This window comes from Streptomyces sp. GD-15H (assembly GCF_045291515.1).
Lineage (GTDB): Bacteria > Actinomycetota > Actinomycetes > Streptomycetales > Streptomycetaceae > Streptomyces.
On record NZ_CP149447.1, the window covers coordinates 6,528,133 to 6,585,453 of the forward strand.

50 protein-coding genes and 5 pseudogenes (2 of these 55 cut by a window edge) are annotated in these 57,321 nt (G+C 70.8%); 37 read left to right on the plus strand and 18 right to left on the minus strand.

The window, feature by feature from the left end:
* Window positions 1-852, minus strand: the 5' portion of a protein-coding gene (locus tag WJ438_RS30790) for a LacI family DNA-binding transcriptional regulator (protein ID WP_406728119.1). The gene continues 246 nt to the left of window position 1, outside the view; the window shows 852 of its 1,098 coding nt (coding positions 1-852); its start codon is at window positions 850-852; the stop codon falls past the left edge of the window.
* Between the two features lie 211 nt (window positions 853-1,063).
* Between WJ438_RS30790 and WJ438_RS30795 the strand changes: the two genes are divergently transcribed.
* The gene (locus WJ438_RS30795; RefSeq protein WP_406728120.1) at window positions 1,064-1,483 is read left to right on the plus strand and encodes a Rieske (2Fe-2S) protein; all 420 of its coding nucleotides are present in this window, start codon (window positions 1,064-1,066) and stop codon (window positions 1,481-1,483) included.
* Between the two features lie 49 nt (window positions 1,484-1,532).
* Here WJ438_RS30795 and WJ438_RS30800 read toward each other — a convergent pair whose 3' ends face one another.
* Window positions 1,533-2,480: a hypothetical protein gene (locus WJ438_RS30800; RefSeq protein WP_406728121.1), complete on the minus strand. Its 948-nt coding sequence runs from the start codon at window positions 2,478-2,480 to the stop codon at window positions 1,533-1,535.
* Window positions 2,481-2,772: 292 nt separating this feature from the next.
* Window positions 2,773-2,952: a hypothetical protein gene (locus WJ438_RS30805; protein ID WP_406728122.1), complete on the minus strand. Its 180-nt coding sequence runs from the start codon at window positions 2,950-2,952 to the stop codon at window positions 2,773-2,775.
* Between the two features lie 171 nt (window positions 2,953-3,123).
* Between WJ438_RS30805 and uvrC the strand changes: the two genes are divergently transcribed.
* From uvrC to pgi, 10 genes and pseudogenes are all read left to right on the plus strand, one after another.
* Entirely contained in the window at window positions 3,124-5,304 is a 2,181-nt protein-coding gene (gene uvrC / locus WJ438_RS30810) for an excinuclease ABC subunit UvrC (RefSeq protein WP_406728123.1), read from the plus strand.
* The gene (rapZ, locus tag WJ438_RS30815) at window positions 5,301-6,296 is read left to right on the plus strand and encodes an RNase adapter RapZ (protein WP_406728124.1); all 996 of its coding nucleotides are present in this window, start codon (window positions 5,301-5,303) and stop codon (window positions 6,294-6,296) included. The genes uvrC and rapZ overlap by 4 nt, the downstream gene beginning before the upstream one ends.
* Complete coding sequence (yvcK, locus tag WJ438_RS30820; RefSeq protein WP_406728125.1) at window positions 6,293-7,363, plus strand: uridine diphosphate-N-acetylglucosamine-binding protein YvcK; 1,071 nt, start codon at window positions 6,293-6,295, stop codon at window positions 7,361-7,363. The genes rapZ and yvcK overlap by 4 nt, the downstream gene beginning before the upstream one ends.
* Window positions 7,354-8,341, plus strand: a pseudogene (gene whiA / locus WJ438_RS30825) (DNA-binding protein WhiA). Before yvcK ends, whiA begins: the two are co-directional and overlap by 10 nt.
* A 340-nt stretch (window positions 8,342-8,681) precedes the next feature.
* A complete protein-coding gene (gap, locus tag WJ438_RS30830; protein WP_406728126.1) occupies window positions 8,682-9,689 on the plus strand; it encodes a type I glyceraldehyde-3-phosphate dehydrogenase in 1,008 nt (335 codons plus the stop codon).
* A 148-nt stretch (window positions 9,690-9,837) separates the two neighbouring features.
* Window positions 9,838-11,049 carry a phosphoglycerate kinase gene (locus tag WJ438_RS30835; protein WP_406728127.1) on the plus strand — a complete coding sequence of 404 codons (1,212 nt, stop codon included), beginning with the start codon at window positions 9,838-9,840 and terminating at the stop codon, window positions 11,047-11,049.
* Between the two features lie 39 nt (window positions 11,050-11,088).
* A complete protein-coding gene (gene tpiA, locus WJ438_RS30840) occupies window positions 11,089-11,844 on the plus strand; it encodes a triose-phosphate isomerase (RefSeq protein WP_406729860.1) in 756 nt (251 codons plus the stop codon).
* Between the two features lie 95 nt (window positions 11,845-11,939).
* On the plus strand, window positions 11,940-12,176 hold the full coding sequence (secG, locus tag WJ438_RS30845; protein ID WP_406728128.1) for a preprotein translocase subunit SecG: 237 nt from the start codon (window positions 11,940-11,942) through the stop codon (window positions 12,174-12,176).
* Between the two features lie 221 nt (window positions 12,177-12,397).
* A complete protein-coding gene (locus WJ438_RS30850) occupies window positions 12,398-12,733 on the plus strand; it encodes an RNA polymerase-binding protein RbpA (protein WP_078649359.1) in 336 nt (111 codons plus the stop codon).
* Between the two features lie 253 nt (window positions 12,734-12,986).
* On the plus strand, window positions 12,987-14,642 hold the full coding sequence (gene pgi / locus WJ438_RS30855) for a glucose-6-phosphate isomerase (RefSeq protein WP_406728129.1): 1,656 nt from the start codon (window positions 12,987-12,989) through the stop codon (window positions 14,640-14,642).
* A 268-nt stretch (window positions 14,643-14,910) separates the two neighbouring features.
* Here pgi and WJ438_RS30860 read toward each other — a convergent pair whose 3' ends face one another.
* From WJ438_RS30860 to WJ438_RS30875, 4 genes are all read right to left on the minus strand, one after another.
* The gene (locus WJ438_RS30860) at window positions 14,911-15,429 is read right to left on the minus strand and encodes a hypothetical protein (RefSeq protein WP_406728130.1); all 519 of its coding nucleotides are present in this window, start codon (window positions 15,427-15,429) and stop codon (window positions 14,911-14,913) included.
* A 294-nt stretch (window positions 15,430-15,723) separates the two neighbouring features.
* The gene (locus tag WJ438_RS30865) at window positions 15,724-18,006 is read right to left on the minus strand and encodes an ABC transporter permease (protein ID WP_406728131.1); all 2,283 of its coding nucleotides are present in this window, start codon (window positions 18,004-18,006) and stop codon (window positions 15,724-15,726) included.
* Window positions 18,007-18,060: 54 nt separating this feature from the next.
* Complete coding sequence (locus tag WJ438_RS30870; RefSeq protein ID WP_406728132.1) at window positions 18,061-18,810, minus strand: ABC transporter ATP-binding protein; 750 nt, start codon at window positions 18,808-18,810, stop codon at window positions 18,061-18,063.
* Window positions 18,807-19,322: a PadR family transcriptional regulator gene (locus WJ438_RS30875; RefSeq protein WP_406728133.1), complete on the minus strand. Its 516-nt coding sequence runs from the start codon at window positions 19,320-19,322 to the stop codon at window positions 18,807-18,809. Before WJ438_RS30875 ends, WJ438_RS30870 begins: the two co-directional genes overlap by 4 nt.
* 169 nt (window positions 19,323-19,491) lie before the next feature.
* On the opposite strand from WJ438_RS30875, the gene WJ438_RS30880 reads away from it, so the two are divergent.
* The 5 genes and pseudogenes from WJ438_RS30880 to WJ438_RS30900 all read left to right on the plus strand — a co-directional run bounded on the left by WJ438_RS30880 (window position 19,492) and on the right by WJ438_RS30900 (window position 26,281).
* Entirely contained in the window at window positions 19,492-20,766 is a 1,275-nt protein-coding gene (locus WJ438_RS30880) for an ABC transporter substrate-binding protein (protein WP_406728134.1), read from the plus strand.
* Between the two features lie 269 nt (window positions 20,767-21,035).
* Window positions 21,036-22,658, plus strand: coding sequence for a glycoside hydrolase family 13 protein (locus WJ438_RS30885; protein WP_406729861.1), 1,623 nt, complete (start codon window positions 21,036-21,038; stop codon window positions 22,656-22,658).
* A gap of 59 nt (window positions 22,659-22,717) precedes the next feature.
* On the plus strand, window positions 22,718-24,046 hold the full coding sequence (locus WJ438_RS30890; RefSeq protein WP_406728135.1) for an ABC transporter substrate-binding protein: 1,329 nt from the start codon (window positions 22,718-22,720) through the stop codon (window positions 24,044-24,046).
* Window positions 24,047-24,051: 5 nt separating this feature from the next.
* Window positions 24,052-25,445: pseudogene (locus WJ438_RS30895) on the plus strand (ABC transporter permease subunit).
* Window positions 25,442-26,281 carry a carbohydrate ABC transporter permease gene (locus tag WJ438_RS30900; RefSeq protein WP_406728136.1) on the plus strand — a complete coding sequence of 280 codons (840 nt, stop codon included), beginning with the start codon at window positions 25,442-25,444 and terminating at the stop codon, window positions 26,279-26,281. Before WJ438_RS30895 ends, WJ438_RS30900 begins: the two are co-directional and overlap by 4 nt.
* A gap of 100 nt (window positions 26,282-26,381) precedes the next feature.
* Here the strand turns inward: WJ438_RS30900 and pgl are convergent, their stop codons facing one another.
* The 5 genes and pseudogenes from pgl to tkt all read right to left on the minus strand — a co-directional run bounded on the left by pgl (window position 26,382) and on the right by tkt (window position 33,105).
* Window positions 26,382-27,167, minus strand: a complete 786-nt coding sequence (gene pgl, locus WJ438_RS30905; RefSeq protein ID WP_406728137.1) for a 6-phosphogluconolactonase — start codon at window positions 27,165-27,167, stop codon at window positions 26,382-26,384.
* Window positions 27,164-28,341: pseudogene (gene opcA / locus WJ438_RS30910) on the minus strand (glucose-6-phosphate dehydrogenase assembly protein OpcA). The gene pgl and the pseudogene opcA overlap by 4 nt, the downstream one beginning before the upstream one ends.
* Complete coding sequence (gene zwf, locus WJ438_RS30915; RefSeq protein ID WP_406728138.1) at window positions 28,338-29,861, minus strand: glucose-6-phosphate dehydrogenase; 1,524 nt, start codon at window positions 29,859-29,861, stop codon at window positions 28,338-28,340. The pseudogene opcA and the gene zwf overlap by 4 nt, the downstream one beginning before the upstream one ends.
* Window positions 29,862-29,865: 4 nt before the next feature.
* Window positions 29,866-30,984 (minus strand): transaldolase, encoded by a 1,119-nt coding sequence (gene tal, locus WJ438_RS30920; protein ID WP_406728139.1) that lies wholly within the window; start codon window positions 30,982-30,984, stop codon window positions 29,866-29,868.
* Between the two features lie 33 nt (window positions 30,985-31,017).
* Entirely contained in the window at window positions 31,018-33,105 is a 2,088-nt protein-coding gene (tkt, locus tag WJ438_RS30925; protein WP_406728140.1) for a transketolase, read from the minus strand.
* Window positions 33,106-33,449: 344 nt separating this feature from the next.
* Here tkt and WJ438_RS30930 point away from each other — a divergent pair, with 344 nt between their 5' ends.
* From WJ438_RS30930 to WJ438_RS30940, 3 genes are all read left to right on the plus strand, one after another.
* Window positions 33,450-34,403: a heme o synthase gene (locus tag WJ438_RS30930; RefSeq protein WP_406728141.1), complete on the plus strand. Its 954-nt coding sequence runs from the start codon at window positions 33,450-33,452 to the stop codon at window positions 34,401-34,403.
* Between the two features lie 95 nt (window positions 34,404-34,498).
* Window positions 34,499-34,879: a hypothetical protein gene (locus WJ438_RS30935; RefSeq protein ID WP_406728142.1), complete on the plus strand. Its 381-nt coding sequence runs from the start codon at window positions 34,499-34,501 to the stop codon at window positions 34,877-34,879.
* Window positions 34,880-34,996: 117 nt separating this feature from the next.
* On the plus strand, window positions 34,997-36,106 hold the full coding sequence (locus WJ438_RS30940; protein WP_406728143.1) for an amidohydrolase family protein: 1,110 nt from the start codon (window positions 34,997-34,999) through the stop codon (window positions 36,104-36,106).
* A gap of 54 nt (window positions 36,107-36,160) precedes the next feature.
* Here the strand turns inward: WJ438_RS30940 and WJ438_RS30945 are convergent, their stop codons facing one another.
* On the minus strand, window positions 36,161-37,168 hold the full coding sequence (locus tag WJ438_RS30945; protein WP_406728144.1) for a COX15/CtaA family protein: 1,008 nt from the start codon (window positions 37,166-37,168) through the stop codon (window positions 36,161-36,163).
* Window positions 37,169-37,526: 358 nt separating this feature from the next.
* Between WJ438_RS30945 and WJ438_RS30950 the strand changes: the two are divergent.
* Window positions 37,527-38,833 (plus strand): annotated as a pseudogene (locus tag WJ438_RS30950) (RNA-guided endonuclease InsQ/TnpB family protein).
* A 42-nt stretch (window positions 38,834-38,875) separates the two neighbouring features.
* On the opposite strand, the gene WJ438_RS30955 reads toward WJ438_RS30950, so the two are convergent.
* From WJ438_RS30955 to WJ438_RS30965, 3 genes are all read right to left on the minus strand, one after another.
* A complete protein-coding gene (locus WJ438_RS30955; protein ID WP_406729862.1) occupies window positions 38,876-39,592 on the minus strand; it encodes an ABC transporter permease in 717 nt (238 codons plus the stop codon).
* Between the two features lie 80 nt (window positions 39,593-39,672).
* On the minus strand, window positions 39,673-40,596 hold the full coding sequence (locus WJ438_RS30960; RefSeq protein WP_406728145.1) for an ABC transporter ATP-binding protein: 924 nt from the start codon (window positions 40,594-40,596) through the stop codon (window positions 39,673-39,675).
* Between the two features lie 3 nt (window positions 40,597-40,599).
* Window positions 40,600-41,055: an AAC(3) family N-acetyltransferase gene (locus WJ438_RS30965; RefSeq protein WP_406728146.1), complete on the minus strand. Its 456-nt coding sequence runs from the start codon at window positions 41,053-41,055 to the stop codon at window positions 40,600-40,602.
* 158 nt (window positions 41,056-41,213) lie between these two features.
* On the opposite strand from WJ438_RS30965, the gene WJ438_RS30970 reads away from it, so the two are divergent.
* The 13 genes from WJ438_RS30970 (at window position 41,214) to WJ438_RS31030 (ending at window position 51,175) form a co-directional block, all read left to right on the plus strand.
* The gene (locus tag WJ438_RS30970; protein WP_406728147.1) at window positions 41,214-42,038 is read left to right on the plus strand and encodes a helix-turn-helix transcriptional regulator; all 825 of its coding nucleotides are present in this window, start codon (window positions 41,214-41,216) and stop codon (window positions 42,036-42,038) included.
* Entirely contained in the window at window positions 42,035-43,456 is a 1,422-nt protein-coding gene (gene sufB, locus WJ438_RS30975; RefSeq protein ID WP_406728148.1) for a Fe-S cluster assembly protein SufB, read from the plus strand. The genes WJ438_RS30970 and sufB overlap by 4 nt, the downstream gene beginning before the upstream one ends.
* Before the next feature lie 83 nt (window positions 43,457-43,539).
* On the plus strand, window positions 43,540-44,763 hold the full coding sequence (gene sufD, locus WJ438_RS30980) for a Fe-S cluster assembly protein SufD (protein ID WP_406728149.1): 1,224 nt from the start codon (window positions 43,540-43,542) through the stop codon (window positions 44,761-44,763).
* On the plus strand, window positions 44,760-45,077 hold the full coding sequence (locus WJ438_RS30985; RefSeq protein WP_406728150.1) for a non-heme iron oxygenase ferredoxin subunit: 318 nt from the start codon (window positions 44,760-44,762) through the stop codon (window positions 45,075-45,077). The genes sufD and WJ438_RS30985 overlap by 4 nt, the downstream gene beginning before the upstream one ends.
* Window positions 45,078-45,084: 7 nt before the next feature.
* Complete coding sequence (gene sufC, locus WJ438_RS30990) at window positions 45,085-45,849, plus strand: Fe-S cluster assembly ATPase SufC (RefSeq protein ID WP_406728151.1); 765 nt, start codon at window positions 45,085-45,087, stop codon at window positions 45,847-45,849.
* Window positions 45,846-47,102, plus strand: a complete 1,257-nt coding sequence (locus WJ438_RS30995) for a cysteine desulfurase (RefSeq protein ID WP_406728152.1) — start codon at window positions 45,846-45,848, stop codon at window positions 47,100-47,102. Before sufC ends, WJ438_RS30995 begins: the two co-directional genes overlap by 4 nt.
* A 19-nt stretch (window positions 47,103-47,121) precedes the next feature.
* On the plus strand, window positions 47,122-47,586 hold the full coding sequence (sufU, locus tag WJ438_RS31000; protein WP_406728153.1) for a Fe-S cluster assembly sulfur transfer protein SufU: 465 nt from the start codon (window positions 47,122-47,124) through the stop codon (window positions 47,584-47,586).
* Window positions 47,583-47,915, plus strand: a complete 333-nt coding sequence (locus tag WJ438_RS31005; protein WP_406728154.1) for a metal-sulfur cluster assembly factor — start codon at window positions 47,583-47,585, stop codon at window positions 47,913-47,915. Before sufU ends, WJ438_RS31005 begins: the two co-directional genes overlap by 4 nt.
* 136 nt (window positions 47,916-48,051) lie before the next feature.
* Entirely contained in the window at window positions 48,052-48,372 is a 321-nt protein-coding gene (locus WJ438_RS31010) for a DMT family transporter (protein ID WP_406728155.1), read from the plus strand.
* Window positions 48,372-48,914: a TetR/AcrR family transcriptional regulator gene (locus WJ438_RS31015; protein ID WP_406728156.1), complete on the plus strand. Its 543-nt coding sequence runs from the start codon at window positions 48,372-48,374 to the stop codon at window positions 48,912-48,914. Before WJ438_RS31010 ends, WJ438_RS31015 begins: the two co-directional genes overlap by 1 nt.
* Window positions 48,915-49,023: 109 nt before the next feature.
* On the plus strand, window positions 49,024-50,013 hold the full coding sequence (gene dapD, locus WJ438_RS31020) for a 2,3,4,5-tetrahydropyridine-2,6-dicarboxylate N-succinyltransferase (RefSeq protein ID WP_406728157.1): 990 nt from the start codon (window positions 49,024-49,026) through the stop codon (window positions 50,011-50,013).
* A gap of 254 nt (window positions 50,014-50,267) precedes the next feature.
* Window positions 50,268-50,702, plus strand: coding sequence for a hypothetical protein (locus WJ438_RS31025; RefSeq protein WP_406728158.1), 435 nt, complete (start codon window positions 50,268-50,270; stop codon window positions 50,700-50,702).
* A gap of 188 nt (window positions 50,703-50,890) precedes the next feature.
* Window positions 50,891-51,175, plus strand: coding sequence for a putative quinol monooxygenase (locus WJ438_RS31030; RefSeq protein WP_406728159.1), 285 nt, complete (start codon window positions 50,891-50,893; stop codon window positions 51,173-51,175).
* A gap of 173 nt (window positions 51,176-51,348) precedes the next feature.
* Here WJ438_RS31030 and dapA read toward each other — a convergent pair whose 3' ends face one another.
* Window positions 51,349-52,245 (minus strand): 4-hydroxy-tetrahydrodipicolinate synthase, encoded by an 897-nt coding sequence (gene dapA / locus WJ438_RS31035; protein ID WP_406728160.1) that lies wholly within the window; start codon window positions 52,243-52,245, stop codon window positions 51,349-51,351.
* A gap of 145 nt (window positions 52,246-52,390) precedes the next feature.
* Here dapA and WJ438_RS31040 point away from each other — a divergent pair, with 145 nt between their 5' ends.
* The 3 genes and pseudogenes from WJ438_RS31040 to WJ438_RS31050 all read left to right on the plus strand — a co-directional run.
* Window positions 52,391-52,810, plus strand: coding sequence for a phage holin family protein (locus WJ438_RS31040; protein ID WP_406728161.1), 420 nt, complete (start codon window positions 52,391-52,393; stop codon window positions 52,808-52,810).
* Window positions 52,807-53,322 carry a DUF3618 domain-containing protein gene (locus WJ438_RS31045; protein ID WP_406728162.1) on the plus strand — a complete coding sequence of 172 codons (516 nt, stop codon included), beginning with the start codon at window positions 52,807-52,809 and terminating at the stop codon, window positions 53,320-53,322. Before WJ438_RS31040 ends, WJ438_RS31045 begins: the two co-directional genes overlap by 4 nt.
* Window positions 53,323-53,389: 67 nt before the next feature.
* Window positions 53,390-54,075, plus strand: a pseudogene (locus tag WJ438_RS31050) (antibiotic biosynthesis monooxygenase); the annotation flags it as partial.
* A gap of 44 nt (window positions 54,076-54,119) precedes the next feature.
* Here WJ438_RS31050 and WJ438_RS31055 read toward each other — a convergent pair.
* A complete protein-coding gene (locus WJ438_RS31055; protein WP_406728163.1) occupies window positions 54,120-55,952 on the minus strand; it encodes an endonuclease/exonuclease/phosphatase in 1,833 nt (610 codons plus the stop codon).
* Between the two features lie 422 nt (window positions 55,953-56,374).
* On the opposite strand from WJ438_RS31055, the gene WJ438_RS31060 reads away from it, so the two are divergent.
* On the plus strand, window positions 56,375-57,321 hold the 5' portion of the coding sequence (locus WJ438_RS31060; protein ID WP_406728164.1) for a hypothetical protein. Its footprint extends 490 nt past the window's final position; 947 of the gene's 1,437 nt are visible here — the first part of the coding sequence; the start codon lies at window positions 56,375-56,377; the stop codon falls past the right edge of the window.

The following is a 57,321-nucleotide window of genomic DNA, read 5'->3' on the forward strand; positions in this document are numbered from 1 at the left end:
ATCCGCCCAGGTGAAGTCGTCGAAGCAGCACAACGCGATGTCCTCGGGCACGGAGAGACCGTGGGCGCGCAGGGCGCGCAGCGCGCCGATCGTCATGGCGTTGTTGGCGGTGACCAGTGCGGTCGGGGGAGCGCCGAGGGACAGCAGGGCACCGGTGGCCCGTCCGGCGCCGGCCGACTCGGAGTCGCCGTGCACCAGGAGCCGCTCGTCGAACGGCAGCCCCGCGCCCGCGAGACCGTGCCGGTACCCGGTGATCCGCTCGGACGTGGTGCTGAACCCCGGCAGCCCCGCCACCAGGGCGATCCGGCGGTGACCGAGCCCGGCGAGGTGCGCGACCAGACGGGCCACGGGTTCCGCGCTCTCCGCGCAGACCTGGTCGAAGCGCGGGCCACCGTCCCCCGGGTCCTCGACCACCCGGTCGAGGAACACGGCCGGCACCCGGTGACGCCCGAGGTAGGCGAGGAGCTCGCGCGGATGCGCGGAAGGCGCGACGATCATGCCCTCCACCCGGCGCTCGTGCAGCAGTTGGACGACCTTGCGCTCGTGCTCCGGGTCGTCGTGCGGGTCGGCGATGAGCAGGCTGTAGCCGCGCTCCAGGGCAGCCGCCTCGACACCCTGGAGGATCTCGGTGAAGTACGGGTTGCTGATCGCCGACACCGCGAGCCCGATCGAGCGGGTGCGGGAGGTGACCAGCGAGCGGGCCAGGGTGTTCGGGGTGTAGCCGAGCTCCTCCACGGCGTCCAGGACCGCCTGACGAGTGTGCGGGAGCACCGGTCGTGTGCCGTTCAGGACGTGCGAGACGGTCGCGACCGAGACGCCGGCGCTCCGCGCCACGTCCGTCATGGTCGCCATCGCCCGCTCCCTTTCGTGTGCCGGCTGCCGCCGCGGCTCCGGGACGAGGAAAGGTAGCCCATCCAGCAGCAGACGTAAACGTTTGCGTAAACGCTTACGTGCCCCGTGGAAGCCCGCCCGCCCGATGGCTCATCCACTCCCCGCCCGGAAACCGGAACGAACACCCCCGGTATGGTCGGCCCCGTACAACCGTCCGACCAGTGGAGTTCCCATGCCCGGCCGACCCGCCGCGAGCCGTCGTACCGTCCTCAGAGGCGTGGCCCTCACTTCAGTCGCCGGACTCGGCCTCACCGCCTGTGGGGGCCCCGACGAGAAACCCGCGCCGCCGACCGGGCCCGTCGAACTCGGCGCGGAGAGCGGGATCGCTCCGGGGAGCACCAAGCTGTTCCGGGACCACAACGTCGTCGTCAGCCGGAGCGGGGACGACTCCTTCACGGCTTACAGCACCGTCTGCACGCACGCGAGTTGCGCCATCAGCAAGCTGGAGGGGACGAAGCTGATCTGCCCCTGCCACGGCAGCGAGTTCGACGCCACTACCGGCAAGGTGCTGCGCGAGCCTGCGGTGGCCCCGCTGACACCGCTCTCCGTGGAGGTGCGGAACGGCACGATCGTCGCCGGGCCGCAGACCTGACCGAGCCGACGGCCCGGCTCCGGCCCCGGCAGCGGCTCCAGCCCCGGCCTCAGTCCCAGTCCCAGCCGATTCCCACGTACCCCGACCGCACCCGCGGTTCGACCAGGTGCACCGAACGGTGCAGGTCGCTCACCGCCAGCTCCTGGTGGCCGCCGCGCGGTGCCGCCGCGGAATGCTGGGTGAACCGGTGGCAGCGCGCGGGCAGCGCCCCGGCGTCGAAGCACACCTGGAGCGCGTACTGGCCACCGGGGGAGTCCGTCTTGTGCGCGTACTCGCGTGAGACACCGGCCGTGCCGTCCTCGACGGCGTGGCGGAAGAGGAACGTCTCACCGGCCCGCAACCGGGTGTCGAAGAGCAGCTCGGCCGCGAGCACGCCGGTGTCCTGCTGCCAACGGACCCGGCCGGTGCGGCAGTTCTCCAGGGCGTGCACGGTCATCCGGGCCGGCGCGGAACCGGGGTCGCCGTGGTGGACGGCCACGAAGCGGTCGATGCCGTCCCGGTGCGCGCGCACGATGTGGTGCGACTCGCGCTCCGCGAGCTCGCGGTGTGCCCCGATCAGGACCCGCTCGTGGTGCGCCAGCGTGTGCAGCCCGCTGTCCCGCGTGACACCGAGCTCGGCCAGCAGTCCCGCCAGGACGCCCGAGGCCTCCACCAGCGAGCGGTAGGAGCGGCCTGCCGGGCCGCGGTCCGGCGCCTGATCGCCGGAATCCGCGAGCAGGCGGATCAGCGACTCCTCCGGCAACTGCAGGATCTCCTCCAGCGCCCGTACGGCGCGCAGCGATTCGGGGCGCTGCGGGCGGCGGGCGCCCTGCTGCCAGTAACTGAGGCTGGTGACGCCCACCTTCACACCGTGGCGCGACAGATGGTGCTGCACACGTTGCAGCGGCAGCCCGCGGGCGGCTATAGCGGCCCGCAGGGCGACATGGAAGGGCCCGCCGCGCAGGGCCGAGTCCAGTTTTGCGGTGGTGGTGTCCGTGTGCGGTGTGGCGTGCGGCATGCAGGGGCCTTTCTCTGAATGTCCACAACGGCTGGTCAGACCGTTCGCTCGGGGCACCCCGGGTCCGCCCCCGTCGGCGCGGCGGAGCGTGCACATCCGTACGCCGTCGTTCAGGGCCCCGAGTTCCCCGCATTGAAGCGTGTTGACCAATTCCCGACAACACCTGATGCCCAACAGAGACGCACCCGCACGGTACGTACGCGCGGAGCACACAGGTCAGGGGCCGTACCGGACCCGAAGGTCGGTACGGCCCCTGAGACCCGCGAGCCCGGCGTGCTCCAAACGAGAGGCCCTAGGAGCGGTCGGTCCGGCCGTGGTCGTCCCGATGAGGGGGGCGCAGGCGCTTGGCGCGCACGATGTCGGGATCGCGCGGGTCGAAGGGGCCGAGGGAGCCGAAGGGCGGGGCCGTCTCGTCCGCGTACCGGCGCGCGCGGGTCGGCGGCCGTCGTTTCTCGATCCGCGTCTGTCGCATTCGACCAGCCTCCGACTCGTGACCGCGTCCGCTTCCCGCCCTGAGGCCTGTCATCAGGCCGAACCCCCCACCTTCCCGCTTCCCGACGGCCGTAACCCTTCCGGAGCGGCATCCGGCCGGTGGTTCCGCGGCCCCGCCGCGGTGTCGGTCTCCGCCAGTAGGGTGTGAGACATGGCCGACCCCTCCAGTTACCGCCCCAAACCGGGTGAGATCCCCGACTCACCGGGGGTCTACCGGTTCCGCGACGAGCACCGCCGGGTGATCTACGTCGGAAAGGCGAAGAGCCTGCGCCAGCGCCTGGCGAACTACTTCCAGGACCTCGCCGGGCTCCATCCGCGCACCCGCACCATGGTCACCACGGCCGCCTCCGTGGAGTGGACGGTGGTGTCCACGGAGGTCGAGGCGCTCCAGCTGGAGTACTCCTGGATCAAGGAGTACGACCCCCGGTTCAACGTCAAGTACCGCGACGACAAGAGCTACCCGTACCTCGCGGTGACGATGAACGAGGAGTTCCCGCGCGTGCAGGTGATGCGGGGTCACAAGAAGAAGGGCGTCCGGTACTTCGGTCCGTACGGGCACGCGTGGGCGATCCGCGACACCGTGGACCTGCTGCTGCGGGTCTTCCCGGTGCGCACCTGCTCGGCCGGTGTGTTCAAGAACGCCGCCCGCACCGGTCGTCCCTGCCTGCTCGGCTACATCGGCAAGTGCTCGGCACCCTGCGTGGAGCGGGTCTCCGCCGAGGAGCACCGCGAGCTCGCCGAGGAGTTCTGCGACTTCATGGCCGGCCGCACCGGCACCTATCTGCGCCGCCTGGAGCAGCGGATGACCGAGGCGGCCGAGGACATGGAGTACGAGCGGGCCGCCCGTCTGCGTGACGACATCGGCGCCCTGAAGAAGGCCATGGAGAAGAGCGCCGTCGTGCTCGCCGACGCCACCGACGCCGACCTGATCGCGGTCGCCGAGGACGAGCTGGAGGCGGCCGTCCAGATCTTCCACGTCCGGGGCGGACGCGTGCGCGGCCAGCGCGGCTGGGTCACCGACAAGGTGGAGGAGATCACCACCGGCGCCCTCGTGGAGCACGCCCTGCAGCAGCTGTACGGCGAGGAGACCGGCGACGCCGTGCCGAGGGAGGTCCTGGTCCCCGCGCTGCCCCACCCGGTGGAGCCGGTCCAGGAGTGGCTCGCCGGGCGGCGCGGGTCGGGCGTCTCCCTGCGGGTCCCGCAGCGCGGGGACAAACGGGCCCTGATGGAGACCGTGCAGCGCAACGCCCAGCAGGCTCTCGTCCTGCACAGGACCAGGCGCGCCTCCGACCTCACCGCGCGCTCACGCGCGCTGGAGGAGATCGCCGAGGCCCTCGACCTGGACAGTGCCCCGCTGCGGATCGAGTGCTACGACATCTCGCACTTCCAGGGCGACGACGTCGTGGCCTCCATGGTCGTCTTCGAGGACGGGCTGGCTCGCAAGAGCGAGTACCGCCGCTTCCAGATCAAGAGCTTCGCCGGCCAGGACGACGTCCGCTCCATGCACGAGGTGCTCACCCGCCGCTTCCGGCGCTACCTCGCCGACAAGGAGAGGACCGGCGAGTGGACCGACGGGGAGGCGGCCGGTGCGGACGGATCACCGGGCACGGACCGGACCGCCGGCGCCGAGGGGACCGGCGGAGCGGACAGGACCCGCGCCGGCGGCCCCGGCGAACCGCCCGCGAGTACGCTCACCGAGGACGACGGCCGCCCCAAGCGCTTCGCCTACCCGCCCCAGCTCGTGGTCGTCGACGGGGGCGCCCCCCAGGTGGCGGCGGCCCGGAGGGCCCTGGACGAGCTCGGCATCGACGACATTGCCGTGTGCGGCCTCGCCAAGCGGCTGGAGGAGGTGTGGCTGCCGGACGACGACGACCCGGTGGTGCTGCCCCGCACCAGCGAGGGCCTCTACCTGCTCCAGCGCGTCCGTGACGAGGCCCACCGCTTCGCCATCAGCTATCAGCGCGTCAAGCGGGCCAAACGCTTCCGGTCCGGTCCGCTGGACGATGTGCCCGGCCTCGGCGACACCCGCAAGCAGGCACTGATCAAGCACTTCGGGTCGGTGAAGAAGCTTCGATCGGCGACAATCGAGCAGATCTGTGAAGTTCCGGGCATAGGTCGTAAAACGGCTGAGGTGATCGCCGCGGCCCTCGCCGGGGCGGCCCCGGCCGCCCCCGCCGTGAACACGGCGACGGGCGAGATCATGGACGATATGGATGTCATGGACGACACGCATGGCATGGATGACGGGGAAGAACCCGGGAAGACGGCGGGTTCTCCCGGGGAGCCCGTGTCCGCGGGCGCCCCGGACGACCGACGGGGGCTGGAGAGATGACCGAGCACGAGACACACCAGAACGCAGGCCATGACACACCGCAGGACGCGGACCGGGGCACACGCGACGAGACGCGTCAGGACGACGGAGCACAGGTGAGTACGGGCAAGGAAAACGGGGCCTCCGAGACGGCGATCCCCGAGCTGGTGATCATCTCCGGCATGTCCGGGGCCGGCCGTTCCACGGCCGCGAAGTGTCTGGAGGACCTGGGCTGGTTCGTCGTCGACAACCTCCCGCCCGCGCTGATCCCCACCATGGTGGAGCTCGGCGCCCGCTCCCAGGGCAATGTGGCCCGGATCGCGGTCGTCGTCGACGTCCGCGGCCGGCGCTTCTTCGACAACCTCCGCGAGTCGCTCGCCGACCTCGACACCCGCGGTGTGACCCGGCGGATCGTGTTCCTGGAGTCCTCCGAGGAAGCCCTGGTGCGCCGCTTCGAGTCGGTGCGCCGCCCGCACCCCCTCCAGGGCGACGGCCGCATCGTCGACGGCATCGCCGCCGAGCGGGAACTGCTGCGCGAACTGCGCGGCGACGCCGACCTGGTGATCGACACCTCCAGCCTCAATGTGCACGAGCTGCGCGCCAAGATGGACGCCCAGTTCACCGGCGACGAGGAGCCCGAGCTGCGGGCCACCGTGATGTCCTTCGGCTTCAAGTACGGCCTCCCGGTCGACGCCGACCTGGTGGTGGACATGCGGTTCCTGCCCAACCCGCACTGGGTCCCGGAGCTGAGCCCGTTCACCGGCCGCCACGAGGAGGTGGCGGCGTACGTCTTCAACCAGCCCGGCGCCAAGGAGTTCCTCGACCGGTACGCCGAGCTGCTGCGGTTGATCGCCGCGGGCTATCGCCGTGAGGGCAAGCGCTATGTGACCATCGCCGTCGGCTGCACCGGGGGCAAGCACCGTTCGGTCGCCATGTCGGAGAAGCTCGCCGCCCGCCTCGTCGCGGAGGGCGTGGAGACGGTGGTCGTCCACCGGGACATGGGCCGGGAATGACCGCACGTACTCCGCGGCTGCACCGGCTGCGCCGGGCGCTGCCCGAAGGGCGCGTCGGCCGGCCGGTCGAGGCCCGCGGTGCCAAGCCACGACGCCGGGGCACCCAGCCCAAGGTGGTGGCCCTCGGCGGCGGCATGGGGCTGTCCGCCTCGCTCGCCGCGCTGCGCCGGATCACCGGCGACCTCACCGCCGTCGTCACCGTGGCCGACGACGGCGGGTCCAGCGGGCGGCTGCGCGACGAACTGGGCGTGCTGCCGCCCGGCGATCTGCGTAAGGCGCTGGCCGCGCTGTGCGGCGACGACGACTGGGGTCAGACCTGGGCCCGGGTCATCCAGCACCGCTTCCAGTCCAAGGGCGACCTGCACGAGCACGCGGTCGGCAATCTGCTGATCGTCGCCCTGTGGGAGCAGCTCGGCGACCACGTCCAGGCCCTGGACCTGGTCGGCCGGCTGCTCGGCGCGCACGGGCGCGTGCTGCCCATGTCCGCTGTGCCGCTGGAGCTCCAGGCGCTGGTCAAGGGGCATGACCCCGAGCGTCCGGACGCCGTGGACACCGTCCGGGGCCAGGCGACCGTCGCCCTCACCCCCGGTGAGGTGCAGTCCGTGCACCTCGTGCCGAACGACCCGCCCGCCGTCCCCGAGGCGGTCGCGGCGGTCCTCGACGCCGACTGGGTGGTGCTCGGACCCGGCTCCTGGTTCTCCTCGGTCATCCCGCACCTCCTGGTGCCCGAACTGCTGGAGGCGCTCGTCGAGACGAAGGCGCGCCGGGTACTCTCCCTGAACCTCGCCCCGCAGCCCGGAGAAACCGAGGGCTTCTCCCCGCAGCGTCATTTGGAGGTTTTGGGACGACACGCCCCTAAACTCGCCCTGGACGTGGTGCTGGCCGACGAGGCCGCCGTGCCCGACCGCGATTTGCTGACCGAGGCCGCGAAGGGGTTCGGCGGTGCCGCGGTCGAGCTGGCGCCGGTGGCCCGGCCCGACGGAAGCCCCAGGCACGACCCGGAGCTGTTGGCCGCCGCGTACGACCGTATTTTTCGGATGCATGGAAGGATCGGCCCATGGCGATGACGGCAGCGGTGAAGGACGAGGTTTCCCGGCTCCCCGTCACCCGGACCTGCTGCAGGAAGGCGGAGGTCTCCGCCATGCTGCGGTTCGCCGGCGGCCTTCACCTGGTGAGCGGGCGCATCGTGATCGAGGCGGAGCTGGACACGGCGATGGCCGCCCGCCGCCTCAAGCGGGACATCCTGGAGATCTTCGGCCACACCTCCGAACTGATCGTGATGGCGCCGGGCGGGCTGCGCCGCGGTTCGCGCTACGTCGTCCGGGTGGTCGCGGGCGGCGACCAGCTGGCCCGCCAGACCGGCCTGGTGGACGGCCGGGGCCGCCCCATCCGCGGCCTGCCCCCGCAGGTGGTCTCGGGGGCCACCTGCGACGCCGAGGCGGCCTGGCGCGGGGCCTTCCTGGCGCACGGCTCCCTCACCGAGCCGGGCCGCTCCTCCTCCCTGGAGGTGACCTGCCCCGGCCCCGAGGCCGCGCTCGCCCTGGTCGGCGCCGCCCGCCGACTGTCGATCGGCGCCAAGGCCCGCGAGGTGCGGGGCGTGGACCGGGTCGTCGTCCGTGACGGCGACGCGATCGGTGCCCTGCTCACCCGGCTCGGCGCCCACGACTCGGTGCTGGCCTGGGAGGAGCGTCGGATGCGCCGCGAGGTGCGCGCCACGGCGAACCGGCTGGCCAACTTCGACGACGCCAACCTGCGCCGCTCGGCCCGTGCGGCCGTCGCCGCCGGTGCCCGGGTGCAGCGCGCCCTGGAGATCCTCGCCGACGACGTCCCGGAGCACCTCGCCGCGGCCTGGCCTGCGCATGGAGCACAAGCAGGCCTCCCTGGAGGAACTGGGCGCGCTCGCCGACCCGCCGCTGACCAAGGACGCCGTCGCCGGGCGGATTCGCCGGCTGCTCGCCATGGCCGACAAGCGCGCCGCCGACCTCGGTATCCCGGGTACGGAGGCCAACATCGGCGAGGAACTCGCCGACAACCTCGTCGGCTGACCCACCCACGGCCGACCGACCACGAACCCGGACGCTCCGGCCCGACCGGCAGCGGCCATGTGGGTACGGACGGGTGCACGGTCGGTCGGCGATCGTCAAGTGGGCCCGGAGGTTTCCGGCCGAGCCGGAAGGGGCCGCGCGGCCCTGGTGAGCGGGTCTGACAGGGCACGCGGGGACTGGGCGGTCCGTGCCCTACTGGCCGGTAAGGGACGCCCTGCCGGGTATGGGTCGACTCAATGCCACGGCCGGGGCCCCGGAGAGGTAGGGTCGGGAGTGGTCGGGGACATCCCATACAGCACGCCGGCGACTTCAGCCGGCGCACCAACGAGGAGATCGGTTCGTGACGATCCGCGTAGGCATCAACGGGTTTGGCCGCATCGGTCGGAACTACTTCCGCGCATTGCTCGAGCAGGGCGCAGACATCGAGATCGTGGCGGTCAATGACCTGGGTGACACCGCGACCACTGCCCACCTGCTGAAGTACGACACCGTTCTGGGGCGCCTCAAGCAGGAGGTCTCCCACACCGCCGACACGATCACCGTCGACGGTCGGACGATCAAGGTGCTCTCGGAGCGCAACCCCGCGGACATCCCGTGGGGAGAGCTGGGCGTCGACGTCGTCATCGAGTCGACCGGCATCTTCACCAAGAAGGCCGACGCCGAGAAGCACATCACCGGTGGTGCCAAGAAGGTCATCATCTCGGCTCCGGCCAAGGATGAGGACGTCACCATCGTGATGGGCGTCAACCAGGACAAGTACGACCCGGCGAACCACCACGTCATCTCCAACGCCTCCTGCACCACCAACTGTGTGGCGCCGATGGCGAAGGTGCTCGACGAGAACTTCGGCATCGTCAAGGGTCTGATGACGACGGTGCACGCGTACACGAACGACCAGCGCATCCTGGACTTCCCGCACAAGGATCTGCGCCGCGCCCGTGCCGCCGCCGAGAACATCATCCCGACGACCACCGGTGCCGCGAAGGCCACCGCCCTGGTGCTGCCGCAGCTCAAGGGCAAGCTGGACGGCATCGCGATGCGCGTCCCGGTCCCGACCGGCTCGGTCACCGACCTGGTCGTCGAGCTCAGCCGCGAGGTCACCAAGGAAGAGGTCAACGCCGCCTTCCAGAAGGCCGCCGAGGGCGAACTCAAGGGTCTCCTCGAGTACACCGAGGACCCGATCGTCTCCTCCGACATCGTCAACGCCCCGGTCTCCTGCACGTTCGACTCGTCCCTGACCATGGTTCAGGACGGCAAGAGCGTGAAGATCATCGGATGGTACGACAATGAGTGGGGCTACTCCAACCGCCTCGTCGACCTCACGGTCTTCGTCGGCAACCAGCTCTGATCGTGGAGCAGACCGCCTGATATGAGTGCAGGGCTCGGCCGGCGCGCCAAAGCGCTGTCCGAGCCCTGACGCACGTATCGGAGCGGTCGACCTCTTCCGATCACGAGCGATCACGAGCGAACACAAGCTCTCTTCCAGGAGTCCCCTCATGAAGACGATCGACGAACTCCTCTCCGAAGGGGTCGCGGGCCGACGGGTCTTCGTCCGCGCCGACCTCAATGTGCCGCTGGACGGCAGCACCATCACCGACGACGGCCGCATCCGCGCGGTGCTGCCCACCGTCAAGGCCCTCGCCGAGGCGGGCGGCCGGGTGGTCGTCGCCTCGCACCTGGGCCGCCCCAAGGGCGCCCCGGACCCCGCCTTCTCGCTCGCCCCGGCAGCCGCGCGCCTCGGTGAACTCCTCGGCGCCGATGTGGCGTTCGCGACGGACACGGTCGGCGACTCCGCCACCGCCACCGTCGCCGGCCTCGCCGACGGACAGGTCGCGGTCCTCGAGAACCTGCGCTTCAACGCCGGCGAGACCGCCAAGGACGACGTCGAGCGCGGGGCCTTCGCCGACCGGCTCGCCACGCTCGCCGACCTCTACGTGGGCGACGGCTTCGGCGCGGTGCACCGCAAGCACGCGTCCGTGTACGACCTTCCGGCCCGCCTGCCGCACGCCGCGGGCTTCCTCATCGCCACCGAGGTCGGCGTTCTGAAGAAGCTCACCGACGACGTCGAGCGGCCCTACGTGGTCGCCCTCGGCGGCGCCAAGGTCTCCGACAAGCTCGCCGTCATCGACGAGCTGCTCGGCAAGGCCGACCGCATCCTCATCGGCGGCGGCATGGCGTACACCTTCCTCAAGGCCAAGGGCTACGAGATCGGCACGTCGCTGCTCCAGGAGGACCAGCTGCCCGCCGTCACCGAGTACCTGGAACGCGCCGAGAAGAACGGCGTCGAGCTGGTGCTGCCGGTCGACACGCTGGTCGCCGAGGAGTTCCCGGACCTGAAGACCAAGGCTCCGGCCCATCCCACCACCGTCGCCGCGAACGCCATCCCGGCCAACCGGCAGGGCCTGGACATCGGCCCCGAGACCCGCACCCTGTACGCCTCGAAGCTCGCCGACGCGGCCACCGTCTTCTGGAACGGTCCCATGGGAGTCTTCGAGCACCCCGACTACGCCGAGGGCACCAAGGCGGTCGCCCAGGCCCTTCTCGACTCCCCGGGCTACACCGTGGTCGGCGGCGGCGACTCCGCCGCGGCCGTACGCATCCTGGGCTTCGACGAAAAGGCATTCGGCCACATCTCGACCGGAGGCGGCGCCTCCCTCGAATACCTCGAGGGCAAGACGCTCCCCGGCCTCGCCGCACTGGAGGACTGACCCTCAATGACCGCTGCTGAAAAAGGCCGCACGCCGCTGATGGCGGGCAACTGGAAGATGAACCTCAACCACCTCGAGGCCATCGCCCATGTCCAGAAGCTCGCCTTCGCCCTGGCCGACACGGACTACGAGGCCGTCGAGGTCGCGGTCCTGCCGCCCTTCACCGACCTGCGTTCCGTCCAGACCCTCGTCGACGGCGACAAGCTGAAGATCAAGTACGGCGCCCAGGACATCTCGGCGCACGACGGCGGCGCCTACACCGGCGAGATCTCCGGCCCGATGCTGTCCAAGCTGAAGTGCACGTACGTGGCGGTCGGGCACTCCGAGCGCAGGCAGTACCACGCCGAGACCGACGAGCTCGTGAACGCCAAGGTCAAGACCGCGTTCAAGCACGGCATCACCCCGATCCTGTGCGTCGGGGAGGAACTGTCCGTCCGCGAGGCCGGCAACCACGTCGCCCACACCCTCGCCCAGGTCGAGGGCGGTCTGAAGGACCTCTCCGCCGAGCAGGCCGAGTCCGTCGTGATCGCCTACGAGCCCGTTTGGGCCATCGGCACCGGCAAGGTCTGCGGTGCCGGGGACGCCCAGGAGGTCTGCGCCGCCATCCGCGGCAAGCTCGCCGAGCTGTACTCGCAGGACGTCGCCGACCAGGTCCGCATCCAGTACGGCGGCTCGGTCAAGTCCGGCAACGTCGCCGAGATCATGGCGCAGGCCGACATCGACGGCGCCCTCGTCGGCGGTGCCTCGCTGGACGCGGACGAGTTCGTCAAGATCATCCGCTTCCGCGACCAGTGAGTATGCGCTAGCGGCGATCCGTCGTACCCTTGCGGGGTCCAGTCCTGTACTGGACCCCGCGTCGTCCATCCGAATCCGAGGAAGTTGGTCCAGCCGTGGTTTTGGGGTTCTCGATCGCCCTGATCGTCTTCAGCCTGCTGCTGATGCTGCTGGTGCTGATGCACAAGGGAAAGGGCGGCGGCCTCTCCGACATGTTCGGTGGCGGCATGCAGTCCTCCGTCGGCGGCTCCTCGGTCGCCGAGCGCAACCTCGACCGGATCACCCTCGTGGTGGGTCTGCTCTGGGCCGCGTGCATCGTCGTGCTGGGCATCATGCTGAAGACGAACAGCTGACCCGGGAGAACGATCCGTACGCATCGGATACGCATTCCATACGTAAGGCCCCATGTCCGGTACGCGCAGCACAGCGCGGCCTATCATGGGGCTTGCGTCTGGATGGGGGAGCGGTAACTCCAATCACTGGACGCGCGTTGGGCCTTACGTAGACTGAGGCGCTCGCAGCGAAGCGGAACGCCGACTCGCTTCGCCGCACCATCACGCAGGGAGTTACGACCGTGGCAAGTGGCAACGCGATCCGGGGAAGCCGGGTCGGGGCGGGGCCGATGGGCGAGGCCGAGCGCGGCGAGTCCGCGCCGCGGCTGCGCATCTCCTTCTGGTGTTCCAACGGGCACGAGACCCAGCCGAGCTTCGCGAGCGACGCGCAGGTGCCCGATACCTGGGACTGCCCCCGCTGTGGCTTTCCGGCCGGCCAGGACCGTGAGAACCCCCCGGACCCGCCCCGTACCGAGCCGTACAAGACGCACCTCGCCTATGTGCGGGAGCGGCGCAGCGACGCGGACGGCGAGGCGATCCTCGCCGAGGCGCTCGCCAAACTGCGGGGCGAGATCTAACAGTTGCGGCAGTCGTCGCAGTCGCCTCAGTAGTCGGCCGGGCCGTTCATGGCCGGCTTCTTCCTCCCGTCCGCAGCCCCACTCGCCGTCCCGCCCGTCGCCGTGCTGATACCCGGGGGCCGGACGGCCGTATCTGTTGGCGTGCCCCACGACGGCGGCACGACAGGTCACGTCCACCGCTGATCAATTAGGTTGGAACCGGCAGCGGGGCGGATACGCAGCACAGGCAGCAAGGAAGAAGGCTGAGTCCGAGATGAACGCAGACGGCCGTACCAGGCTCGACCAGACCCCCGAGTGGACCGCACTGGCCAAACACCACGAGGAGCTGGGACACGTGCGGTTGCGCGAGGTGTTCGCCGCCAGTCCCGACCGCGGCACCGCGTACACCCTCCGGGTCGGTGACCTGTACATCGACTACTCCAAGCACCTCGTCACCGACGAGACCCTCCGGCTGTTGCGTGAACTGGCCGCGGCCACCGATGTGTTCGGGCTACGCGACGCCATGTTCCGCGGGGAGCGGATCAACACCACCGAGGACCGGGCCGTCCTGCACACCGCGCTCAGGGCGCCGCGGGACGCGGTGATCGAGGTCGAGGGGGAGAACGTCGTACCGGGCGTGCACGCCGTCCTCGACAAGATGACCGCCTTCGCCGACCGGGTCCGCTCCGGGGAGTGGACCGGCCACACCGGCAAGCGCATCCGCACCGTGGTCAACGTCGGCATCGGCGGCTCGGACCTCGGCCCCGCGATGGCGTACGAGGCGCTGCGCGCCTACACCGACCGCGACCTCACGGTCCGCTTCGTGTCCAACGTGGACGGCGCCGACCTGCACGAGGCGATCCGCGACCTGGACCCGGCCGAGACGCTGTTCATCATCGCGTCCAAGACGTTCACCACCATCGAGACGGTCACCAACGCCACCTCCGCGCGGACCTGGCTGCTGAACGCGCTGGGTGGAGGAGAGGCCGCCGTGGCCAAGCACTTCGTCGCCCTGTCGACGAACACGGAGAAGGTCGCCGACTTCGGCATCGACACGGCCAACATGTTCGAGTTCTGGGACTGGGTCGGCGGGCGCTACTCGTACGACTCGGCGATCGGCCTGTCCCTGATGATCGCCATCGGCCCGGCCCGCTTCCGGGAGATGCTCGACGGGTTCCGCCTCGTCGACGAGCACTTCCGGACGGCTCCCGCCGAGTCCAACGTGCCGCTCCTGCTGGGCCTGTTGGGCGTCTGGTACAACAACTTCCTGGGCGCCCAGTCGCACGCGGTGCTGCCGTACTCGCACTACCTGTCGAAGTTCACCGCCTATCTCCAGCAGCTCGACATGGAGTCCAACGGCAAGTATGTCGGCCGGGACGGGTGCGAGGTCCGGTGGCAGACCGGTCCCGTGGTCTGGGGCACGCCCGGCACCAACGGGCAGCACGCCTACTACCAGTTGATCCACCAGGGCACGAAGCTGATCCCGGCGGACTTCATCGGCTTCGCCGAACCGGTCGCCGAGCTGAGCGACGACCTGAAGGCGCAGCACGACCTGCTGATGGCCAACTTCTTCGCCCAGACGCAGGCTCTGGCGTTCGGCAAGACACCGGACGAGGTGCGGAGCGAGGGCGTGGCCGAGGAACTGGTGCCGCACAAGACGTTCAAGGGCGACCACCCCACGACCACGATCCTCGCGCGTGAGCTGACGCCGTCCGTCCTCGGTCAGCTCGTCGCCCTCTACGAGCACAAGGTGTTCGTGCAGGGCGCGATCTGGAACATCGACTCCTTCGACCAGTGGGGTGTCGAGCTGGGCAAGGTGCTCGCCAAGCGCGTCGAGCCCGCGCTCACCGAAGGCGCCGGAGTGCCGGGCCTGGACGCCTCCACCCAGGCCCTGGTCGCCACCTACCGGGAGTTGCGCGGCCGGCGGTGAGCACGGTGCGGGAAGCGGGCGGCAGGGCGCCGTCCGCTTCTCGTAGAATCCTCGGCGATCATGGAGGCGAACGCTCGGGGGAACACGAAGTGGCACGCACGCGCGGCAGTTGGACAGGCGGCACGCTGACGGCCGGATCCTTCCTGTTGCCCCACAAGGTCGCACGGGCGGTGTTCCATCCCGCGTGGATCCCGGATTCGCTCGATCCGTCCATCGAGCGACTCAAACGCTTGCGGATCATCGCCGGCGTGGTCGCGTCGCTCGGTGTCTACACCTTCATCCAAGGCGGTTTCGACTTCGCGGAGCTGCTGGAGAACACCATGATCGCCTCCGCGGTCCTGCTGATCATCACGCCGCTGACGGCCGGCGTGATGCTCCTCGTCTGGCGGCGTACCGGTACCGTGCGGCAGTTGCGGGCCCCGCTGCTCAACTGCCTCAAGCTGCTCCTGCTGTTCATCGGTTGCGTGATGGCGCTGGTTCTGCTGACGCAGACGTCGGACTCGTCGGCGGGCGTGCTGCTGTCCCTGGCCACCGCCCTGGTGCTGCTGTGGATGGTCGTCTTCGTGGTCTGGGGAGCCGTGCGGGTCTCCGGCAACTTCTTCGGCACGGCCGCCGTGCACCGTTCGCTGCCCGCCCTGCTCGCCACCGTCACCAGCTGGCTGATGGCCATCCCCGACCTGGTCACCGGCGATCTGCACGGGCTCAGCCTCACCATGGGCATCGTCTTCATCCTGGGCGCCCCGGTGACGGTCACCGCGATCGCGCTGCTGGAGACGGGGCGGCTCAAGCGGCGCTACGGCATCCGGCTGAAGGCGCACCCGGCGACCATGGGGCCGGTTCCCGGCCTCGTTCCCCGAGGCCGGCGCCTGCGGCGGACCGTCCGCCCGTCCCGCCGCAGGGCAACCCCTACGGCTCCCCGCCGCCTCCCCCGGAGGCGGCGACCCGTACGCCCCCGGGATGCGGAACCCCTACGCACCCGCACCGCGGAACCCCTACGCCCCGCACCCGCGGAACCCCTACGGAAGCTGATCCGGCGGGGCTTCCCCCCGTCGCCGGCCCCGAACGGCGCTCCGGCGGTCCGTCAGGCGACCGCGGTCAGTGTGTCCGCCAGGCGGCGGCGGGCCGCGCGGGCGGCGGGGAGAACGGCCAGTACGGCGGCGCCCAGTACCGCGGCCGTGCCGAGCAGCAGCAGGAGCACGGGGGAGGGCCCCCGGGCGATCCCGGCGCCGATGCCGCTCGACCTTCCCTGGACGTCGATCAGCCAGAGCGCCAGCGGCAGCCCCAGGGCCGTGGCGACGAGCACGGCGGCCAGTGCCGTACAGGACGTGGCCGTGACCGTGATCGCGGTGATCTGCCGTGGGGAGAGACCGATGGCCTTCAGCGCGAGCAGGTCCCGTTCGCCCTCGCGTACCGTGCCGCCGATCGCGGTGAGCAGTTCGATCAGCCCGATGAGCGCGAGCACGACGATCAGCCCAAGGGCGACCACGCGCAACGGGGACAGCCCGTCGGCCGGGTTGGTCGCGGTGTGCACGTCCAGGTGGCCGCCTCCGGCCCTGGTCAACCGGTCGGCGACGGTCCGCGGGTCCGCGCCGGGGTCCAGCCGGAGCTGGTAGAGGGTCGGCCGCAGGTCGGGGTCGTTGCCGCGGAGGGTGTCGAGCGAGGTGGAGATGACCCGGCCGGCGTTCTCCGGTTCGATGCTGCGGCCGACGATGTGCAGGATCTGCGGCCGGTCGCCGACGGTCATGCGTACCCAGTCGCCGATCTGTACGTGCAGCAGGTCGAGCAGCCCCTGTCCGGCCACCGCCTCGTCGGGTCCGTGCGCCGCGCGGCCCTCGGCCAGGGCGAACGGGTACGGCTCCTGGTGGGTGCCGTAGCCGCGCAGGGCGATCGTGGCGGTCTGGCCGGGCACCAGGGCGGCCACCTCGACGCCCGGGTGGGCGGCGGCGACCTGCGGATCACGCTCCAGCAGGGCGCGGGCCTCCCCGTCACTGAGCGAGGCGTCCGCGCGGACACTGAGCGCGGTGGGCAGGCCCATCCGCTCCGGGCTGCTGTGGAAGCGGTCGATGGTGGCCCACGCGCTCAGCGCCACCACGATCAGCAGCAGTGGCAGCGCCAGCCTGGCCACCGTGCCCAGCGCACGCGGGCGGCGGGTGAACGCCTTGTGCCAGCCGAGGACCAGTGCGGGCGGCACCCGCGCCCCGAGTGCCCGCCGCGCCACGCCCGTCAGCCCGCCTGCCTCGGGTGCCGCCGGCCTCGGCACCGGCACCGGCGGCACCCGGCCCGCCCGCCACGCCGCGAGCCCGGTGGTGGCGCCGATGAACAGCACCGCCCCCACGGACACCACGAACAGCGCCAGGGTGTGTCCGGGCAGCCCCTGCCACACGCCGACCGCTTCCCCGAGCCGCCCCGGTATGCCGCTGCCCAGCGCCTCGGTCAGCGCGGCGGCGGCCACGGCACCCAGCAGGGCGTAACAGAGATGCTGGAGCAGGAAGACGCGGACGACCTGTCCCGGGGTGAAGCCGATCGCCTTGAGGACGGAGATGTCCCGCAGATGCCCCCGGATCCGGGTGCTGATCGCTCCGTGCACGGCGAAACCGGCGGCGACCAGCGCGCCAAGGCCGAACAGCCCCAGCACCTGGCCGAGCAGCCGGTTGTCGCCCTGCGCCTCGGCCCGCGCCTGCTGCCAGGTGGAGACCTCGCCGATGGCACCCGCGCCCAGCACCGTCACCGCCCGCTGCACCGCGTACCCGGTGTCGGCGGGGTCGGTCAGCCGCAGTCCGGTGACCTGCCCGTCGGGGTCGGTCACGGCCGACGGCAGCGCCCACACCAGGCCGGGCTGTTCCCCCGACCGGTAGCGCGGCTCGGCGCTGTCGGCGACGCCCACCACGGTCAGTGTCCGCGCGGTACCGGGCACGGTGAGGGTGTCGCCCGGCGTGGTGAGCAGGGCCCGGGCGAGACTGCTCTCCAGGACCACGCCGTCGGGGGTGCCGGGGTCCAGCCAGCGCCCCGAGGTGATCAGCGGGCGGCCGATGCCGGGCTGTTCGGCGGTGCCGCGCAGTTCGGCGGAGGCACGGCTGCCGCGTGCGGCGAGGGTGACGGCGGCGGTGGGGTAGGGGCCGTCGACGGACTCCACGCCGTCCAGGCCGGCCAGCTTCGTGGCGTCGGCCGGGGCGGTGGTGTGCAGCGTGACGTGGGCGCCGCGCGCCTGGGTGAAGATTCGCTGCCAGGGGTTGGTCGCGTACTCGAACAGGGCCGTGGCCAGCAGCAGGGAGGCGACGATGCCCGCGGTGGCGAGAACCAGGAACAGCGCCTCACCGCGGTGCGTGCGCAGATCGGAGTGTGCCCAGCGCAGGGTCGCTCGCACCGGCGTCAGCCCCTTCGCTCACGCCGGACGTCCGGACCGTCGTACACCCGCATGTCAGTCCTTGAGCTCCAGCACCCCGGAGATGCCCCGGCCGCGCGACGGCGCTCCGTCGAGTTCCGCGTCGTCGGCGATCCGCCCGTCGAAGAAACTGATCACCCGGTCGGCGGCGCTCGCCAGCCGGGCGTCATGGGTGACCAGCAGGATCGTCTGGCCGCGCTGGTGGAAGCGGGACAGCAGCCGCATCACCTCGCGGGTGCCCTTGCTGTCCAGGCTGCCCGCGGGTTCGTCGGCGAGCAGCAGCGGCGGATGGTTGACCAGGGCACGGGCCAGCGCGACCCGCTGCTGCTCACCGCCGGACAGCTCGCCCGGCATGCTCCGCTCCTTGCCCGTCAGGCCCAGCTCGGCCAGCAGCCCCTCCCGCTCGGCGCGGGCCCTCCTCGGCGGTGTCCCGGCGAGCAGGGCCGGCAGTTCCACGTTGTCGGCGACCGACAGGTCGGAGACGAGGTTGAAGAACTGGAAGACGATCCCGATGCGCTTCCTGCGCTCCACCGCCCAGCGCGCCTCGCTGTAGGCGTCGGTGCACTTGCCGTCCAGCCAGATGCTGCCGGAGTCGGGCCGCTGGAGCCCGCCGAGCAGATGCAGCAGGGTCGACTTGCCGGCGCCGGACGGCCCGGTCACCGCCACGAACTCGCCGCGCGTCACCCGCAGGTCGATCCCGCGCACCGCGTGCGCTGGGGCTCCCTCGCCGTGGTGTGTCTTGACGAGGCCTTCGGCGCGCAGCGCGGGAGGGGGACTCTCGCTCACTCCAGCTCCTCCAGCTCTTCCTGGCACCGCTCCAGCCAGTCGAGGTCGGCCTGCAGGTGCAGCATCGCGCCCTCGATCAGCAGATGGGCGACTCGGTTGTCCCGGTCTTCGGCGGCGGCCAGCTTCGACAACTGCCGCATGGTGTTCAGGTACTGGCGCCGCTGCCGGTTGATCAGGGAGATCTGGTCGGCGAGCCCGCTCTGCGGTGCGAGGGCGACCTTCATGAAGAACTCGTCCCGCACCCGCGGCTCGTCCGAGGTCTCCTCGAACCAGGCGCGCAGCGCCTCCCACCCGGCGTCGGTGAGGTGATAGACCTTCTTGTTGGGCCGGCTGGCCTGCTCGACGTCCTCGCCCTCGATCAGCCCCGACTTCTCGAGGCGGCCCAGGGTGACGTAGATCTGGCCGACGTTCGGCTGAGGGTACGCGGAGCCCAGCAGTTGCTCAAGGTCCTGTTTGAGCTCGTAGCCGTGGGCCGGGCCGCGGGCGAGCAGGGCCAGGAGGGACTGCCGCACTGGTGCTCTCCTCCCCGCATCCTTCGTGCCATGTGCCACGCGCCCGATGCCATGCTTCTCGCGCCTGACGCAATGTGGCGCGGGCCCTAGTATCGCCCATACCTAACAGGTATACATGGCCTCTGACCCCGGCAAGGGTGCCCGGGTGCCGGTGCACAGGGAGGAACCTATGCGGTGGATCCATGCCGCGGGTAGGGGCCTTCTCGTCCTCGCCGTGCTCCTGACCGTGTGCGTGGCCTCCGGCGCGAGGGCCGAACAGGCCGCTCCCGCCGGCGGTCGCGGTCCGCTCACCCTGGCCACCGCCGGGGACCTCACCGGCTATCTCGGCCCGCTGCTCGAGGGCTGGAACCGCACCCACCCCGGCGAGGAGGTCACCCTCGTCGAACTGCCCGACTCGGCCGACGAGACCCGCGCGCAAATGATCACCGAGCTGCGCGACGCCGGCCGGGGCCGCTTCGACGTGCTCAACATCGACGTCAGCTGGACCTCGGAGTTCGCCGCGGCCGGCTGGATCCGCCCGCTGCCGCGTGACCGCTTCCCGCTGGACACGTTCCTGCCGCGCGTGGTGGACACCGCGACCTACGGCGACCGGCTGTACGCCGTCCCGTACGTGACCAACGCCGGTCTGCTCCTGTACCGCCAGGACGTCCTCGACGCGGAGGGCGTGGCACCTCCGCGCACCTGGGCCGAACTGGAGCGGGCCGCGAAGACCCTCGCCCCGCGGCACGGCCTCGACGGCTACGCGGGCCAGTTCCTGCCCTACGAGGGCCTGACCGTCAACGCGGCCGAGGCCGTCTACTCGGCGGGCGGCACCATCCTCGGCGACGAGGGCGAGCGCGTCACCGTGAACTCCCGGGCGGCCCGCGAGGGCATCGGGTTCCTCGCCCGCGGGGTCCGCGAGGGCTGGATACCCGACGAGGCGCTGACGTACAAGGAGGAGGAGTCCAAGCAGGCCTTCCAGGACGGCCGACTGCTCTTCCTGCGCAACTGGCCCTATGCCTACGTCGCCGCGTCCGCCGAGGGCTCCGCGGTCGCCGGGAAGGTCGGCGCCGTACCGATGCCAGGGCCGGACGGGCCGGGTACGAGCGTCCTCGGCGGCTCCAACCTCGCCGTCGCCGCCCATGCGCGGCACCCCGACTCCGCCGCGCGGCTGATCGCGTACCTCACCAGCGAGAGCGTCCAGCGCCAGGTCCTCACCCGGGGCGCGCTGCCGCCCGTACGGGCGGCGCTGTACGACGATCCGGAACTGGTCCGGCGGTTCCCCTACCTGCCGACGCTGCGCGAGAGCGTGCTCGCCGCCGCCCCGCGTCCCAAGAGCCCGCACTACGACCAGGTGAGCCTGGTCGTGCAGGCGGTGGTGCACGACGCGATGACCGGGCGACAGACGCCCGGTGCGGCGGTGCGGCGGCTGGCGCGCGAACTCGCCGCCGTCTCCGCGCGCTAGACAGCCGTCCGGGCCCCTTCCTCCGGACCTCGCACCCCGACCGGTCGCCTCTAGTTACCCGTTAAGTAACGCGGACGTCTCAACTGCGCCCGATATGCCTCGGTAAGTAGGCGTTCGTTCCTAGTAATTGTCCGGCAGGTTGGGTTCGTTCATTGACACCCTCACGACACCTCTACCTAACATGCATGCATAACGGCGACGGATACCGCCGGCCGGGAGTCCCGGGTCTCCGCACGCACAGACGGGTCGACGGGGTGAGTCTCAAGCGCATCGGCACCCACCACTGGTGGCGCGACGCAGTGATCTACCAGGTGTACGTCCGCAGCTTCCTGGACAGCACCGGTGACGGCATCGGTGATCTCGCCGGGGTCAGGGCGGGCCTGCCCTACCTGAAGAAGCTCGGCGTGGACGGGATCTGGCTGAGCCCCTTCTATCCCTCGCCGCAGCACGACCACGGCTACGACGTGGCCGACTACTGCGACGTCGACCCGGTCTTCGGCGACCTCGCCGAGTTCGACCTGCTGGTAGGGGCCGCCCGGCGGCTCGGCATCAAGGTGCTGCTGGACATCGTCCCCAACCACTGCTCCAGCGAGCACCCCTGGTTCCGCGAAGCACTCGCCGCGGCCCCCGGCAGCCCGGAACGCGCCCGTTTCCACTTCGCCGACGGTCGCGGCCCCGACGGCGCCGAGCCGCCCAACAACTGGCACGCCATGTTCGGCGGGCCCGCCTGGACCCGGGTCACCGAGCCGGACGGCCGGCCCGGCCAGTGGTACCTGCACATGTTCACGCCCGAACAGCCGGACTGGAACTGGCGCAACCCCGAGGTCGCCGCCGACTTCGACCGGACCCTGCGGTTCTGGCTGGACCGGGGCGTCGACGGCTTCCGCATCGATGTCGCCGCCGGCCTGTTCAAGCACCCGGAACTGCCCGACTCCCCGGACCCGGAGGCCGACGCCCGCACCCGGGACTCGGTCAACCCGCTGGCCTGGAACCAGCCCGAGGTGCACGACGTGTGGCGGCACTGGCGCGCGGTGTGCGAGGAGTACACGCGGCGCGACGGCCGTGAACGGCTCCTGGTCGGCGAGGTCTCCGTACCGACCGCCCGCGAACACGCCCGGTACGTCCGCCCCGACGAGCTCCACCAGGCCTTCTTCTTCGACCTGCTCGGCGCCCCCTGGGACGCCGACGCCTTCCGCAAGGTCATCTCCGAGGCCATGCAGGACATCGCCGGCACCGGATCGACCGTCACCTGGGTCCTCAACAACCACGACCAGGTCCGCACCGTCACCCGCTACGGCGAACCCACGCCCCAGGGCAGCGGCCTCGGCGCCGCCCGTGCCCGCGCCGCCGCACTGCTGATGCTGGCGCTGCCCGGCGCCGCGTACGTCTACCAGGGCGAGGAACTGGGCCTGCCCGAGGTCGTCGACCTCCCCGACGACGTGCTCACCGACCCGATCTTCCGCCGCACCGGCAGCCGGGCCCGGATCCGCGACGGCTGCCGAGTGCCGCTGCCCTGGTCGGGGCAGGCCTCCCCGTTCGGCTTCACCTCCGGTGCCGAGGGGGCCGAACCCTGGCTGCCGCAGCCCGAGTGGTTCGCCGAACACGCCACCGACCGCGCCCTCGCCGACACCCGCTCCTTCTGGCACCTGTACCGCGACGGCCTGCAACTGCGTGCCGCACTGCCCCAGTTGGGTGAGGGCACACTGCGCTGGCTGGAGACCGGGCCGGACGTCCTGGCCTTCGTCCGCGCCGACGACCTGGTGTGCGCCGTCAACTTCGGCACCGCGCCCGTACCCGCGCCGGTCTCCGGCACCCCGCTGCTGGCCAGCGGCCCGTGCCCGGCCGGGGTCCTCCCCGGTTCCACGGCGGCCTGGTGGATCAACGGCTCCTGAAGCCCGCTCACTTCACATATCCCGAAAGTATCCGAACGTTTTCCGAAGGGACATCAACGATGATGCGACGACGTACCACCCTGCTCACCGGCTGCACCGCCCTCGTGCTCGCCCTCGGCGCCACCGCCTGCGGCTCGAGCGAGCCCGTCTCGGCCGGCGGTGGTGACAAGGCGCTCGGCGGCCAGACCGTCTCCGTCGCCGGTGTCTGGTCCGGCAGCGAGCAGAAGAACTTCCAGAAGGTGCTCGACGCCTTCACCGAGAAGACCGGCGCCAAGACGGAGTTCGTGTCCACCGGCGACAACGTCTCCACCGTCGTCGGCAGCAAGATCGAGGGCGGCAACGCCCCCGATGTCGTGATGGTCCCCCAGGTCGGCGTGCTGAAGCAGTTCGCCGAGGAGGGCTGGCTCAAGCCGCTGGACAAGAAGGTCCAGGGCACCGTGGAGAGCAACTTCGCCGAGGTGTGGCAGAACTACGGCAGCGTCGACGGCACGCTGTACGGCCTCTACTTCAAGGCCGCCCACAAGTCGACCGTCTGGTACAGCCCCGAGGCCCTGGAACAGGCAGGCGTCACCCCGCCGAAGACCTACGACGCCATGCTGAAGGACGGGCGCACGATCTCCGACTCCGGCCTCGCCGCCTTCTCGGTCGCCGGACAGGACGGCTGGACGCTGACCGACTGGTTCGAGAACGTCTACCTCTCCCAGGCCGGGCCTGAGAAGTACGACGCCCTCGCCGCGCACGAGATCAAGTGGACCGACCCGACGGTGGTCGAGGCGCTCACCACGCTCGGCGAACTCTTCAAGGACAAGCAACTCATCGCGGGCGGCCAGAAGGAAGCCCTGAACACCGACTTCCCCGGCTCGGTGGAGAAGGTCTTCGGACCCGAGCCGGACGCCGCCATGGTCTACGAGGGCGACTTCGTGGCCGGCGTCGCCAAGGACCAGTTCGGCAAGGCCATCGGCACCGATGCGAACTTCTTCCCGTTCCCGCCGGTCGGCGACGGTGAGGCCCCGGTGGTCAGCGGCGGCGACGCGGCCGTGGTGCTCAAGGACGGCAAGAACGCCGAGGCCGGCATGGCGCTCCTCGAGTACCTCGCCACCCCGGAGGCCGCCGCCGTGTGGGCCGAGGCCGGCGGCTTCCTCTCCCCGAACAAGGAGCTCGACCTCTCCTCCTACGGCGACGACGTCACCCGCGCCACCGCGGAGTCCTTGATCGAGGCCGGCGACTCGGTCCGCTTCGACATGTCGGACCAGGCCCCGGCGGCCTTCGGCGGCACCAAGGGCGCCGGCGAGTGGAAGATCCTCCAGGACTTCCTGCGTGACCCGTCCGACCCGAAGAAGACGGCGGCCAAGCTGGAGGGCGCGGCGGCCAAGGCATACGGGAACTGACGACCATGACCGCCACCCTGGTGAAAGAGGCGAGCCCGCCGGCTTCTTCGCACCCCGATCGTGCCCGCCGCCGGCGCCTGCGCCGGCGGGGGCGGATCGTCGCCGTGCTGTTCGTGCTGCCCGCCCTGCTTCTGCTGGGCGCGCTGGTCGTGTACCCGGTGCTGTTCTCCGTCGGCCGCAGCCTCTTCGACGCCTCCGGCACCCGGTTCGTGGGCGGTGAGAACTACCTCGAGATGTTCCGCGACCCGACCACCCTCAAGGCCGTCCGGAACACCGCGATCTGGGTCGTGATCGCCCCCACCCTGCTCACCGGCCTGGGACTGATCCTGGCCGTGCTGGTGGAGAAGATCCGCTGGGCCACCGCCTTCAAACTGCTGCTGTTCATGCCGATGGCGGTGTCCTTCCTGGCAGCCGGCATCATCTTCCGGCTCGCCTACGACGACGACCCGGACAAGGGCGTGCTGAACGCCGCCGCCGTCACGGTCCACGACGCCTTCAAGGGCAGCTCCTCCTACCCGACGGCCCGCGCCCGCGAGGCCGTCGGGGGCGGGGAGGGGGCGCCGGGCCGGGCCTGACCAAGGAGGCCGACGGCGCCTACACGACCGGCGCGGACCTCTCGCCGGGCACCGTCACCGCCCTCGGTCTGGTCGGTGTCGCACCCAAGGACCTGCCCGACGACGCCGCGCCCGCCCACCCGGCGGCCACCCGCCAGGAGGCGGGCGCCGACGAGGTCCGCGGAGTGGTCTACCTCGACTTCACCCCCGGCGGGGTAGGAGAGCCGGGCGTGGTCGACCGGCAGGAGAGCGGGCTGCCCGGAATGACGGTCGAGGCGGTCCGCGACGGACGCACCGTCGCGAGCACGACGACCGCCGCCGACGGCTCGTTCCGCTTCACCGGCCTGGACAGCGGCTCGTACGCGATCAAGCTGCCCGCCGCCAACTTCGCGCCCCCCTACGACGGCATCTCCTGGCTCGGGCCCACCCTGGTCACCCCGGCGATCATCGGGTCCTACCTGTGGATCTGGACCGGGTTCGCGATGGTGCTGATCGGCGCGGGACTCTCGGCCCTGCCGCGGGACGCGTTGGAGGCGGCGCGGATGGACGGCGCGAACGAGTGGCAGATCTTCCGCCGGATCACCGTCCCGCTGCTCGCACCGGTCCTCACCGTCGTCTTCGTGACCCTGGTGATCAACGTGATGAAGGTCTTCGACCTCGTCTACATCATCGCGCCCGGACCCGTGCAGGAGGACGCGACCGTGCTCGCGACCCAGATGTGGCTGGTGTCGTTCGGCGGCGGCAACGACCAGGGGATGGGCAGCGCGCTCGGCGTGCTGCTCCTGCTGCTGGTCGTCCCCGCCATGGTCTTCAACGTCCGCCGCTTCCGAAGGAGTCAGGGATGAACGCGATCCGGCGCGGCCTGGGCAACGCCGTGGTGCAGGCGTTCCTGGTCGTGATCGGCCTGGTGTGGATGACCCCGCTGGCCGGCCTGTTCCTCTCCTCGCTGCGGTCCGCGGAGGACACGGCCAAGGGCGGCTGGTGGACGGTGCTCACCAGCCCCGGGCAGCTGTCCTTCGACAACTACGCGGCCCTGCTGAAGAACGCGGGGATGACGCAGGCGTTCTGGAACACCGTGCTGATCTCGGTGCCGACCACGGTCCTGGTCGTGGTCGTCGCGGCGCTCGCCGGATACGCCTTCGCCTGGCTGGACTTCCCCGGCCGCGACGCGATCTTCCTGCTCGTGGTGGCGCTGCTGGTGGTCCCCGTGCAGGTCGGGCTGCTGCCGGTCGCCAAACTCTTCGGCCAGCTGGGGCTGTTCGGCACCATCCCCGGTGTCGTGCTGTTCCATGTGGCGTACGGGCTGCCGTTCGCGGTGTTCCTGCTGCGGAACTACTTCGCCGAGATGCCCAAGGAGATGCTGGAGGCCGCCCGGATGGACGGCGGCAGCGAGTGGCGCATCTTCACCCGGCTGATCCTGCCCGTCGGGCGTCCGGCGATCGCCAGCCTCGCCATCTTCCAGTTCCTGTGGGTCTGGAACGACATGCTGGTCGCCCTCCTCTTCGCCGACAGCTCCTCGCAGCCGCTGACGGTCGAACTCCAGTCGCAGATCCGCCAGTTCGGCAGCAACATCGACGTGCTCGCGCCGGGTGCGTTCCTGTCCCTGGTGGTGCCGGTCGCCGTGTTCTTCGCCTTCCAGCGGCACTTCGTCCAGGGGGTGATGGCGGGCTCGGTGAAGTGACGGACACCGCCCCACCCGGAAGCCACCCCGCCCGGAAACACACGGACCCCCGCCTCCTGACGGAGCGGGGGTCCGACACGTGCGGTTCGCGCTCCGCGCGCTACGCCGACGCCGGCGGATACAGCGCCCGCGGCAGCTGCGAGGCCGCCGCCGCGTCCAGCAGCCACAGCGTGCGGGCCCTGCCGTACGCGCCCGCCGCCGGGGCCTGGATCTCGCCCGCGCCGGACAGGGCGATCGCCGCGGCCTCCGCCTTGTCCTCGCCGGCCGCCAGCAGCCACACCTCCCGGGCCGCGCGGATCGCCGGGAGGGTGAGCGTCACCCGGGTCGGCGGCGGCTTGGGAGCCCCATGGACGCCGACCACCGTGCGCTCCGTCTCCCGCACCGCGGGCAGCTCCGGGAAGAGCGACGCCACGTGCGTGTCCGGGCCGACACCCAGCATCAGCACGTCGAACGTCGGCACCGCTCCGTGGTCCGTCGGGCCCGCGGCACGGGCCAGTTCCTCTGCGTACGCGGCCGCCGCCGCGTCCACGTCGGCGCCGTGCGGTCCGTCGGACGCGGGCATGGCGTGCACGCGCTTCGGGTCCAGCGGCACCGCGTCGAGCAGCGCCTCACGGGCCTGAGTGACATTGCGCTCCGGGTCGCCGTCCGGCAGGAACCGCTCGTCGCCCCACCACAGGTCGATCCGGCTCCAGTCGACCGCGTCCCGGGCGGGCGCGGCCGCGAGCGCGGCCAGCAGACCGTTGCCGTTGCGGCCGCCGGTCAGCACCACGGACGCCGAGCCCCGCGAGGCCTGCACGTCCACGACCCTGGTGATCAGCCGGGCCGCCGCGGCCTGCGCCATCAGCTCCTTGTCGCGGTGCACGACCAGCTGCGGTGCCGTACTCACTTCGCCTCCACCTTCTTCAGCGGTGCCTGCGCCGTCGCCTCGACCGCGGAACCTTCCGCAGCCGGTCCGCCGGGAGCGGCGCCCGCCGCTCCTTTGGCCGGCGACTCACCCGCCGGCCTCCCGGAGTCACCCGACGCCTCGTCCAGGGCACGCGACACCTCGTCGAGCGCGGTCGACGCCTCGGTCAGCCCGCGCGACACCTCGTCCAGAGCACCGGACGACGCCTTCGTCGCGCCCGCCCCTGTCGCCGGATTCCTCAGCCGCTCGACCCCGTACCGCAGGGCCGACGCGTACGTGTCGTCCGGGTCCAGCCGGCGCAGCTCCTCCGCGATCAGCTCCGCGGTGTCCCGGCGCTTGAGCGCCACCGCCCGCTTCGGCTGGCCCTGGATGGACAGCGTCGCGAGCGAACCGTCGGCACGGTCCAGCACGATCGGGCCGCAGTCGGTCGACAGGCGGACCGCGGTGAGCCCCGGGCCGCTCGACAGCGCACGCTTCACGGGCACGCCCAGCCGGTCCGCGAGCCACATCGCCAGCAGCTCACAGCTCGGGTTGAACTCCTCACCCTCGACCTCCACGCCCTGCACCTCGCAGGTCACCTGGTCCAGAGCCGCGGCCAGCATCGAACGCCAGGGCGTGATCCGGGTCCAGGACAGGTCAGTATCGCCCGGGGTGTAGGAGTCGGCGCGGGCCGCGAGCTCCCGCACCGGCTGCTCGCAGGCGTAGGTGTCGGTCACCCGGCGCTGGGCCAGCGCGCCCAGCGGGTTGCCGGCCGGGTTCAGCGGGGAGTTGACCGGCCACCAGACCACCACCGGGGCGTCCGGCAGCAGCAGCGGCAGCACCACCGACTGGGCGTGGTCGGCGACCTCGCCGTACAGCCGGAGCACCACCGTCTCACCGGTGCCCGCGTCCGCGCCGACCCGCACCTCGGCGTCCAGCCGGGACTGCGTACGGTCGCGGGGGAGCGGGACACGCGCTTGATGACGACCAGGGTGCGCGAGGGATGCTCACGCGAGGCGTCACCGGCGGACTTCAGCGCGTCGTAGGCGTTCTCCTCGTCGGTCACGATGACCAGGGTGAGCACCATGCCGACCGCCGGAGTGCCGATGGCCCGGCGGGCCCGCACCAGCGCCTTGTTGATCTCGCCGGCCGTGGTGTCCGTGAGGTCTATCTTCATGGCCGGCGCCAGCTCCGTCCGTCTCGCTCGAGCATGTGGTCCGCCTCGACGGGCCCCCAGGTACCGGCCGAGTACTGGGCGGGCCGGCCGTGGTTGTCCCAGTACTCCTCGATCGGGTCGAGGATCTTCCAGGACAGCTCGACCTCCTCGGTGCGCGGGAAGAGATTGGAGTCACCGAGCAGGACGTCGAGGATGAGCCGCTCGTACGCCTCCGGGCTGGACTCGGTGAACGACTCGCCGTAGGCGAAGTCCATCGACACGTCCCGGATCTCCATCGACGTACCGGGGACCTTGGAGCCGAACCGCACCGTGACACCCTCGTCCGGCTGGACGCGGATCACGATCGCGTTGGAGCCCAGTTCCTCGGTGGCCGTCGTGTCGAACGGCGAGTGCGGCGCCCGCTGGAACACCACCGCGATCTCGGTGACCCGGCGGCCCAGCCGCTTGCCGGTGCGCAGGTAGAAGGGCACACCCGCCCAGCGGCGGTTGTCGACGCCCAGCTTGATCGCGGCGTACGTGTCGGTCCTCGAGGAGTCGTCGATGCCCTCCTCCTCCAGATACCCGACCGCCTTCGCGCCGCCCTGCCAGCCCGCCGCGTACTGCCCGCGCACGGTGTCCCGGCCCAGGTCCCTGGGCAGCCGCACGGCGCCGAGCACCTTGGTCTTCTCCGCGGCCAGCGCGTCCGCGTCGAAGGAGGCCGGCTCCTCCATGGCGGTCAGCGCCATGAGCTGGAGCAGGTGGTTCTGGATGACGTCACGGGCGGCGCCGATGCCGTCGTAGTAGCCGGCCCGGCCGCCGATGCCGATGTCCTCGGCCATGGTGATCTGCACGTGGTCCACGAAGGACCGGTTCCACACCGGCTCGAACATCTGGTTGGCGAAGCGGAGCGCCAGGATGTTCTGGACGGTCTCCTTGCCCAGGTAGTGGTCGATCCGGAAGACCTGGTCCGGGGCGAACACCTCGTGGACGATCGCGTTGAGCTCCTCGGCCGACGTCAGGTCGTGGCCGAAGGGCTTCTCGATCACCGCGCGCCGCCAGGAACCGCTGCTCTGGTCGGCCAGCCCGTGCTTCTTCAGCTGCTGGATGACCACCGGGAAGGACCGCGGCGGCACCGACAGGTAGAACGCGAAGTTGCCGCCCGTGCCCTGCGCCTTGTCCAGCTCCTCGATGGTGCCGCGCAGCCGCTCGAAGGCGTCGTCGTCGTCGAAGGTGCCCTGGACGAAGCGCATGCCCTGGATGAGCTGCTGCCAGACCTCCTCGCGGAACGGCGTGCGGGCGTGCTCCTTGACCGCGTCGTGGACCACCTGCGCGAAGTCCTCGTGCGCCCACTCGCGGCGGGCGAACCCGACCAGCGAGAAGCCCGGCGGCAGCAGACCCCGGTTGGCGAGGTCGTACACGGCCGGCATCAGCTTCTTGCGCGAGAGGTCGCCCGTGACGCCGAAGATGACCAGGCCCGACGGCCCCGCGATACGCGGGAGCCGTCGGTCCGCGGGGTCACGCAGCGGGTTGCTGCTCGACAAGGTGTCAGCCCTCCGAAGGGGCGAGGCGCGCGAGCTCCGCCTCGGTCGACTTCAGCAGGTCGTTCCAGGACGACTCGAACTTCTCGACGCCCTCGTCCTCCAGCAGCTGCACCACGTCGTCGTACGCGATCCCCAGCCGCTCCACGGCGTCGAGGTCGGCGCGAGCCTGCTCGTAGGTGCCGGCGACGGCGTTGCCGTTGATCTCGCCCTGCTCCTCGGTGGCCACCAGGGTCGCCTCCGGCATGGTGTTCACCGTGTTCGGGGCCACCAGGTCGTCGACGTACATCGTGGCCTTGTAGGCCTTGTCCTTCACGCCGGTGGAGGCCCACAGCGGACGCTGCTTGTTGGCGCCCTCACGCTCCAGCGCGCTCCAGCGGTCGGTGGCGAAGACCTCCTCGTACGCCTGGTAGGCCAGGCGCGCGTTGGCGACGGCGGCCTTGCCGCGCAGTGCCTTGGCCTCGTCGGTGCCGAGCGCGTCGATCCGCTTGTCGATCTCGGTGTCCACGCGGGACACGAAGAACGACGCCACCGAGTGGATCTTCGACAGGTCCAGGCCGCGCTCCCTGGCCTTCTCCAGGCCGGTCAGGAACGCGTCCATGACCTTGCGGTAGCGCTCCAGGGAGAAGATCAGCGTGACGTTGACGCTGATGCCCAGGCCGATGGTCTCGGCGATCGCCGGGATGCCCGCCTCGGTCGCCGGGATCTTGATCAGGGTGTTGGGCCGGTCCACCAGCCAGGCCAGCTGCTTGGCCTCGGCGACGGTGGCGCGCGTGTCGTGCGCGAGACGTGGGTCGACCTCGATGGAGACCCGGCCGTCCTTGCCGTCGGTGGCGTCGAAGACCGGGCGCAGGATGTCGGCGGCGTCGCGGACGTCCGCCGTGGTGATCATCCGGATGGCCTCTTCGACCGTGACCCTGCGGGCGGCGAGGTCGGCGAGCTGCTGCTCGTAGCCGTCTCCCTCGGAGATCGCCTTCTGGAAGATCGACGGGTTGGTGGTGACGCCCACGACGTGCTGCTGGTCGATCAGCTCGGCGAGGTTGCCGGACGTGATCCGCTTGCGCGACAGGTCGTCCAGCCAGATCGCGACGCCTTCCTCGGAAAGGCGCTTCAGTGCGTCTGTCATGGAATTACATCTCCTACGTGTCGTGTGTGAGCGTCAGCGCTGGGCCGCGGCGAGTGATTCCCGGGCCGCGGCCGCCACGTTCTCGGCGGTGAAGCCGAACTCCTTGAACAGCACCTTGCCGTCGGCGGACGCGCCGAAGTGCTCCAGGGACACGACGCGCCCGGCGTCCCCGACGTACTTGTGCCACGTCAGACCGATCCCGGCCTCCACCGCGACACGGGCCCTCACGGCCGGCGGCAGGACGCTGTCCCGGTACCCCTGGTCCTGCTCCTCGAACCACTCCACCGACGGCATGGACACCACGCGCGTGGGTACACCGGCGGCCTGCAGCTGCTCGCGCGCCTCGACGGCGACGTGCACCTCGGAACCGGTGGCGATCAGGACGACCTGCGGCTCACCACCGTCGGCCTCGAACATCACATAGCCGCCGCGCGCCGCGTCCTCGTTCGGCTCGTACGTCGGCACGCCCTGCCGGGTGAGGGCCAGACCGTGCGGGGCGCCCTTGCCGAACTCCTTGGTCCAGCGCTTGAGGATCTCGCGCCAGGCGATCGCGGTCTCGTTGGCGTCCGCCGGGCGGACGACGTTCAGGCCGGGGATGGCGCGCAGCGAGGCCAGGTGCTCGATCGGCTGGTGGGTCGGGCCGTCCTCGCCCAGACCGATGGAGTCGTGCGTCCACACGTACGTCACCGGCAGGTGCATCAGAGCCGACAGCCGCACCGCGTTGCGCATGTAGTCGGAGAACACCAGGAAGGTGCCGCCGTAGATCCGGGTGTTGCCGTGCAGCGCGATGCCGTTCATCCCCGCGGCCATGGCGTGCTCGCGGATACCGAAGTGGAGGGTGCGGCCGTACGGGTTCGCCTCGGGCAGCGGGTTGCCCGCCGGGAGGAACGACGACGTCTTGTCGATCGTCGTGTTGTTGGAGCCCGCCAGGTTGGCCGAGCCGCCCCACAGCTCCGGGACGACCGCGCCGAGCGCCTGGAGCACCTTGCCGGACGCGGCACGGGTGGCGACCGCCTTGCCCGGCTCGAAGACGGGAAGCGTGTCCTCCCAGCCCTTGGGCAGCTCACCGGCCGCGATGCGGTCGAACTCGGCCGCGCGCTCCGCGTTGTTGCCCCTCCACTCCTGGAACGACTTCTCCCACTCGGCCCGTGCCCGCTTGCCGCGCTCCAGCGCGCCGCGGGTGTGGCCGAGGACCTCGTCGGTCACCTCGAAGGTCTGCTCCGGGTCGAAGCCCAGCACCCGCTTGGTGGCCGCCACCTCCTCGTCACCGAGCGCCGAACCGTGGGAGGCCTCGGTGTTCTGCGCGTTCGGGGCCGGCCAGGCGATGATCGAGCGCATCGCGATGAACGACGGTCGGTCGGTGACCTTCTTGGCCTCCTGGACGGCGTCGTAGATCGCGTTCGGATCCAGGTCGCCGTCCGGCTTAGGGGCCACCCGCTGCACGTGCCAGCCGTAGGCCTCGTACCGCTTGGTGACGTCCTCGGAGACGGCCGTCTCGGTGTCGCCCTCGATCGAGATGTGGTTGTCGTCCCACAGCAGGACCAGGTTGCCGAGCTTCTGGTGGCCGGCCAGCGAGGACGCCTCCGCGGAGATGCCCTCCTGCAGGCAGCCGTCACCGGCGATGCAGTAGATGAAGTGGTCGAAGGGGGACTCGCCCGGGGCGGCCTCCGGGTCGAACAGGCCGCGCTCGTAGCGGGCGGCCATCGCCATGCCGACCGCGTTGGCGACGCCCTGGCCCAGCGGCCCGGTCGTCGTCTCCACGCCCGTGGTGTGCCCGTACTCCGGGTGGCCCGGCGTCTTCGAACCCCAGGTGCGGAACGCCTTCAGGTCGTCCAGCCCCAGACCGAAACCGGCCAGGTACAGCTGGGTGTAGAGAGTCAGGGACGAATGGCCGGCGGACAGGACGAAACGGTCCCGTCCGACCCAGTCGGCGTCCGAGGGGTCGTGCCGCATCACCTTCTGGAAGAGGGTGTACGCGGCGGGCGCCAGGCTCATCGCCGTACCGGGATGGCCGTTGCCGACCTTCTGTACGGCATCGGCGGCCAGGACGCGGGCGGTGTCCACGGCCCGCTGGTCCAGTTCGGTCCACTCGAGGTCTGTGGTGGTCGGCTTGGTGCTCACCCTGAGTCAGGGCTCCTCTCCACATGTTTTCGGATGCCGGATGAGTACACACCGGCGAGGTCGAGCCTACCCCCGTAGGGCGTGCATCCCCCGAGTCGTTCCAGACTGCGGGTAGTCCCGGCGATCCGCCCCCTGACAGGGAAGTATTCTCATTCGGCAGATGAATACGGAGCCGCTCATCCGGCTGCTCAATCGAGCTCGGATCTCTGCGGTGAGCGGCCGTTTCCCCCACGACCCGACCCCCGCGAATGTTCCGGGTCTGGGCAACGTCTAAGGTGGCGTGGTACGCGCGAGCCTTTACCTCCACTTCACAGGGGGAGGGCTTGCTGGGAACTCTGTCAGGGGTGCGAGTGACGGCCGTTGAATCCCGTCCTGCGGGGGTTATCGGGACGAGCCAGAGCCCGAGTCACCGGCCGTTCGGGGCCCGTGTCAAGGCGTTCGTGGCGCTGACCAAGCCGCGGATCATCGAACTGCTGCTCATCACCACGGTTCCGGTGATGTTCCTGGCGCAGCAGGGTGTGCCCGACCTGGGGCTGGTGCTGCTGACCTGCCTCGGCGGCTACCTGTCGGCGGGCGGCGCCAACGCGCTCAACATGTACCTCGACCGCGACATCGACGCGCTGATGGACCGCACCTCGCAGCGTCCCCTGGTCACCGGCATGGTCAGCCCGCGCGAGTGCCTGGCCTTCGGCATCGGCCTGGCCGTCGTCTCGACGCTGCTGTTCGGCCTCACGGTCAACTGGCTGTCCGCCTGGCTCGCCCTCGGCGCGCTCCTCTTCTACGTCGTCGTCTACACGATGATCCTCAAACGGCGTACCTCGCAGAACATCGTGTGGGGCGGCATCGCCGGCTGCATGCCGGTGCTGATCGGGTGGTCCGCGGTCACCAACTCGATGTCCTGGGCGCCGGTCATCCTCTTCCTCGTCATGTTCTTCTGGACGCCGCCGCACTACTGGCCGCTGTCCATGAAGGTGAAGGAGGACTACGCGCGCGTGGGCGTGCCGATGCTCCCGGTGATCGCCAGCAACAAGGTGGTCGCCAAGCAGATCGTGGTCTACAGCTGGGTCATGGTCGCGGTGTCGCTGCTGCTCACCCCGCTCGGCTACACCGGCTGGTTCTACACCGCGGTCGCGCTGGCCGCGGGCGGCTGGTGGCTGTGGGAGGCGCACGCGCTCCTCAACCGCGCCAAGTCCGAGGTGGCCGGCGGCAAGCTCAAGGAGATGCGCCTGTTCCACTGGTCCATCACCTACGTGTCGCTGCTCTTCGTGGCCGTCGCGGTGGATCCCTTCCTGCGGTAGTCCGCCCCAGAGACGTTCCGACGGGCGGGGTCCGTGGCCAAGACCACGGACCCCGCCCGTCGCCGTTTGATCTACCCGTCGGTAGCATCCTGGTCATGGCAGACAAGCAGCAGGCGGACCCGGCGGCCGAGCGGAACAGCGGGCAGCGGGCCGAACAGAGGACCGAGCGCAAGGCCGAGCGGAAGGTGGCCCGGCTCGTCAAGCGGATCAACGGCTTCGCCACGGCCCACGGCGGCGCCGAGGGACAGATCGCCTACCTGGGACAGCGCGGCGCCCGGATCGTGCTGGTCGGCGAGGACGGCGACTGGGGCGATCTGGTCGCCCACTCCTACGCGATCGCCGAGAAGGCGGCCGAGAAGGCGGGGATCACCCTCCACGAGAACCTCGACGGCGAGTTCGCGGCCAAGGTCAGGACCGGCCCGTACGAGTGGACCCGTATGGCCGGCCTCCAGATCGGCGGCCCGGCCAACGGCTGACCCGGCGGCCGACCGTCCACGGCAGGCACCGTGTCGGACGTCCCGCAACACCTCCGCCCCGGTTCACCCGTTAGAGAGCTGTACAAGCCGACGCGGCGTCTTTCGTGGGGAGCCCGGATGATCGACATGCCGTCCCTCGTGGACCAGTACTGCCACGGCGTCCTGCGCACCGAGCTGGGCCTCGGCACCTTCGAGGCCCAGCTGGTCCGCACCGAGGGCCCGCCCGCCCCGGGGACCACTCTGTTCGACACCCAGACCGGTTTCGCCGTACGCCGCTGGTGCCCGCCCCTGCTCGGCCTGGAGCCGCACTGCCCGCCCGCCCGCTATCTCGCCCGGCGCCGTGAACTGGGCGTGGCCGAGACGGCCCGCCTGCTGCTGCGGGCCAGCGGCATCACCACCTACCTGGTCGACACCGGACTGCCCGGCGACCTCACCGGCGCGGCCGAGCTGGCCACGGCCGGCGCCGCTGAGGGCCACGAGATCGTGCGTCTGGAACAGCTGGCCCAGCAGGTCGCCGACACCTCCGGCACCGTGGAGTCCTTCCTCGCCAACCTCGCCGAGTCCGTGCACGGAGCCGCCGCGCACACCGTCGCCTTCACCTCCGTCGCCGGCATGCGGCACGGGACGGCGCTCGCGCCCGAGCCGCCGGGGCCCGGAGAGGTGCGTGGCGCGGCCGCGCGGTGGCTGGCCGCACGCCGGGTCGGGGGCGAGCTGAGCGACCCGGTGCTGCTGCGGCACCTGCTGTGGATCGCCGTCGCCTCGGGCCGGCCCCTGCAACTGCACGCGGGGCTCGGCGCGCCCGGCAGCTTCCGGGTGGAGGGCACCGACCCGGTGTTCCTCGACGGGTTCGTCCGGGCCACCGCCGGGCTCGGCACCGACCTCGTCCTGCTGCACGGCTACCCGGACCATCGCCACGCCGCCCACCTGGCCGGCGTCCACCCGCACGTCTACGTCGACTCCGGCGCCGCCCTGGCCCGCACCGGCGCCCGCGCGGCGACCGTCCTCGAGGAGGTCCTGGAACTCGCCCCCTTCGGCAAGATCCTCTTCTCCAGCGGCGCCCAGGGGCTGCCCGAACTGCATGTCGTGGGCGCCCGGCTGTTCCGTGAGGCGCTCGGCCGGGTGCTCGGCGCGTGGGTGACCGAGGGAGCCTGGTCCCAGGAGGACGCGCAGCGAGTGGCCGGGATGATCGCGTCGGGGAACGCGGACCGGGTGTACGGGCTGGACTGACGGCTACGGACCGGACCGACAGCCCGGGGGCCCTGCGGCCACGGCCCCGCGGGCTCAGGCAGTCGTCAGCTTCGTCTCGGTCGCCGGACCCTGCAGATCGGTCACGGCCTCGGGCCGCTCACGCAGGGACAGCAGGACCCGCACCACCCATATCCACATCACACAGGAGCCGAACATGTGGGCGCCGACCAGGACCTCGGGAAGATCGGTGAAATACTGGACATAACCGATCACGCCCTGTGCGAGCATGATCAGGAACAGCTCGCGGGTGCGGTGCAGCGGTTCCTTGGGGGCGTCGACGGCCTTCAGGACGAACCACAGGGCGAACGTCAGCGTCACCACGATCCACGCCAGCACCGCGTGCACCTTGCTGACCGTCTCCCAGTCCAGCGGCATCCGCTCGACCTCGCTGGAGTCACCCGCGTGCGGTCCCGAGCCGGTCACCACGGTGCCGACCGCGATCACCAGGACGGCCGCCGCCACCAGGAACCACACCAGCTGCCGCACGGCCGTGCCGACCAGCGGCCGGGGCTCCCCGTCGCCCTCGCGGACGCGCTGCCACATCACCGTGGCCACCGCGATCAGCGCCGAGGAGAGCAGGAAGTGCGCCGCGACCGTGTACGGGTTGAGACCGACGAGGACCACGATGCCGCCGAGGATCGCGTTGCCCATGACGATCCAGAACTGGGTCCAGCCCAGCCGGGTCAGGCCGCGCCGGTACGGCTTCTGGGAGCGCACGGCGATGATCGCCCAGCCGACGGCGGCGCACAGCACGTACGTCAGCATGCGGTTGCCGAACTCGATGACCCCGTGCAGGCCCATCTCCCGGGTGCTGGTGAGCGAGTCGTCGGTGCACTTGGGCCAGGTGGGACAGCCCAGGCCGGAGCCGGTCAGCCGCACGGCTCCACCGGTGACCACGATGACCACCGCCATGACGAGCGCGGCGAGGACCGCCCGCCGGACCGTCCGGGGGTCCGGGGTCCAGCGTGCGGCGATGAAGGCGAGCGGGTTGCGCAGGATTGCCTGGGCGTCGGCGCGGGTCACGTTTGGCACGCTTCCCATCGTAGGGCGCCGCTTGTGCACGCTTTCACGAGGGTCCGCCCTGTCGCGGTCCCGTCCCGTTCTTCCTGTTCTTCCCGCCCGCTCACCTGCTTCTTGCGGGGATGTCCCGGCGTGCGCGCCGGGGAGGAATTGCATCCGGATGTTGCGACGCGGGGCGTCGTCGTGTCCGGTTCAGGGCGCGGAGCGCCCGTGCGGTTGCCTGGAGCCCGAGGTGATGCGGACGCGCGTGCCCGTGATCGCTGGTCGGGGTGGTGGCTGTGCGATCGGGTACGCACGTGCGGCGGTCGCACATACGCTCCTGACGGAGGGGTCGGATGCCATATGTCCCGGGCCGGGACCGTGAGAGGGAGGGGGCGGCATGGTGCGGGTGGGGGCGGTCGCGGAGGCCGGGCAGGCCCGCTGCACCTACCGGCTGCGTGTGTCGTCGTCCGCGCGTACGGCGCTGGTGGCGGAGTGGGACCGGTGCCGGTGGATCCGGAACGAGTGCGTGGCCGAGTCCAAGGCCGTGCACGTCCGCAACCAGGCCCATCCGGAAGCGAAGCTGACGTGCGGCCCGGCGCAGCTCGACCGGATACCGACCGAGGCCCGCACGAAGCCGGCGTGGCTGCGCGAGGGCTCCTCGGTGGTGCGGCAGCAGATCATCCGGGACTTCGGCAGGTCCCGCGCCGAGGCGCTGAAGGACATCAGGGACCGGCTCCCGCAGCGGCGCCGGGCCGGGATGCCGAAGCACAAGAAGAAGCGCGGGGCGCTGCCCACGCTGAACTGCACCCGGCGCGGGTTCCGTCCGACGGACGGGCGCCTGCACCTGGTGGGCGGCATCGTGCTGACGGTGGTGTGGTCCCGCGATCTTTCGGGTGACCCGTCCGGTGTGCGCGTCCATCAGGACGGCACCGGGGCGTGGTACGCCAGTTTCGTCGTCCCCGCCACCGCCGAGCCGCTGCCTGCCACGGGCCGTGTGCTCGGTGTGGACTGGGGCGTGACCGAGACCGCCACCACGAGTGGCACCCACGACCTTCCCCATGCCCAGCACGGAAAGAAAGCGGCGGCGAAGCTGTCGCGGTACGACCGGATGATGGCCCGGCGCCGCCCGCCGAAGGGGCAGCCCGGCTCGAAGGGACACCACGAAGCGAAGCGGCTGCGCGCCAGGGCCTACCAGAAGGCTGCCCGGCGACGCCCGCATGGGGTCTCCCCTGCTCGGAGCTTGTCGGAGAGTTCGGGGAAGGGCCAAGCGAGTCGTGACCGACCACGACGCGACCGCGGTCGAGGACTTCCGCCCGAAGTTCCTGGCCAGGACCACCATGGCGCGCAAGGCCGCCGACGCCGCCATCGGCGCCACCACGCAGGCCCTGATCGAGAGGGGCCGCAAGCACGGACGCGATGTCCGGTTCGTGCTCCCCCATAGCCCGAAAGGCATGGGAGGTGCCCCCCTCGCGCATACCACGATGGACTGCGCCCGGTGCGGAGCGGATGGACTGCGCCCGGTGCGGAGCGAGAGCCAAGCACGCACTGCCGCTGGGAACGCGCACCTGCACCTGCACCGCATGCGGAACCGTGAGCCCACGGGACAAGAACTCCACCCGCGTGATGCTCCTCCGGGCCGGTCTCAACCCGGCTGATGCCGAGGGGGTAAGACCCGACCGCTCGTTGAGCGGCCGGGCAGCCTGAGTCAGGAATCCCCTTCCTGAGCTCGCGAAGGGAGGGGAGGATTCAATCCCAGCGGAAGAACCTGCCGGCGGCCGCGAGCCCCGCCGCCGCCCATACGGCGAGGATCCCGAGGTTGCCCCAGGGCAGTCCCGCCCCGTGCTGGAGCACGTCCCGCAGGCCCTCCGACAGCGCCGCGATGGGCAGCAGGCCGAGGACGTTCTGCGCGGCGTCCGGGAAGGTGTCCAGCGGCACGACGACCCCGCCGCCGACGAGCAGCAGCAGGAACACCAGGTTGGCGGCGGCGAGCGTGGCCTCGGCCTTCAGGGTGCCCGCCATCAGCAGACCGAGCCCCGAGAAGGCGGCCGTGCCCAGCACCAGCAACAGCACCACGGCGAGCGGGTCGCCCTGCGGCGACCAGCCCAGCCCGAACGCGATCACCGTGAGCAGGACGATCTGGAGCACCTCGGTGACCAGCACCGACAGCGTCTTCGCGGTCATCAGCGCCCACCGCGGCAGCGGCGAGGACGCCAGCCGCTTCAGCACCCCGTACCGGCGCTCGAAGCCGGTGGCGATGGCCTGCCCGGTGAACGCCGTCGACATCACCGCCAGTGCGAGGACACCGGGGGCGAGGAAGTCCACGGCCTCGCCCTCACCGGTGTCCACGATGTCCACGGTGCTGAACAGCACCAGCAGCAGCGTGGGGATGACCACGGTGAGCAGCAGTTGCTCGCCGTTGCGCAGCAGCATCTTCGTCTCGAGCACGGCCTGCGCCGCGATCATGCGGGGAAGCGGCGCCGCACCCGGCTTCGGCGCGTAGGCGCCGGTCCCCGTGCGCGCCGGATTCACCGGATCCACCGGATTCACGAACGCAGCTCCTTGCCGGTCAGCTCCAGAAAGACGTCCTCGAGGGTGTGTCGTTCGACCGAGATCCGGTCCGGCAGCACGCCGTGCTGTGCGCACCAGGACGTGACCGTGGCGAGCAGTTGCGGGTCCACCTCGCCGACGACCCGGTACGAGCCGGGGGTCAGCTCGGCGGCCTGGGAGTCGGGCGGCAGGGCCTTGAGCAGGGAGGCCACGTCCAGCCCCGGCCGGCCCGAGAAGCGCAGCGTGTTCTCGGCGCCGCCCCGGCACAGCTCCTCGGGGCTGCCCTGGGCGACCACCCGGCCGGCGTCGATGATCGCGACGTCGTCGGCGAGCTGCTCGGCCTCGTCCATGTGGTGCGTGGTGAGGATGACGGAGACGCCGTCGGCGCGCAGATCCCGTACGAGGTCCCAGGTGGCGCGGCGGGCCTGCGGGTCGAGTCCGGCGGTCGGCTCGTCCAGGAACACCAGCTCCGGGCGCCCGACCACGGCCATCGCCAGCGCGAGCCGCTGCTGCTGGCCGCCGGAGAGCCGCCGGTACGTCGTACGGCCGCAGGAACCGAGCCCGAGGCGTTCGATCAGCGCGTCCACGTCCAGGGGGTGCGCGTGCAGTTTCGCCATGTGGCGGAGCATCTCGTCGGCCCGCGCGCCCGAGTAGACGCCGCCGGACTGGAGCATCACGCCGATCCGGGGCCGGAGCGCGGCCGACTGCCGTACCGGGTCCAGGCCCAGGACGCGCACCGTGCCGGAGTCCGGCCGCCGGTATCCCTCGCAGGTCTCGACCGTGGTCGTCTTGCCCGCCCCGTTGGGTCCGAGCACGGCCGTCACGCCCTGCCGTGCCACCAGGTCGAGGCCGTCCACCGCGGTCTTCGTGCCGTACCGCTTCACCAGGGCCTGCACCTGGACCACGGGCTCACTTCGCATGGGTCACGAGTCTAGGTACGTGCCGGGGGACTCGTACCTGGGGGTTGCGGGAACGCGTTTGTACGGGGCCGGTGCAGCTCCGGCCACCGCCGCGGTACGCCACCGCGTCCGCCACCGGGAACAGCCGTGCCTCGGCGGCTTTGACCCGGCCGCGTACGGGGCGTAGCCGGGCGTGGTGGCCCGGACGGTCTCCCACCGGGCCTCGGGCGCCGGCGGATCGCGCCACCGAGCCGGGTCGAAGAGGTCGCCGGACTGGACGGGAACCATCGGCGTGCCCTCCGGGCCCACCGCGTCGAGCAGCCTTTCCACTCCCGCGACCGGGCCGTCGGCGACCCGGCCGAGCGAGCTGGGCGAGGAGCGCACGAAGAGGGTCCAGCCGGGGCGGGCGCCGAGCTCGCCGAGCCCGGGGCCGAGAGTGTCCCGGGTGGCAAGAGGGCCGGTCGGCGGGGGTGCGGGCATGCCCGGGAGTGTTCCGGAAGCGGCGCCGGGACGCCACTGATCGATTGATCGAATATCGTTTCCGCAGGTCGGATTAGGTTTACCTAAGTGACGCAGCGCACTCCGGGGCTGACGGGCGCGGCTTGCCCGGCCCGGATGAATTACGCAACAATGGCGTTGTGAAATACGTGGGCGCGGCTCCTCAGGAGGAACTTGCGACCGGTGAGCGGTCCACCCGCAACCGGGTCGCTCGGTCCGTGCTGGACCACGGCCCGTCGACGGTCTCCGAACTCGCCGAGCGGCTCGGGCTGACCCAGGCGGCCGTCCGTCGCCACCTGGACGCCCTGGCCACCGACGGAATCGTGGAGGCGCGCGAACGACGGGTCTACGGAGCACGCACCCGCGGGCGCCCGGCCAAGGTCTTCGCACTCACGGACTGCGGGCGGGACGCCTTCGACCAGTCGTACGACAAGCTGGCCGTGGACGCCCTGCACTGGATCGGCGAGCAGGGAGGCGGCGACGAGGCGATCGCAGCGTTCGCCCGTGCCCGGATCGCCGCCCAGGCGGACGCCTACCGCGAGGCGGTCGGGGCCGCGGCCCCCGAGGAGCGGACCCGGGCGTTGGCCAAGGCGCTCAGCGCGGACGGGTACGCTGCCACCGCGCGCAGCGCCCCCCATCCGCAGCAGGGCGAGCAGCTGTGCCAGCACCATTGCCCGGTCGCCCACGCCGCCGAGCGGTTCCCGCAGCTGTGCGAGGCGGAGACGGAATTTTTCGCCGAGCTGCTCGGTACCCATGTGCAGCGGCTGGCCACCATCGCGCACGGCGACGGTGTCTGCACCACCTTCATCCCGAAGGGCTCGCAGGCGGCGACGCCCGCACCGCAGCCCGTACCGCGGTCCGCCAGGACCGCACGCACCTCACAGACTTCGAAGACTTCTGCGAAGAAGACTTCGCCGCACACCCACAATGCATCTGCAAGCACGGCCGGGAGGAACCCCGCATGACTCTCCCCACGGAGACTGCCCACCCCGAACTCGAGGGCCTGGGTAAGTACGAATTCGGCTGGGCCGACTCCGACGAGGCAGGCGCCGCGGCCAAGCGCGGTCTGAACGAGGACGTCGTCCGCGACATCTCCGCGAAGAAGAACGAGCCGGAGTGGATGCTGAAGCTGCGGCTGAAGGGTCTGCGCCTGTTCGACAAGAAGCCCATGCCGAGCTGGGGCTCGGACCTGTCGGGCATCGACTTCGACAACATCAAGTACTTCGTGCGTTCCACCGAGGCGCAGGCGGCCTCCTGGGAGGACCTGCCCGAGGACATCAAGAACACCTACGACCGGCTCGGCATCCCCGAGGCGGAGAAGCAGCGCCTGGTCGCCGGTGTCGCCGCGCAGTACGAGTCCGAGGTCGTCTACCACCAGATCCGCGAGGACCTGGAGGAGCAGGGCGTCATCTTCCTCGACACCGACACCGCGCTGAAGGAGCACCCGGAGCTCTTCCAGGAGTACTTCGGCACCGTCATCCCGGTCGGCGACAACAAGTTCGCGTCGCTGAACTCGGCCGTGTGGTCCGGCGGGTCGTTCATCTACGTCCCCAAGGGCGTCCACGTGGACATCCCGCTGCAGGCCTACTTCCGTATCAACACGGAGAACATGGGCCAGTTCGAGCGGACGCTGATCATCGTCGACGAGGACGCCTACGTCCACTACGTCGAGGGCTGCACCGCCCCGATCTACACCTCGGACTCGCTGCACAGCGCCGTCGTCGAGATCATCGTCAAGAAGGGCGGCCGCTGCCGCTACACGACGATCCAGAACTGGTCGAACAACGTCTACAACCTGGTCACCAAGCGCGCCGTGGCCTATGAGGGCGCGACCATGGAGTGGGTCGACGGCAACATCGGCTCCAAGGTGACGATGAAGTACCCGGCCGTCTACCTCATGGGCGAGCACGCCAAGGGCGAGACGCTGTCCATCGCCTTCGCCGGTGAGGGCCAGCACCAGGACGCCGGCGCCAAGATGGTCCACATGGCCCCGAACACCTCGTCGAACATCGTCTCCAAGTCGGTGGCGCGCGGCGGCGGCCGTACCTCCTACCGCGGTCTGATCGAGATCGGCGAGGGCGCTCCCGGTGCCAAGTCCAACGTGCTGTGCGACGCGCTGCTCGTGGACACCATCTCCCGCTCCGACACCTACCCCTACGTCGACGTCCGCGAGGACGACGTGTCCATGGGCCACGAGGCGACCGTCTCCAAGGTCTCCGAGGACCAGCTCTTCTACCTGATGAGCCGCGGTCTGTCCGAGTTCGAGGCGATGGCGATGATCGTGCGCGGCTTCGTCGAGCCGATCGCCAAGGAACTGCCGATGGAGTACGCGCTCGAGCTCAACCGGCTGATCGAGCTGCAGATGGAAGGCGCGGTCGGCTGATCCGCCGCCCCGCCCCGTCGGCCGGTCCTCCCGTCCCGTCGGACAGCACACGTCTCACTCAGAAAGAGAGCACTACGACAGCCATGGCTGAGGCTCAGAATGCCCCCAAGTCCTCGACTGCGCTTGGACAGGGGGGACCCCCGCCGGTGGGCTCCACCACCGCCGGCTCGATCGCGGTGGCCGCCGAGTCGACCGTCGCCACCCGCATGAGCGCGCCCCCGTCCTTCGACGTGGCGTCCTTCCCGGTCCCGCACGGCCGTGAGGAGGAATGGCGGTTCACCCCGCTGGAGCGGCTGCGCGGCCTGCACGACGGCACCGCCGTCGCCACCGGCGAAGGCGTCAAGGTCGTCGTCGAGGCGCCCGAGGGCGTCCGCGTCGAGACCGTCGGCCGCGACGACGCGCGGCTCGGCCGGGCCGGCAAGCCGGTCGACCGCGTCGCCGCCCAGGCGTACTCCGCCTTCGAGCAGGCCTCGGTCGTGACCGTGCCGAAGGAGACCGTCCTCACCGAGCCGATCCGCATCGCGGTGCACGGCGAGGGCGGCACCGCCTACGGCCACCAGGTGGTCGAGCTCGGTGCCTTCGCCGAAGCCGTCGTCGTCATCGACCACACCGGTGACGCGGTGCTCGCCGCGGGCGTCGAGTACGTCCTCGGCGACGGCGCCAAGCTCACCGTCGTCTCCGTCCAGGACTGGGACGAGAAGGCCGTGCACGTCGCCCAGCACAACGCCCTCGTCGGCCGCGACGCCTCCTTCAAGTCGGTCGTCGTCACCTTCGGCGGCGACCTGGTCCGGCTGCACCCCCGGGTGGCCTACACAGGCACCGGCGGCGAGGCCGAACTGTTCGGCCTGTACTTCACCGACGCAGGCCAGCACCAGGAGCACCGCCTCCTGGTCGACCACAACGTCCCGCACTGCAAGTCGAACGCCGTCTACAAGGGCGCGCTCCAAGGTGACGACGCGCACGCCGTGTGGATCGGTGACGTGCTCATCGAGGCCAAGGCCGAGGGCACCGACACCTACGAGATGAACCGCAACCTGGTGCTGACCGACGGCGCCCGCGTCGACTCCGTGCCCAACCTGGAGATCGAGACCGGTGAGATCGTCGGCGCCGGCCACGCCTCCGCGACCGGCCGCTTCGACGACGAGCAGCTCTTCTACCTGATGGCCCGCGGCATCCCCGAGAAGGACGCCCGCCGTCTGGTGGTCCGCGGCTTCTTCGCCGAACTGGTCCAGCAGATCGGCGTCCCGGACATCGAGGAGCGCCTGATCGCCAAGATCGAGGAGGAGCTGGAGGCATCGGTCGCATGACCTTCCAACGCGCCTGCGGGCTGAGCGAGCTGGAGGAGGACACCCCGAAAAGGGTGGAACTCGACGGCACGCCGGTCTCCCTCGTGTACACCGAGGGCGAGGTGTTCGCGATCAACGACATCTGCTCGCACGCGAACGTCTCCCTCTCGGAGGGCGAGGTCGACGACTGCCACATCGAGTGCTGGCTGCACGGCTCGCGCTTCGACCTCCGCTCGGGCAAGCCCGACAGTCTTCCGGCCACGCGCCCCGTCCCCGTATACCCCGTAAAGATCGAAGGGGACGACGTGCTCGTCTCCCTCACCCAGGAGTCCTGAGGCACCCATGGCAACGCTTGAAATCCGAGACCTGCACGTCACCGTCGAGGCCGACAACGCCACGAAGGAGATCCTCAAGGGCGTCGACCTCACCGTGAAGCAGGGCGAGACGCACGCCATCATGGGCCCCAACGGCTCCGGCAAGTCGACTCTCGCCTACGCCCTCGCCGGTCACCCCAAGTACACCGTGTCCGGCGGCACCGTCACCCTCGACGGCGAGGACGTCCTGGAGATGTCCGTCGACGAGCGCGCCCGCGCCGGCCTGTTCCTCGCCATGCAGTACCCGGTCGAGGTCCCCGGCGTCTCCGTCTCCAACTTCCTGCGCACCTCCGCCACCGCCATCCGCGGCGAGGCGCCCAAGCTGCGCCACTGGGTGAAGGAGGTCAAGGAGACCATGGAGCGCCTCCACATGGACCCCGCCTTTGCCGAGCGCAACGTCAACGAGGGCTTCTCCGGCGGTGAGAAGAAGCGCCACGAGATCCTCCAGCTGGAGCTGCTCAAGCCGAAGGTCGCGATCCTCGACGAGACCGACTCCGGCCTGGACGTCGACGCGCTGCGCGTCGTCTCGGAGGGCGTCAACCGCGTCCGCGAGTCCGGCGAGGTCGGCACCCTGCTGATCACGCACTACACGCGCATCCTGCGCTACATCAAGCCCGACTACGTCCACGTGTTCGCCGACGGCCGGATCGCCGAGTCCGGCGGCGCCGAGCTTGCGGACAAGCTGGAGAACGAGGGCTACGAGGTATACGCGAAGGGTGGCGCATCCGCGTGACACAGCTGCCGGGCCTTCTCGACACCGAGGCGATCCGCAAGGACTTCCCGATCCTGGACCGCCAGGTCCACGACGGACGGAAACTGGTCTACCTGGACAATGCGGCGACCAGCCAGAAGCCCCGTCAGGTACTGGACGCACTCAGCGAGTACTACGAGCGCTACAACGCCAACGTCCACCGCGGTGTGCACGTCCTCGCCGAGGAGGCCACGGCACTGTACGAGGGCGCGCGCGACAAGGTCGCCGCGTTCGTCAACGCGCCCAGCCGCAACGAGGTGATCTTCACCAAGAACGCCTCCGAGTCGCTCAACCTCGTGGCGAACATGCTCGGCTGGGCCGACGAGCCCTACCGGGTGGACCACGAGACCGAGATCGTCATCACGGAGATGGAGCACCACTCCAACATCGTGCCGTGGCAGCTGCTCGCGCAGCGCACCGGCGCCAAGCTGAAGTGGTTCGGCCTCACCGACGACGGCCGGCTCGACCTGTCCAACATCGACGAGGTCATCACCGAGAGGACGAAGGTCGTCTCCTTCGTGCTGGTGTCCAACATCCTGGGCACGGTCAACCCGGTCGAGGCGATCGTGCGCCGCGCCCAGGAGGTTGGCGCCCTGGTGTGCATCGACGCCTCCCAGGCCGCGCCGCACATGCCGATGGACGTACAGGCCCTCCAGGCCGACTTCGTGGCCTTCACCGGCCACAAGATGTGCGCTCCGACCGGCATCGGCGTCCTGTGGGGCCGCCAGGAGCTGCTCGAGGACCTGCCCCCGTTCCTCGGCGGCGGCGAGATGATCGAGACCGTATCGATGCACTCGTCGACCTACGCCCCCGCCCCGCACAAGTTCGAGGCGGGCACCCCGCCGGTCGCGCAGGCGGTCGGCATGGGCGCGGCGATCGACTACTTGAGTGCCATCGGCATGGACAAGATCCTCGCCCACGAGCACGCACTCACCGAGTATGCCGTCAAGCGGCTGGCCGAGATCCCGGACCTGCGCATCATCGGCCCCAGCACGGCCGAGGACCGCGCCGCCGCGATCTCCTTCACGCTGGGTGACATCCACCCGCACGACGTGGGCCAGGTGCTCGACGAGCAGGGCATCGCGGTCCGGGTCGGCCACCACTGCGCGCGGCCGGTCTGCCTCCGGTACGGAATTCCCGCGACCACGCGAGCGTCGTTCTATCTGTACTCCACGCCGGCCGAGATCGACGCTCTGGCCGACGGACTGGAGCACGTACGGAACTTCTTCGGCTGAGGGGTTGGCGAGCGATCGCATGAAGCTGGATTCGATGTACCAGGAAGTCATCCTGGACCACTACAAGAACCCGCACGGGCGGGGCTTGCGGGATGGCGACGCCGAGGTGCACCACGTCAACCCCACGTGCGGCGACGAGATCACGCTGCGCGTGAAGTACGACGGCACGACGATCAGCGATGTCTCCTACGAGGGGCAGGGCTGCTCCATCAGCCAGGCCTCCGCCTCCGTGCTGAACGACCTGCTGGTCGGCGAAGACCTCGCCAGGGCGCGGAAGATCCAGGAGACCTTCCTGGAACTGATGCAGTCCAAGGGGAAGATCGAGCCCGACGACGCGATGGAGGAGATCCTGGAGGACGCGGTCGCGTTCGCCGGGGTGTCCAAGTACCCGGCCCGGGTCAAGTGCGCCCTCCTCAGCTGGATGGCGTGGAAGGACGCGACGGCCCAGGCCCTGGGCTCCGACGCCGAAAGGACAACGGCATGAGCGAGACCGTGGAGATGAAACCGGCTTCCGAGGAGGAGGTCCGCGAGGCCCTGATGGACGTCGTCGACCCCGAACTGGGCATCGACGTCGTCAACCTCGGCCTGATCTACGGCGTCCACGTCGACGACACCAATGTGGCGACCATCGACATGACCCTCACGTCCGCGGCCTGCCCGCTGACGGACGTCATCGAGGACCAGGCCAAGTCCGCGACGGACGGCCTGGTCAACGAACTGCGCATCAACTGGGTCTGGATGCCCCCGTGGGGCCCCGACAAGATCACGGACGACGGCCGGGAACAGCTCCGGGCGCTCGGCTTCAACGTCTGAGACACCGGCCGTACGGTCGCCGCATGGCCCCCGGCACCTGTGGATCCACTGGATCACGGGTACCGGGGGCCATTGCCGTGCCCGGGACCCGCGTCGTTACGTACAGCCGTACGCATCGTTGTGTACGCTCGTACACATGGGATACCTTCTGCTCGCCGGGGCGATCGCCGCGGAGGTGAGCGCGACCACCGCCATGAAGTACAGCGACGGCTTCAGCAAGCTCTGGCCCTCACTGCTGACCGTGCTCGGCTACGTGGTCTCCTTCGCCCTGCTCGCCCAGACGCTGCGCACCCTCTCCATCGGCACCGCGTACGCCATCTGGGCCGGAGTGGGCACCGCCGCCATCGCCGCGATCGGCGTCCTCTTCATGGGGGAGGGGCTCACCGCCGCCAAGGCCCTCGGTATCGCGCTGATCATCGTGGGCGTGGTCGTGCTCAACCTGGGGGGCGCGCACTGATGGCCCGGCGGTACGACCCCGAGCGGCGCCGGCGGATCATCGACGCGGCGATCCGGGTGGTCGGCAGGAGCGGCATCGCGGGGCTCAGCCACCGCAGCGTCGCCGCCGAGGCCGATGTGCCGCTCGGCTCCACGACGTACCACTTCAAGACCCTCGACGAGCTGATGGTCGCCGCACTGCGCCAGGCGAACGAGGGCTTCGCCAAGGCCGTCGCCTCGCGCGGCGGCCTGGAGGACACGCGCACCGACCTGGCGACCGAACTCGCCGGGCTGCTCGGCGAATGGCTCGCGGGCGAGCGCACCGGCGTCGAGCTGGAGTACGAGCTGTATCTGGCCGCCCTGCGCCGGCCCGCGCTGCGCCCCGTCGCGGCCGAGTGGTGCGAGGACGTCACCGTGCTGCTGTCCCGTCGCACGGACCCGGTCACGGCCCGCGCCCTGGTCGCCCTGATGGACGGCATCTGCCTCCAGGTACTGCTGACCGACACGCCGTACGACGAGGCGTACGCGCGCGACATGCTGGACCGGGTCATCCCCCACGACTGAGCGGGTGCCGGTGGTGTCGGCGTCCTACGCTCCGGGCAGGCCCGCCCGGCACCTGAGACGGCGCGGCACCGGTTCGCATCGTCGGGCCCCCGCCGGTTAGGTTGCCCACATGACCGACACGACTGCTCAGAGCACCACCGGCGCAGTGGCCGCCGGCCTCGCCACCCTCGCCGCCGACGGCACCGTCCTCGACACCTGGTTCCCCGCGCCCGAACTCTCCGCCGCCCCCGGTCCGTCCGGCACCGAGCGGCTGTCCGCCGAGCAGGCCGCCGGGCTGCTCGGCGCCGGCGCGACTGCGGCGATCGGACCGGACGCGCGCCGGGGCGTCGAAGTGGTCGCGGTCCGTACGGTCATCTCCTCGCTCGACGAGAAGCCGATCGACGCGCACGACGTCTACCTCCGTCTCCACCTGCTCTCGCACCGTCTGGTCAAGCCGCACGGCCAGAACCTGGAGGGCATGTTCGGCTTCCTCGCCAACGTCGCCTGGACCTCGCTCGGCCCCGTCGCCGTCGACGACGTCGAGAAGGCGCGGCTCAACGCCCGGGCCGAGGGCCTGCACCTGGCTGTCACGTCCATCGACAAGTTCCCCCGCATGACGGACTACGTCGTCCCCAGGGGCGTCCGCATCGCCGACGCGGACCGGGTCCGCCTGGGCGCGCACCTCGCCGAGGGCACCACGGTCATGCACGAGGGCTTCGTCAACTTCAACGCGGGCACCCTGGGCACCTCGATGGTCGAGGGCCGCATCTCCGCGGGCGTCGTCGTCGGCGACGGCTCGGACATCGGCGGCGGCGCCTCCACCATGGGCACGCTGTCCGGCGGCGGCAACGTGATCATCTCCATCGGCGAGCGCTGCCTGATCGGCGCCGAGGCGGGCGTGGGCATCCCGCTCGGCGACGAGTGCGTGGTCGAGGCCGGCCTGTACGTCACCGCGGGCACCCGCGTGACCATGCCCGACGGCGAGGTCGTCAAGGCCCGCGCGCTGTCCGGCGCCTCCCACATCCTCTTCCGCCGCAACTCGCTCACCGGCACGGTCGAGGCCCGCCCGAACAACGCGGTCTGGGGCGGCCTCAACGACATCCTGCACAGCCACAACTGACCACCGACGGCCGCCCGACCCGACGGCATGTCGGCACCGGTCAACACCGAGCGCCCTCCCACGGCCCCGGAACGGCCCGGGAGGGCGCTTGTGTGTGATTGCGGGCATCGTCCTCTGGTCCGAGCGGTGATCCATAAGGAGAACGGCTGGGCGGCCCCGGTCGTCCGTACCCCGTACGCCTGTTCGTTCGATCGGCGGAAGGGGCCCGGAACGTATTCGCCCTGCCGGCTTCTGCGGCCCTGTTCGCCGTCCCCGTGTGGGTCATCGCGGTGCTCGTCAAACCGCTGTCCGTCCTCCTGCCGGGCCGGCGCCCCGACCGGGGCGTACGGCTGCTGCGTTGGGGCGCCGGCATGGCGGCGGCAGCGGCGGTCATCCTCCTGGGCATGGCGTTCGGCACCGTCGAATTCTCCGACCACGAGCCCCGGTCGAGGAGGACTCCTCCCCGCGCCCGCCTGTCGCGACGTCGCCCCCGCCTTGTGGGACACCTCGTCGGCCACCGCACCTCGTATCTGCCACCGGCTTTCAACTGCGCCCTGGACGACGGGACGACGTACCCGGGTTCCGGAGTCTGTGCGTGGCTCGATGGCCTCGTCGTGGCCTTCGCGGTGGCCTCGGTCCTGCGTGCAGTGGGCGCCAGGTACACGACCGACCGGCAGATACAGGCGCCAAACCTTGAGACGCCGGAATGATCTGCATGAACAAGACCACTGGAACCTGTCTCCTGGCTCCGGTGCCTCATGCACGGTGATCTCTGCCCGTGGTGGTGGGTGACCGATGAATCCGGTGGACCGCTGCGGTCTACCCCGCGGTGGCCATGCCGAGGGGCGGGCACGCTGCGCATCACCGTCAGGCGAGTAGCTGAGACGCGAGGAGTACCGTGATCGTCATTGCCGGGAAGCTGTGGGTGGACGCTGCCGACCGCGACGCCTATCTGGCCGGATGCTCGAGCGTCGTCGAGCAGGCCCGGGCTGCCGTCGGATGCCTTGATTTCGCTCTGTCGGCCGACTCGGTCGAGCCGGACCGGATCAACGTCTACGAGCGTTGGGAGACCGATGAGGATCTCGCACGCTTCCGTGGAGCGGGCCCGGAACCCGAGCAGGCGGCTCGGGTTCGCGACGCCGAGGTGAGCAAGTACCGGATCTCCGTTGTCGAGGCCCCGTAGGCCGTGCCCCCACCGTCACGACCGGGGCCGGACGAGGAACGCGGCGGCGACCGTCCCGGCCGGACCGATGCCGCCGGCGCCAGGCACGGGCCCGTGGGAACTTTGACGTCCCTCGCCGTCCCTCGACGTCGTCCTACGCGCCGTGAGGGGCGGGTCCGCGCCCGGGGTGGCGGTCAGGCTGTCACGAGTTCCTCGTAGAGGGACCTGAGGGTGGCGGTCGTCTCGGGGGGTGCGGGGCGCAGGGGTGGGCGGGTCGGGCCAGCGGGGAGGTTCAGGGTGGTGAGGAGGGCCTTGGCGGTGACTGTGCCGGGGAGGCCGTTCGACATCATCGCCTCGATGAGGGCGGTCGCCCGCTGCTGGAGGCCGGCCGCGCGGGTGGTCTCGCCCGCGTCGAAGGCGTCCAGAACGCTTCGCAGGTGGCCCGGGACGACGTTCGCGACCGTACTGATGTAGCCCGAGCCGCCGACCGCGTACAGGGCCAGGAGGTGTTCGTCGCAGCCCGCGTAGTAGGCGAGGTCGGTGCGGGCGAGGATCTTCTGGGCGGCCAGGAAGTCGTACGAGCAGTCCTTGACCGCCACGATCCTGGGGTGCTCGGCGAGCCGGAGCACGGTGTCGGGTTCGATGCGGGTGCCGGTCCGGGCCGGGATGTCGTACAGGGCGAGGGGCAGGCCGGTGCTGTCCGCGATCTCTCGGAAGTGCGCCTCGACCGCGTCCTGCGGTGGCCTGCTGTAGTACGGGGCGACGACCAGGAGACCGTCCGCGCCGGCCTTCTCGGCCTCGCGGGCGAGTGCGGCGGTGTGGAGGGTGTCGGCGGTGCCGACGCCGGCGACGATCGACGCGCGGCTGCCCACGGCTTCCCGGACCGCCGCGACGAGGGCCGACTTCTCCGCGTCCGTGGTGGTCGGGGACTCGCCCGTCGTACCGGAGAGCACCAGGCCGTCGCAGCCGTGGGTCACCAGGTGGTCGGCCAGTCGTCCGGCGCCGTCCAGGTCCAGGGCGCCCGTGGGGGCGAAGGGCGTGACCATGGCGCACAGGGCGCGGCCGAAGGGGGGCGTCGATGGGGTGTTCATGGGGTTAGTGTCTGCCCGGGCACTGCATAGCTTCACTTAATTTTCCTACCCATTATTGGTAAGTGCCGGTAATGGGTGCTGGTCGGGAGTAGGTGCCGTGCGGTCCGGGTACTCGGGAGGCCCGACCGAGAGGAGGCGGAGCATCGTGACCGCAACCATCGAGCGGCGACCGGTCCGCGACGAGGACCACACCGTGGGTGAGCTCGTCGGACAGGCCACCGAGCAGGTCTCCCGGCTGGTACGGCAGGAAATGGCCCTGGCCAAGGTGGAGCTGGCCGAGAAGGGCCGCCGTGCCGGACGTGGCGGCGGCATGCTGGGCGCCGCGGGCGCCTTCGCGTACGCGGGACTGCTCGCGGCGGCCGCCACCGGTGCGGCAGCGCTCGCGCTGGTCCTGCCGGTGTGGGCGGCGGCGCTGATCATCACGGCCGTGCTGTTCCTGATCGCGGGCGTGCTGGCCATGGCCGGCCGTGGACAGTTGCGGCGGGCCACGCCGGCGACCCCGGAGCGGACGCTGGGCAGCGTGAAGGCCGACGTGGAGGAGATCAAGGGAAGGGCACACCGATGACGCGGGACGTGACGGGTGCGGGTGCGCGTGGGGGAGCGGTGGCCGGTTCCGGGTCCCATATCGAGTCCGAGGATTTCAGGGCTCGTCAGGGTGCCGCCCGCGGGGCCAAGGGACCGGACGAGCTGCGTCGCCAGATCGAGCAGACGCGGCACGAACTCGGCGACACAGTGGAGCAGTTGGCCGGCAAGATGGATGTGAAGGGACGTGCTCTGGCCCGTGCGGAGGAGCTGCGCGACAAGGCCGGCGCGATGACCGTGCAACTGCGCAGCAACGCCGCGGGCGCCGGTCAGGCCGGGTTGCGGTACCGGCGGCCGGTGCTGATCGTCGGGGTGGCGGCGGGCATGGTGGCCGCTGCCGGGGTGGTGCTGCGGCAGCGCGGCGCGCTGATGCCGCCCGCGGGGCGTCATACGGGGCGTTCCGTACGGCATTACGCACGGCGTTACGCACGGCGTTACGCAGGGCGTAACGCGGGGCGCTCCACCCTCTCGCGTCGTCTGCACTCCTTGACCTGAACCTCGGTTGAGGCTGGAGGCTGGAGGCTGGGGGCCGTACGCCGTTCCCCGAGGAGTGGAGACAGCTGTGACCCGTCGTACGGCCGAGCCCCCCGACCCCGCCGATCCCCGGATCGGCGTGTCCTTCTTCAGCACCTGGCGGATCGGAACGCCCCAGCGCCAATGGGAGACCGTCGAGGCGATCGGGCGGGCCTGGGAGCGCCGCGCCTGGCCCTCCGGTGATCTCCTCGGGTACCACCTCTATGTGGGGGAGGACGGGGAGACGCTGCTGCACTACTCCCAGTGGGCCGGTGAGCAGGCGTACGAGGCGTTCGTGAAGACGCACCGGCAGGAGCGGGTGGACGAGATCGACACCGCTGTGGCGGGCATCGAGCGGATGGGCCTGCACCGGTACCGGCACTACCGCAGCGGCGCCCGGGCGGGCGTTCCGGGATGTGTCGTCATCGTCGACGTCGAGTTCGAGGCAGCGGACGTCGAACGGCTGCGGGCGTGGGTCGACGCCGTCTTCGAGGCGCTGGGCGGTGAGGAGAAGCCACATCCCGGGGGATCTCCGCCCACTTCCATCTGAGTGTCGACGGGACCCGGGTGCTCAACTACGCCGAGTGGGAGAGCGCTCAGGCACATGGGGACGCCATGGCCTCCCCCGGGGACGGGGTGGGGTCCGCCACCGCGCTGTGGGAGCGGGTGCAGGGCTGGCCCGGGCTGAAGAGCAGCACCGTTCGGCGGTATGAGCATGCTCTCGGGCTCGTACCGGGCCGGCCGGCTGAACGGGGCGTTCGGCCGGCCCGGCGTGGGTGCTACGGGCGGAAGCGCAGGATCTGCGGGTCGTGGTCGCTGATCTGGTCGTGGAACTCCGCGTTGAGGTGCACGCTGTCGTACGAGAACGCGCCGCCGCGGATCGACGGGCTGATCAGGATCTGGTCCAGGACCTGGCTGTTGCCCTGGTAGACGTACGAGTAACGCTCGCTTCTCGGCAGGGACTTGACCGCCGACCAGAGTGTGCCCCGGCCCTCGAGGATCTTCGTCGTCGTGGAGAACTCGAAGTCGTTGATGTCGCCCAGGGCGACGACGTCCGCGTTCTTCTGCGTCTTGAGGATCTTCGCGGTGAAGTCGTGGACCGCCTTCGCCTGGAGGTGGCGCTGGGTCTCGGAGCCGCGCGACGGCGGCTGGTACTGCGAGGTCAGGCTCTGGTCGCCGCCCTTGGAGGCGAAGTGGTTGGCGATCACGATGACCGTGCGGCCACGGAAGACGAACTCGCCGGCCAGCGGCTTGCGGCTGTCCTCGAACGCCTCGGACGTCGGGTCGATCCGGCCGGGGGAGTGCGTCAGGGCCGCCTTGCCGCGCACCCTGGTCACGTCGACGGGCGTCATGGCGTCGCCGCCCGCGCGGTCGGTGAAGGAGACCCGCTCCGGGTGGAAGAGGAACACCTGGCGGATGTTTCCGCCCGGCTGTCCGCCGTCGGCCTTGTCCGCCGGGTCGACGGAGCGCCAGCCGTAGCGCGGGCCGCCCGCCGCCTCGATCGCGTCGATCAGCTCGGCCATCGTCTCGTCGGCGGCGACCGTGCCGTCGTCGGTGGAACCGTTGTTGTCCTGGATCTCTTCCAGGGACACGATGTCGGGTGACTTCAGGTGGTGCACGATCGCTTCGGCGTGCGCGGCGAAGGTGTTGTCGGACGGGTCGAGGTTCTCCACGTTGTAGGTGGCGACCGCCAGTTCACCGTCGTGCTGCCGGCGGGTGGACTCGCGCTGCCGGCCCTTTCCCTTCAGCGTGCCGAGTTCGCTCGCCACCAGCGTGTAGCCGCCGAACTGGTTGAAGTCCAGCGGGCCCGCGGTGGTGCCGGCGAGGGTGTCGCCGACGTTCGCGTCGGGGAAGTCCGCGGCCGGGCCCAGGGACTGGATCTGCAGGCGGCCGGTGTTCTGGGCGTCGTAGGAGCCGTAGACCGTGCCGCCGCGGCGGTTGCGGTTCTCCCACGGCTTCACGGTGACCCAGAGTTCGGTGTACGGGTCGGTGGCACCGACCACGCGGGTGTCGGAGACCTGGACGTTCATGCCCTCCAGGGACTCGTAGAAGTCCAGGGCGTACCGCTCGGGGCGCAGCGGCAGGGCGTTGACGGAGCCGTTCGTCGCGGTGTCCCCTGTCGGGGTGTAGGCGGCGGGAACGGATCTCGCGTCGATCCTGGTCGCCGCCGGGACCGGGTTGCCGCGGGAGACCACGGTGAACGTGGCGCGGGTGATCTCCGTCAGCGCCTGGTTGCCGGAGGACGTGCCGCCGGGGACGTACTCCGTGACCGTGCCGGAGACCGTGACGGCGTCGCCGACGGCTACGTCCTTCGGGGTCGAACCCGTGAAGACGAAGACGCCCTCGCTGGTGGCCGGGTCGGCGTCCGGGGCCGGGTCCTGGATCCAGAAGCCGCGGGACGAGCCGTAGGCACGGACACCGGTGACGATTCCGGCCACATCGGCGACCTGCTGCCCGACGTACGGGGATATCCGGGTGTCGCCCTGGATGTCGTGGATGCGTACGGACTCCGCGTGCGCGGACGAGGTGAGGGCGGCCAACTGGGTGGCGGTCGCCGCGCACACGGCGGCGACGGTGAGCGCGGCGAGACGCGCGGACGGCTTACTCGGCAACGGATTCCCTCCGGGATGTGAGCAGTGCCGGGACGAGGGTGAAGGACGCGTACGTGTGGGGACATCGGGAGCGGTCGGAGCCGGTGGTGCAGTTGGGGCAGGTGGGACGCGCGCAGCGGGTGCGGGGCGCGAAGGCGCCGACGTGGAGGACCCCTCGGTCCCCGCTCTTCCCGCGGTTCCTCCCAAGGTGCCCTCCGCGGAGGCCACCCGCGGCGTCCGTGGGTGGCCTCCGGCTCCGGTGAACAACTGTCCGCCGACTTCTACGCGCGTCAATCTCCAGCCTGGCCAAGCCACTTGTCAAGGTTTCGGCCACGTACGAGGGCTGAAGGAGAGGTGAGGAGGGCGGCTTGGGTGGAAATCCGTCTAGGCTGAGCGGTTGAGTCGCAAGAGGCGCCGAGGACAGCACCTAGGAGAAACAGCCGATGTCAGACAGCTCCATCCTGCCGCCGGCGCGGCTGCACCCCGAAGCGGAGCTGGCGCGCGAAGCACTGTCCACGCCGTTGCTGTCCCGGGCAGCCCGGCTCGCCCGCTGGGCCGGACCCACGACCCGGGTCGACGCCGGAGGCGGGCTGGTCGACGAGCAGCTGCCCGCGGCGGCCGAGGCGCTCGGCCTGAGCGGCGAGGAGGCCGCCGCCGACGCCAGTGAGGCATGGCGCGTCGCCGTGGACGCCGGGCTCGTCGACGTGGTCGACGAGGAGGAGGGCACCGTCACCGCGGGCGCCGACCTCGCCCTGCTCACCGGAGGCTCGCCGCAGGACGTCCTCACCGTCTGGCTCGCCGCCCTGGAGACGGTGCTCGCCGACGCGAGCGTGCCCGACCTGGACGGGCTCGTCGACGCCATCGCCGCCGGGGACGGACCCGGCGAAATCGACCTCTCCGCGCTCGACTGGGACCCCGAGGCCGAGGCGGAGTTCCTGGACGGCGTGCTCCGCAACCTCTACCTGCTGACCGCCGGGGAGGAAGGCCCCGCCGGGGCACCGGTGCCGCTGCCCGCGCTGGCCGCGTCCGTGCTCGTCCCCGACGACATGCCGGAACCCACCAACGACGTCCTGCAGCAGGTGTCCGACGCGATGATGCGGCTGGACGACCAGTTCCGCATGCTGGAGCCGGCCGGACTCGTGGAGTACCGGCCGGTCGACGAGGCGCTGCTGGTCGAAGGGGACCAGGAGCCCGCGGAGCCGCAGGACGAAACCGACGTCTCCCGCTACGGCGTGGTGCGGCTGACCCCGCTCGGACTGTACGGACTGCGCGCCCGCCTGCTGGAGGCCGGGTTCGACGCGCCGGCGATCGGGGACCTCACGGACAAGGGCGCCGACGCGCTGCTCGACGGCACCGCCGCGTTCCCGCCCGCGGCGGCCCACGCGGAGAC

What these genes read in the sequence shown, in the direction of transcription:
- dapA (WP_406728160.1), bottom strand. Translation starts at nt 52,245, where the DNA reads ATGAACACCCCATCGACGCCCCCCTTCGGCCGCGCCCTGTGCGCCATG.
- uvrC (WP_406728123.1), top strand. Translation starts at nt 3,124, where the DNA reads ATGGCCGACCCCTCCAGTTACCGCCCCAAACCGGGTGAGATCCCCGAC.
- WJ438_RS30960 (WP_406728145.1), bottom strand. Translation starts at nt 40,596, where the DNA reads ATGCGAAGTGAGCCCGTGGTCCAGGTGCAGGCCCTGGTGAAGCGGTAC.
- sufU (WP_406728153.1), top strand. Translation starts at nt 47,122, where the DNA reads ATGAAGCTGGATTCGATGTACCAGGAAGTCATCCTGGACCACTACAAG.
- WJ438_RS30880 (WP_406728134.1), top strand. Translation starts at nt 19,492, where the DNA reads ATGCGGTGGATCCATGCCGCGGGTAGGGGCCTTCTCGTCCTCGCCGTG.
- WJ438_RS30985 (WP_406728150.1), top strand. Translation starts at nt 44,760, where the DNA reads ATGACCTTCCAACGCGCCTGCGGGCTGAGCGAGCTGGAGGAGGACACC.
- rapZ (WP_406728124.1), top strand. Translation starts at nt 5,301, where the DNA reads ATGACCGAGCACGAGACACACCAGAACGCAGGCCATGACACACCGCAG.
- WJ438_RS30800 (WP_406728121.1), bottom strand. Translation starts at nt 2,480, where the DNA reads ATGCCGCACGCCACACCGCACACGGACACCACCACCGCAAAACTGGAC.
- WJ438_RS31015 (WP_406728156.1), top strand. Translation starts at nt 48,372, where the DNA reads ATGGCCCGGCGGTACGACCCCGAGCGGCGCCGGCGGATCATCGACGCG.
- WJ438_RS30955 (WP_406729862.1), bottom strand. Translation starts at nt 39,592, where the DNA reads ATGATCGCGGCGCAGGCCGTGCTCGAGACGAAGATGCTGCTGCGCAAC.
- dapD (WP_406728157.1), top strand. Translation starts at nt 49,024, where the DNA reads ATGACCGACACGACTGCTCAGAGCACCACCGGCGCAGTGGCCGCCGGC.
- sufC (WP_406728151.1), top strand. Translation starts at nt 45,085, where the DNA reads ATGGCAACGCTTGAAATCCGAGACCTGCACGTCACCGTCGAGGCCGAC.
- WJ438_RS30935 (WP_406728142.1), top strand. Translation starts at nt 34,499, where the DNA reads ATGGCAGACAAGCAGCAGGCGGACCCGGCGGCCGAGCGGAACAGCGGG.
- WJ438_RS30940 (WP_406728143.1), top strand. Translation starts at nt 34,997, where the DNA reads ATGATCGACATGCCGTCCCTCGTGGACCAGTACTGCCACGGCGTCCTG.
- WJ438_RS31010 (WP_406728155.1), top strand. Translation starts at nt 48,052, where the DNA reads ATGGGATACCTTCTGCTCGCCGGGGCGATCGCCGCGGAGGTGAGCGCG.
- WJ438_RS31045 (WP_406728162.1), top strand. Translation starts at nt 52,807, where the DNA reads ATGACGCGGGACGTGACGGGTGCGGGTGCGCGTGGGGGAGCGGTGGCC.
- WJ438_RS30795 (WP_406728120.1), top strand. Translation starts at nt 1,064, where the DNA reads ATGCCCGGCCGACCCGCCGCGAGCCGTCGTACCGTCCTCAGAGGCGTG.
- sufD (WP_406728149.1), top strand. Translation starts at nt 43,540, where the DNA reads ATGGCTGAGGCTCAGAATGCCCCCAAGTCCTCGACTGCGCTTGGACAG.
- WJ438_RS30890 (WP_406728135.1), top strand. Translation starts at nt 22,718, where the DNA reads ATGATGCGACGACGTACCACCCTGCTCACCGGCTGCACCGCCCTCGTG.
- pgi (WP_406728129.1), top strand. Translation starts at nt 12,987, where the DNA reads ATGAACGCAGACGGCCGTACCAGGCTCGACCAGACCCCCGAGTGGACC.
- WJ438_RS31005 (WP_406728154.1), top strand. Translation starts at nt 47,583, where the DNA reads ATGAGCGAGACCGTGGAGATGAAACCGGCTTCCGAGGAGGAGGTCCGC.
- tpiA (WP_406729860.1), top strand. Translation starts at nt 11,089, where the DNA reads ATGGCGGGCAACTGGAAGATGAACCTCAACCACCTCGAGGCCATCGCC.
- WJ438_RS30805 (WP_406728122.1), bottom strand. Translation starts at nt 2,952, where the DNA reads ATGCGACAGACGCGGATCGAGAAACGACGGCCGCCGACCCGCGCGCGC.
- sufB (WP_406728148.1), top strand. Translation starts at nt 42,035, where the DNA reads ATGACTCTCCCCACGGAGACTGCCCACCCCGAACTCGAGGGCCTGGGT.
- WJ438_RS30900 (WP_406728136.1), top strand. Translation starts at nt 25,442, where the DNA reads ATGAACGCGATCCGGCGCGGCCTGGGCAACGCCGTGGTGCAGGCGTTC.
- WJ438_RS30945 (WP_406728144.1), bottom strand. Translation starts at nt 37,168, where the DNA reads ATGGGAAGCGTGCCAAACGTGACCCGCGCCGACGCCCAGGCAATCCTG.
- WJ438_RS30835 (WP_406728127.1), top strand. Translation starts at nt 9,838, where the DNA reads ATGAAGACGATCGACGAACTCCTCTCCGAAGGGGTCGCGGGCCGACGG.
- WJ438_RS30965 (WP_406728146.1), bottom strand. Translation starts at nt 41,055, where the DNA reads ATGCCCGCACCCCCGCCGACCGGCCCTCTTGCCACCCGGGACACTCTC.
- tal (WP_406728139.1), bottom strand. Translation starts at nt 30,984, where the DNA reads ATGACAGACGCACTGAAGCGCCTTTCCGAGGAAGGCGTCGCGATCTGG.
- yvcK (WP_406728125.1), top strand. Translation starts at nt 6,293, where the DNA reads ATGACCGCACGTACTCCGCGGCTGCACCGGCTGCGCCGGGCGCTGCCC.